This window comes from Lewinella sp., assembly GCF_050633125.1.
In the GTDB taxonomy this organism is placed as follows: Bacteria; Bacteroidota; Bacteroidia; order Chitinophagales; family Saprospiraceae; genus Lewinella.
Genome location: NZ_JBOEFX010000112.1, coordinates 361 through 53,181, shown reverse-complemented (window position 1 = coordinate 53,181; position 52,821 = coordinate 361). Strand labels below are relative to the sequence as shown.

Below are 52,821 nucleotides of genomic sequence, written 5' to 3'. Positions count from 1 at the left end.
GAATACCGGCGACTTCTTTCTTACCGATGTTGATAAACATCCGCTGGTATTTACCCGGCGACTTACGAACCTCACTTTCTTTTCTGTGGTTTTTGCCTTTATTGGCATTACGTGGGTCTAGTAAATATAAAGCTTCGCGCTGATAATGGACAGGTAGTTCACCAAAGTTAAGCGCAGCAACACGCTGGATCAGCTCCTCTTTACTCAGGTCAAAAAGGGTCACTTCCAGTTCTGCGGTAAGGGGCGCCAAGGCCGGAATAGTTTTGGCTTCGAGAAGGCTTTGGAAAGTACGCTGTAGGCGGCGTTCTACCAATCCTAATACACTTGGCGGCTCTGTTTCATTGAACTGGAGGTTCATCTGTCTGTCGAGGCCCCTTAGCTTGTGACGGTCATTGGGGTGCAACAACATGATGGATTTACCTTTCTCGCCAGCGCGTCCGGTACGACCAGAGCGGTGAGCGTAAAAGGCCCAATCATCGGGGATGTTGAGGTGGAAAACGTGAGTGATCCCCTGTACATCGAGTCCGCGAGCAGCTACATCCGTAGCAATTAAAATCCGTACACGCTTACTACGAAAACGCTCCATAGCCCGGTCGCGTTGGGCTTGGGAAAGATCACCGTTGAGAACGTCTACGGCGTAGCCATCGCGTTGCAGATCATCGGATAAGCTTAATGTTTCGGCACGGGTGCGACAGAAAACCAGCGCGTAAAGCTCGGGGTCTGAATCGAGGTAGCGGCGCAAAACTTCCAGTCGCTCACGAGGGCGAGCTACGATGAACTGGTGATCAATATCTTCATTGGTCTGGCTGGTGTCACCCACTTTAATTTCGTGGGGGTCATGCATATAATGCTTGGTCAGCCTTCTTACTTCTTTAGGCATGGTCGCCGAAAAAAGCCAGGTACGTCGTTCGGAAGGAACGCTTTCCAGGATTTCGTCGATTTCTTCCTTAAAGCCCATATTGAGCATCTCGTCGGCTTCATCAAGAACAACGGTTGTGATGGAGTCGAGTTGGATTGCTCTACGCTTAATAAGATCACGTAAACGACCGGGGGTAGCTACAACGAGCTGAGAACCGGCCTTGAGTTGTTTCATCTGTGCCCAAATGTCAGCACCTCCGTAGACCGCTGTAATATTGAGCATTGGCCGGAAAAGCGCAAATTGTTGCAGCTCCTTGGTGATCTGTACACACAATTCACGGGTAGGCGCAAGAACCAGCCCCAAGGGCTTACCGATGCTGAGGTCCATACGGTCAATGAGGGGGAGGCCAAAAGCAGCAGTTTTACCTGTGCCTGTTTGTGCCAAGCCCACGAGGTCGCGGTCACCAGCGAGGAGAAAGGGAATAGCCTCTTGTTGGATGGGGGTAGGTTCTACAAAACCCAATTCAGCAATAGCGTCTAAAAGCGGTTGGGACAAGCCCAGAGAAGAAAAATCTGACATTAAAATAGTACTACGAATGAAGAAACGACGGGAATAAAAGAATAGCGTTCCTGAATTAAGCCGCAAAGGTACGATTTTAAATAATGATAATGAGTTTTTTGTCTGATTATGCGTTAATTAGGAGTGATTAGTTTGTGTGGAAAATGAGTAGATTTTCTATGTTTAGTCGTTCTCTTTGATGGATGACAGGTACTGCCCACTCGCATTAGAGGACGAAAAACGTTTATGTATAGGTATTCCCCAATACGCTAAAAGCTTATATTAGCTGTTATTTTGACAAACAAACGCGCTCATGAAAAATATACTGCTCTTACTAGGGCTATTGGTTTCCATTGGTTCCATTGCCCAAACGCCATTCGTCAGTTGTTTTGGAGAAACCGCTAGCATAAATCATTGGAGTGACTTTACGCGCTCGGAAGATGGGAAGTACCTTTTGCATGCTTATGGTAATTATGACGATCCTACCGCTATAGATGTAAGAACCTACCAATTGTCTGTCCCTGGAGGCCTGACGGATAGTTTGACTACCTTTTTACCTGGCCGGCAATACCTGTCTAGTGCGGAAGAAAACGGAAATGGAGGCGCTATTTCCTGTGGCATTTCCTATAGCTCTCTAAAAGGGGGTAGTGATATTATGGTTAATTATCTCGATGCCAGCGGAAAGACAATACGCAGTTTTACTTTTGGAACGGAAATGGACGAGAGACCGATTCAGACAGGAATAGATGAGCAGCAAAATTATTTTATTGCGTATTACCAAAGCACCACAAAATATGGCCGCTATCACACTAACCGAGTTCGAAGCTTCAATTCGACAGGAGAAATGGTTTATGATGTTGATATGGGATTTACGGGAGGGCTTCTTCTCGACGTGGTTCCGCTTGGTAGCGGTGAACTTGTGGTGTTAGGCACTCACAAAACATCTGCTACTACGCATGATGTAGTAATTACCAGGCTGGCTGCTGACGGCACAGTACTGTGGGAAAAAGGGCTGAATGATTCTAATGACGGTGTTTCCATGATTACCAGAGGTTTTCTGGAAAGGGGAGTACTTTATTTGATTGACTACACGACGAAAAAGATCATTGGTTTGGGTGTAGGCAATGGAGAAATCCTTACGGATTTGAGCTACCCAAAAGAGGTGAGAGGGGATTTCCTTTTCCCGTTTGCTAAATTCCAGGATGACTTCTGGATCATGAGTCGACAAAACATATACCAGTTGGCTTCAAAAAAGTATGGGTATAAACTTATCGGTACTTACCCTCTTGAAAAGACAATTATCAGTAGCGCACGTTTTTACCCGGAAGGCATATGCGAGTATTTGGATGATGACGGAGCGTTGGTGCGATTTGATATGAATACCACAAGTTTTACCACACTTGCAAAAGGTAGCCTTACAAATCAAAGCACCATTCAGGATGAGGTTGTTGATGTTGAATTGGTAGGAGACAAAATTTTTACGGGAGTTAAGAGAATGACTAGAGGGCTTTTTACGAGTATCACAAAACAGTTTTCATTAGACGGTGAACTAGAAGGCAGTATTACTTCTGAAGCCCGAGAGGATATTATGAAAAATGCGTCTTTGGTGATGCTGGAGGACGGTGGTTTTGCATCGGTAATTGCAGATGTAGACGATAGCTACCGTTGTGAGTTGAGAGTGGATGTCTACGGTGTAACGGGGGAATTGAACCAACAAATCTATTTGCTGGAGGCTAGTTCTCAGATTATTAATAATCCTCAAGTAGTCGTAATTCCTGGTAACAAAATTGCCGTATACGGGCACTACAAAAATTTCAGCGCGCGCACGGAAGAGCATCTTTTATGGAATGTCGATCTGGAAAATCCAGCATTCAGACGCACACAAGGTTTAAATTTTACCGACCATGATCAGCAGTTCTTTGGCCTGCAAGAAAGAACAGTGGGCTTTGTTTCCTCTTTTTTGGACAACAATTTGACCGTTCGTAAAGTCAGCGTCGACAATGGTTTGGTTTGGGAAACCACGAAATCATTCGCCCAACTAGAAGATCCCAGGATATATAGTAACTTCCGAGGATTCAACAGGGCGAAGAACAAATTGGTAGCGGTTCCTGATTCAGAAGGCGTCCTGCTGGGTGTGAATATTCAGCGTGGTGGTGATCCGCCTGTTTATTACCTGGAGTTTTTTGATGCCAAAGGCATGAATACGAGGAGTTTTACGTCGAAAAATACACAATTAACTGCCGGGGTAGATTTTTTAAACGCAAGTCAAGTTGTTGTTGTGGGCTGTGGTAGGAACACACAGCAAACAGGAGAAACAGATATTTATCAACTTAATTACGAGGTTTATGACCTCACAGGTGGGCTGGTCAAAGAAGTGAAAATACCAGTGGCTTACGAGATTACCATTACCAATGTAGAGGTATTGGATAATGGCTTCATTGCCGCCTATGGATCGATTTATAGAGATGCTGACGTCGATGCAATACTTATTGTGATGAGCCAATCAGGTGAGATAGTAAACGGTTTGGAGTGTTTTGCGCCAACGCAAAAGAAGTAAGGGGACTGTTGTTTTGTCTACTTTTCCTTAAATTGTATCTCTCTAAAACACATAGCAATGACCACCAATTACCTCGATAGCGCCCGTAAGCAATTCCAGTATTATAAAACACTGGGAGATCGAACGATGGATCAATTGACCGACGACCAGCTATTTTGGCAATATAATCCTGAAAGCAACTCCATCGCTATCATCGCTAAGCATTTGTGGGGTAATATGTTGTCGCGTTGGACTGATTTTCTGACTACTGATGGTGAAAAAGAATGGCGCCAGCGGGAAGCTGAGTTCGATGCGGATATAAAAAATCGCAAGGAGTTGCAGCAAAAGTGGGAGGCCGGATGGCAGTGCTTATTTACGGCTTTGGATACGGTGGATGAAGAAAATTTTGATACCATTATCTATATTCGAAACATGGGCCACACTATAGTGGAGGCGATCAATCGGCAACTTGCTCATTATGCTTATCACGTAGGGCAAATGGTGTATCTTGGTCGTATGTTAAAGGGGGCAGAATGGGAAAGCTTGTCTATTCCTCGTGGAGAATCTGCTGCCTACAATGCTAAAAAATTTAGTCAACCCAAGCACCGTGAGCATTTTACGGAAGAATGGAGAAATAAGAAAAAATAATATGTTTTACGCTTTTAAAGGCTTCCAACCGGTTGTTCACCCTACTGCTTTTGTACATCCGCAAGCCACGGTGACGGGGAATGTCGTTATTGGTGCCGATGTTTATATTGGGCCTGGCGCGGCGCTACGAGGAGACTGGGGCGGTATTGTTATAGAAGACGGTTGTAATGTGCAGGAAAACTGTACTATACACATGTTTCCAGGTGTGACGGTGTTGCTGGAGGAAGGCGCTCATGTAGGGCACGGCGCGATCATTCATGGTGCCCGTTTGGGGCGTAATGTAATGATCGGTATGAACAGTGTTATCATGGACGAAGTTGTGGTAGGAGCGGGGAGTATCATTGGTGCACTCTCTTTTGTGAAAGCTAAGACGATTATTCCTGATCGCAGTTTGGTGGTAGGGAATCCGGCCAAAATCATCAAAGATGTAAACGACGAAATGCTGGCCTGGAAAACCAAAGGCACTCGCCTGTATCAACAATTGCCCTCCGAGCTGCACGCCCAATTGGAAGTTTGTGAACCCTTGCGAGAAATTCCTGCTGATCGACCTGCGCAGGAGAGTCTTTATACTACTTGGGAAACTATAAAAGGGAGTTGAGGCCCGGTAACCAAATGATAGATCAACTTATAAATTGGGGTAATGCCGATCCAAGAAAGCTATTTCTGCTAGATGGGCTAGGGGCTATATTGTCGGCTTTCTTGTTGGGCGTTGTTTTGGTTGAATTTGAGGAATACTTTGGAATTCCCAGGCCAACACTTTACATCCTTGCGCTATTGCCGTGCTTATTTGCAGGTTATGATTTTTTCTGTTACCAGAAGAAAAGTGGAAATATCGGCTCCCTTTTGAAGGGGATAGCCTTCCTAAATGTAGGTTATTGCTTGCTGTCTATTGGATTAGCTATCTATCATTACGAGAAGGTTACCTATCTCGGATGGGGGTATGTTTTGATTGAAATTTTAATTGTGATGACGATCGCAAGGATTGAACTCAAGGCAGCAGACTCGTATCCAGATAACAAAAAGCGTGTGCCTTGAGCAGGACATTAAGCAGTGAGCTTTACCCCATGATTCCATTAAGTTTATCGATATCGAGGATATGTATGCGGCCATCGATGATCTGGATGTAGCCGCTTTCGCGGAAATCGGTGAGGGTACGAATTACGCTTTCTTTAGCAGTACCAACCATTTTGGCGAGGTCTTCACGTAGGATATCAAACTCCATGGTGTTTTCCTTTTCTGCAATGACGACCAATGTGTCGGCTACTCGTTTGCGGATCGAGTCATAGGCGAGTTGCATCAGTTGTTCTTCCTTGTCTGCAACATTATTGGCCAACATTTTTATCATGCGGGAGGTGACATTAGGGTTGGCAGAGAGTAATTTTTCGAAATCCTCCCTTGGAATCAATCGAAGTTCGCTGTCCTCCATCGCTGCGGCGGTAAAAGAATAGCCTTCCTGTCCACTGATCAATGGGGTATAGCCTAAGAAATCGCCCTCCTGGCAGTAGTTGATAATGTACTCTTTACCAAAATCATTGGTTTTGTAGAGCTTGATTTTACCATTTTCTACCAAATATAAATAACGGGGATAATCGCCTTCCGTAAATACCTTTTCTTTTCTGGTGTAGCTGCGCAGGCGGTGGTCTGTAGAGAGTTTTTTTAGTTCGGCATGGCCTCTGGCTTCGTCGATGAAGGCGCTGAAGGTAACGGAGGTTTGGCTGAACTGCCGTTGGAGGCGCTCGTGTTTAGCGAGGCGTTGCTGTACGACTTCGAGGAGCTCGTCTTTATAAATTGGCTTCATCAGGTAGTCGTCTGCTCCGAGGTTCATGCCTCGGCGTAAGTCTTCTTTCTCTGTTTTTGCCGTTAGGAAAATAAAAGGAACCCCCAGGGTAGTCTCTTTCTGACTCAGTATTTTTAAAACGCCATAACCATCCAACTCAGGCATCATGACATCACATAGAATCAGATCAGGGGGGGCTGCCAGCGCCTTTTCAACTCCTTCTTTACCATTGATCGCCTCCTCAATGCTGTAGCCATAAAGGCTGAGGATTTCCGAGAGATTCTCCCTAACCTCGGCGTTGTCTTCAATGATGAGTATACGTTTCATTATTATTAGTTTAATATTGTAAAGCAACGGTTTTTTACCAGTTCTAGATCGGTAAAGTAATTCGAAAAACGGAGCCTTTGCTCATTTCGCTGGTAAATTCAATTTTTCCTTTTAGTAAATCGAGATACTGTTGTACAATGTGCAGGCCTAGCCCAGTGCCCTTAATGTTTTCGACATTATGTGCTCGGAAAAATCGAGTGAATAGATGTTTCTGGTCTTCTTTGGGGATGCCCATGCCTTCGTCTTTAATCACAAAAGTAATAGCTGTTTCGTCTTTTTCCACATCAAGATAGATGGTTTGCCCTTTTGCGGAATACTTGCTGGCATTGGAAAGAAGATTGAGTAAGATATTACGCAACATTTTGGGGTCGGTGGTGATGATCCACTTTTCCTTCCGAGAAGGGAACGCTAATTGTTGCCCATCTTTAAGTAGTAGGTTAATTTCATCTTCCATTTCACGAAGAAAGGCTGCCAGCTCAAGTTTTTCCAACTGCACATCGAGTTTCCCTTCTTCCAATCTGCTCAAGGATAAGAAATCATTGAGGATATCGTTGAGGTTGCCAACAGCAGCTTTTATTCGGTCGATATGGCGAAGCCGCTTGGAGTGCTGTTCCTCGGTATGATACATTTCCACCAACTCTGTAGAGCTTAGTATGGTACTCAATGGTGTACGGAATTCATGAGACGCCATACTGACAAAGCGACTTTTCAGCGCATTTAGTTCTTTCTCTTTTCTAAGGGCTTGTTGGAGTTCTTGTTCTTGCTCGCGAAGCTGGTTTTCGACGGCTTGCTTTTCCTCGATTTCTTGTTTAAGGAGCTGGTTAGTACCTAGAAGCTGGTCTACGGCATTGGCCAAGTCTTCGGTGCGTTGGACGACCTTTTCTTCGAGGGCACGATTAAGTTCCATAATGCGCTGTTCCGCAGCTTTAATATCACTGAGGTCATGGACAACCCCAGTGTACATGCGCTGACCATCAATGGTCATTTGGCTTACGGCTAAGCGAAAAGGGAAGACGGTACCATCACTACGAAGCCCTTCGACCTCTCGGCCTTTGCCAATTATCTTAGCCTTACCAGTACGATGGTAATTGTCCATGTAGTCGTCATGTTCTGCATGGTAAGGAGAAGGCATCAATATATTGATCTTTTTCCCCATTACTTGTTCCGGCTGGTAAGCAAATAGCTTTGCGGCAGATGGATTGATGGTTTCGATAAACCCTTTTTCATCTATAGTAATAATGCCATCGGTAGCAGTATTGATAATGGCTTCCAGTCTTCTTGCTTCGGCAGTTAATGCCTTCATTTTCTCCATTTTTGAAAGGTAAGCAATGACGGGAAAATATCCCTAATCCATTGCGGAAAATGTGATTGATCCTTGTCAATCTATCGGAAGCCGTATGTTACTAGCCTTCCTTTTAAATACAAATTAGGCGAGATTTGAAGATCATCAGGTAAGTGAAAATCATAAAGGAGGGTGACAAATGTCATCATTTATGCCTACCGAATTGGCCGATCTTGCAGATGTAATCAAAAGCAAGGTGGATTTCTTGAAAAGAAAACACTAAGCTAACTAACACAACTAATTTCCAAGATCAAATTTTTTCATTATGAATATCATTGCACCGGTTTCTACAATTATGAGTACGCGTTTGATAACTGTAAATCCAGATGATAGTTTGGAAACGATCAAAACTCATTTTGATAGCAACAGTATTCACCATATCCCCGTAGTACGTTATAAGAAACTTGTGGGGATTATTAGCTCTACCGATTTTAACCACTTCCTCAGAGGGTTTACCCGCAATGAGCAGGATTCTTTGTTGGAGAGTGTACGCTTGAGAGCGTGGAAAGCGGAAGATATTATGACGAAAAAGTTAGCGAAAGTAGAGAGTGGCGACCCTATCAGAACTGCTTTGGAAGTCTTTAAAACCAATCGCATTCACGCTTTGCCAGTAGAAGAAAATGGCGAGTTGGTCGGTATTGTTACTACTTATGATATTATCTGCACTCTTGCAGAGGAAGAAATAAAATTAGAGGATTATAAGCGCCTTTAAATTTAAGATATCAGAGGAAGAGGTGATAGCTAGTATATTGCCTGCTTCCTGTGGTACTTGTAACCTTTACAGCTTTGTGCAAAAGCGTTTTTGTTTTTGCACAAAGCTAAATATTTTTTTATGATAGCGATTCAACTGTTCGGTATCACAGAATCCAAAAACCTGGTAGCTTGGCGTGAGCTGGTTAATGAGGCATTAGAAGAATTGGAGATAGACTTCAATATTCAGGTAGTAAGTGATCTGGAGCAGTTTATCCGTTATGACCTTATTGGAATTCCTGCGCTGGTTATTGGAGAAGAGGTTCTGTTTCAACGTGAGCTGCCTGACTTACAAGAGTTGGTGGCCATCTTGAGGGAGAAGATAGAAAATACAGAACCAAATCAGTCGGTTGCTTGATTTGGCTCTGTATTCTTCTTCTAAGTAAGACTCCCTGGATGGGGAGTTTGTGATACGCTTTTTCTTTTCTTTTCTTTGGCGTATTCTAATTGAATCTAATCCACTGGTTCTACAGGGATGCGTGCGCCAGCTTTTTGTTTCCTGGAAGAAGACTCTAAATCCATTGTTTCAGGATTTAGGCCTATAAAGCTGAGGTCAATATTTTTGTAGGCAGCGTTGGCTTTGTATTCCATAATGATCTCTTTGATATCATAATCAATATGAAGGGTTTGAGTCGCATCAATGATTACCTTACTGTCCTTAGGAAGCTTTTTAAGACTTAACAACATACTGGCTTTGTTTAAAAAGGATACGTCCTCTGCCAGTTCAAGATGAATAACACCAGCATCTTTGCGTTTGTCTTCTACAAAATATGGCGTCTTGTAATTGTTAAGTAAGATGTAGAATATAGCTACTACCATTCCTATACCTATTCCTACTAATAAGTCTGTAAAAAGAATAGCTACAATAGTGACCACAAAAGGCACTAGTTGCTTGTTGCCTAGTCGGGCCATTTCCTTAAATAGGGATGGCTTTGCAAGCTTGAATCCTACAACAATAAGAATAGCTGCCAAGCTCGCCAGGGGAATCATGTTGAGTAGCTTTGGAATAACCAATACGCTTCCCAAAAGCATTAGTCCATGAATGAATGCTGCTGCTTTCGTTTTACCTCCTGATTGGATGTTGGCAGAACTTCTAACAATTACCTGGGTCACGGGCAGCCCTCCAATCAATCCACTAATAAGGTTACCGACACCCTGTGCCTTCAATTCTTGATTTGTGGGCGTAAGCCGCTTGTAGGGATCAAGTTTGTCCGTAGCTTCTACACATAGTAAAGTTTCAAGACTGGCTACAATTGCAATGGTAATAGCTGTAACCCAGATCGCTGGATTGCTCCATTGGCTAAAATCAGGAAGTGTGAAAAGTCCGATAAATTCTCCCCATCCATCCGCTATAGGTAAGGTGACAAGGTGCTCTGGTTCCAGGTTCCATGACGTTCCCATGAGGACTTGCTGAATAATTATTCCTAAAGTAACCACTACTAGCGGCCCCTGAATGATATTCGTGATTTTGAACTTTTTAATGAAAGGCTGTTGCCATAAGATCAAAATGCCCAAGGACAAGACACTAATTAACAAAGCCCCAGGAGTAATAGCACTTAGCATGTGTTCTAGTGCAGAAAAGGTGGTCTCTCCGTCTATTTGCTTGAACGCAAAATCTCCTTCCGGGTCACTATCATAACCAAAGGCATGGGGGATTTGCTTCAGTATGATGATTAAACCAATACCAGAAAGCATCCCTTTGATCACGGAAGAGGGAAAGAAATAACCGATAACACCGGCTTTCGCAAAACCAAGGACGATTTGGATAACTCCCGCAATAGCTACCGATAATAGAAAAGCTTCGTAACCCAAAGTTTGGATGGCCGTAAGTACAATAACTGCTAAACCAGCAGCAGGACCACTAACGCCGAGAGGAGAACCCGAAAGCAGAGCAACGACGGTGCCACCCACAATACCTGCAATGATACCAGAAAAAAGTGGAGCTCCAGATGCCAGTGCAATACCTAAACAAAGCGGAACAGCTACAAGGAAAACAACCAGTCCTGCTGGTAGATCTGATTTTAGTTCAGAGAAAAATGCGGACTCTTGTGACTTCATAAGTTTACTATTTAGCTTTCTGTTTTTTGCAAGTGTTTCACCCTAAGGTGAGTAAGAAAATCACAAATGTAATAGTTTTACTATTATTTGTGGGTTATTTGTGGATTTTTTTATTCAAGTAAGTGATAAGGCCGAAAAAAAACGCCCAATAACTTGATGTTGGGCGTTTTTCTACGAAGAAAAAAGGGGGGGAATGCTTTAGTTTAATAGCTCTAGAAGGCTTTTAGTTTGGTAATGACGCTTGACACTTGCTTTTAGTAATTTCCGTGCTTGGTGGATTCTACTTTTAATCGTTCCCAGTGGTAAGTCCATCTCACTTGCAATCTCTTCGTATTTATATCCCCGGAATGCCATTAAGAAGGGCTTGCTTAGGCCTTCTTCTAGCTGGTTCATGGATTTCATTAACTCCTGCATGGTTACTTTACTTTCCCCATCATTACGAGTAGCACTAGTTTGGGTTAGCGTCACGCCAGGGATTTGGAGCTCAGCAGCTTGCTGCTTACGCTTGCGCTTGCGCCATTCATTTATGAAAGTATTACGCATGATTGTCATCAACCAAGCCTGAAGATTAGTTTTAGGTTGATAAAGGTGACGATATCGCATTGCTTTATATACAGTATCCTGAAATAAATCTTCTGCATCGTTCTTGTCACGGGTCAATTGTAGCGCAAAGGCTTGTAAATTGGGGGTGTGGCTCTGAAAGAGTTGGCCGAAGTTTGCAGTCGTCATAATATTCTAATCTAGAATGTTAATTATTTATGCAAATATAATAGTAAAACTATCATTTTTGTTTATAAAACTATTTTATTTTTCAATAAATGATTTATTTCGCACCTTTTAGTTACGATTGTTGTTGTTTATGTCGTATCGTAAAAAAATAATCTCACAAAGAGGTTACAACCATTGATATCTTATGTCTCAATTGAGTTCATTAAAGCGTCTTTTTAAGCTGTTAGAGCCAGACAGAAAAGATGTTGCTTACATATATCTTTACGCCATTTTCGGTGGGCTCCTTACACTTACTTTGCCTTTGGGTGTGCAAGCCGTCATTGGTTTGGTACAGGGAGGAGATGTTTCTTCTTCTCTGGTCATTCTGATCGCGGTTGTTACATTGGGTACTCTTTTCTCAGGGGTATTGAAAATAATGCAGATCACTGTTGCCGAGACTTTGCAAAGGAGAGTATTTGCTCGTTCTGCATTTGAGTTTGCTTTGAGGATTCCCAATTTACGAATGGATGCCTTACAGCAAGATTATCCTCCGGAGTTGGTGAATCGTTTTTTTGATACACTCACGGTGCAAAAGGGCTTGCCCAAGGTGTTAATGGACTTTTCTACCGGTATTATACAGATCATTTTTGGATTGATTCTCATTTCTTTTTACCACCCTTTCTTTGTGTTTTTTGGTATTAGCGTGCTGGTTTTGCTATTTGCGCTACTCCGCTGGACGGGCCCAAAAGGATTAGAAACCAGCCTGATCGAGAGTAAGTATAAATATAAGGTAGCGCATTGGCTACAGGAGGTGGCGCGAACGATGGTCACTTTTAAGCTGGCGAGCGGTGCGCGCTTATCACTCAGTAAAACCAATAGTTTGGTAGATAGCTATCTGACCGCACGGGGAAATCACTTCCGGGTACTTGTCAATCAATATGGCTACATCGTGATTTTCAAAACCTTGGTAACTGCGGTTCTATTAGCACTTGGCGGTATACTCGTTATTGATAATCAAATTACTATTGGGCAATTTGTAGCAGCAGAAATTGTGGTGTTATTAATTCTGGGCTCTGTCGAGAAGGTAATTCTAACCTTGGCAGATGTTTATGATTTACTCACCGGGTTGGAAAAGATGGGCTATTTCACGGATATTCCACTGGAACCCGATGAAGGGATGGATTTTGAACGCGTGGATACCGGAAAAGGGATGGAGCTTGAGGTTCAAGACCTTAGTTTTCAATTCAGCGATAGTGATCAGCCTACATTACGAGATATTAATTTTAAGGTTAAATCTGGTGAAAAGATATGTATTGCCGGCTATAACGGTTCTGGAAAGTCAACGCTAGTTCAGGTGATTTCCGGTTTGATGCTTAACTATAAGGGTACTATTAGTTATAATAATGCACCGATGTTTAACTTCAATTTGCGCAGCCTGCGTAGCTACATAGGAGACCACGGTAGCCAAGAGGATGTTTTTCAGGGGACGCTTTGGGAAAATATATGTTTGGGTCATGAAGATATTGATTTTCAACAGATTGTATGGGCGACCCGTCAGGTAGGGCTCGAGAATTTTGTCAAGAGTTTGCCCAAAGGTTACGATACACTACTGCTACCTGGTGGCCGCAACCTGCCGCAAAGTGTACAGACGAAAATATTACTGGCTCGTAGCATTGTCTCACAGCCGCGCTTGCTGGCCTTAGAAGAATTCCTCAATCGCCTCCAGCCAGAGGAACGTGAGCGTATGTCGGATATGCTGACCGATCGCAGCCAGCCCTGGACCCTGGTGGCTGTTTCTAATGACCCATTACTGGCAGCTCGCTGTGAACGGATAATCCTCATGGAAAATGGGAAAATTATCGCAGAAGGTAATTACGAAGAATTACGAGATAGCCCTCATTTTGAGCGTATCTTCCAAATGAGTACTCCAAATGGCCAGGCTATTCAACCTAAATGGCAGGAAAAAAAATAAGCAATGTTAAATATATCTCCCCAAAACTCTGTTACCAAACGTCTACCGGAAGGTCAGTGGACTTGTCTGGAGCGTAACCCATTGCCAGCGGGCAATAGGATGATGAGGAATTGGTTATTAGCGCTTTTGGTCATTTTTGTTATCCTCTTGTTTCTGCCCTGGCAGCAGAACATTCAGTCGAAAGGAGTAATGACCACCCTTGACCCTGCTGATCGCCCACAAACGATCCAGGCGACTATCCCCGGACGGATTGACCAGTGGTTTGTTCGAGAGGGGCAATTGGTGAAGAAAGGAGACACGATCGTTCACCTTACTGAAGTTAAAGTTGATTATTTTGACCCTGAGTTGGTGGGCCGTACCGAAAACCAGGTTCGTGCCAAGGAAGGAGCGATTATTACTTATGAACAAAAAGCAGGTGCTCTGGCGGAACAGATCGCTGCTATGCGTGCGGAATTGATTCTTAAGAAAGAACAACTGGAAGCAAAGGTTAAGCAAGTAGAACTGAAACTGTTGAGCCAAGAAGCCGATATGGAGCAGGCGCGTTTAGCTTTGTCTATTGCCCAACGGCAATTGGCTCGAACAGATACCCTGTTTCAGCAAGGGATCAAATCAAGGACAGACCTGGAAGACAAGCAGCAAAAGATGCAAGAAAGCCAGGCCAAAGCTATCGCAGCAGAGAATAAAGTCGCTGAAAACCGGCAGGAATTAGAGGTCACTCGTTTGGCTTTGCGCAATATTATCAATGAGTATAACAACAAAGTTGCTAAAGCACAATCGGATCGATTCAGCACTTTGTCTGATCGTTTCGGTGCCGAAGGGGAGCTGAATAAGATGCAGATCCAGGCTAAGAATTACGAGGAGCGTTCTCAATTTTACTACATTATTGCACCACAGGATTGTTATATCTCCCAGGTCATGAAGCCGGGTATCGGAGAAACCGTAAAGGAAGGAGACCCTATTGTTACGATCATGCCCGCGAATTTTGAATTGGCTGTAGAGATGCACGTACGACCTATGGACCTTCCGCTGGTGCGACAAAATGCAGAAGTTCGCTTCATCTTTGATGGTTGGCCGGCTATTGTCTTTTCAGGCTGGCCCGATCTGTCAGCAGGAACCTATTCAGGTCGCATTGTTGCTATAGATAATAATATTGATAAAAATGGCCAATACCGTTTGCTGGTTGCTCCTAATCCTGATGATCGCCCCTGGCCAGAAGCGCTGCGCCCTGGTTCTGGTGTACAGGGGATTGCCTTGTTAGGGCATGTTCAAGTTTGGTACGAGATGTGGCGAAAGTTGAATGGGTTTCCGCCTGATTATTATGGTTTGGAGAAAAAAGAAAAAGAAGAGAAAGGTACTAAGGCACCGATCAAATCTTTAAAGTAATTAGGGTTAATTAATTGATAATGATGAATTTGCGTTGGTGGGTTTTAGTTTGTTCGTTGGTTGTAGGGGGAGTGTCTCTGACGGCACAGCAAGAAATCCTGGCGGCTGATTTGTTTTGGCAACAAGTAAAAACCAATCATCCCGTTGCCAGACAGGCGGCACTTTTACAGGAGCAAGCTGCACAGGAACTATTGTATGCCCGCGGTAGTTTTGACCCCAAGCTTTATGCTTCTCAGGAAGAAAAGGTATTCGGAGGGAAAGATTATTACCGGTATGGGCAGGGAGGAGTTAAAATTCCCACCGCATGGGGGATTGCCCTCAAGGCAGAATACGACTGGACAGACCCTAATGGAGCATACCTGAACCCAGATAGAACAATTCCCCAAGGAGGACAGGCCATCGTTGGTGTTGAAGTTCCACTCTTACAAGGTTTGTTTTTCGATGCATCTCGTTCTTCTTTGCGGCAAGCCCAAATAGGTACAGACCGCTATAAGGCCATTGCAGATGAACTCCGAAATGAGCTCTTTCTGGCCGCTAATAAATCCTACTGGGATTGGTCTTATGCCTATTACTCGCGGGAGTTGGCGATCTCGGCAAGAGATTACAGTTTTGAACGACTAGGGGGTATTCGAGAAAGCTTTAGGGCTGGCGATTACCCGGCTATTGATACGCTCGAAGCTTATTTGCAGTGGCAAAGTTGGGAATTGGAGGTGCAAGAAACAGAAATGCAGCTTAACCATGCTGTTGCTAAAATGCGTGCCTTGCTGTGGAGTGATGCTGGCCAGCCGGAAATGTGGAAGAAAGATTGGGTGCCCCAATCTCCTGTAATTGCCCCTACTGCGCCCGTGATTGCAGATTTACAGCAAGCAATAACCGAGCATCCCAGTTTGGTAGCCTACCGGTATCAAAAAGAGCAATTGGCCATCGAACGACGCTGGAAAAAGGAACAGTTTAAACCAGAATTAACCTTCAATTATAACTTTCTCGCCAATCAATTTGATTTCAACCCTGAGAACACAGATGGTATCAGCAACCTTGTCTCAGATAATTATAAGTGGGGTTTTACTTTTAGTCAGCCATTACTTTTGCGAAAAGAAAGAGCTGGTGTTGCGTTGACGGATGTTAAACTAGCACAAACGGATTGGAAATTACAGCAAAAACAGCAAGACCTTAGTGCTAAACTTACAGCATATTGGCAGGAGTGGGAAATCCGCCAACAACAATTACAACTTTCTCAAGCGGTAGTGCAAAACTATCAAAGCTTGCTGGATGCCGAAAGTGTAAAGTTTGAACTTGGAGAAAGCTCAGTGTTCTTGCTCAATTCCCGTCAGCAAAAGCTTCTGGGAGCCCAGCTCAAACTCCTCAAAACGCAAGCAGAGTTACAGAAGACGGTAGTGGCGTTGTGGTATACAGCAGGACGGAGCTAGGAAATGAATCTACCTCACTACTATTTGCCGAACTGCTCTGTCTTCACCATTGACGTATTCCAACCAGTAGACCCCTGAACTCAGCGTGGACAAATCCAGATTGTCAGTGCGGCCTACTACCGGCCAGGATTGCAGCAGTTTACCCGAAGCATCCAACAGTTGGATGTTCCCTTCGGTACGATTGCTGGAGTTAAGTTGAATGCGGACTCTTCCGTTGTTCGGATTTGGGAATACCTCAAAACTGAGATTGGGGTTGACGATAGTTGTATTTACCGGGTTACATACCGGTGCATTTCCTTCAATTGCTGCAAATGACCCTGCGTCTGCTGACCAGTCTTGCCATTCACCCCCATCTCCATCTATCCAGGTATTGAGGTCGAAAGTGTACAAGCCAGTGGGGGTGCCTTTGACAGCGTAGACCTTGAGGGCTTGCCCGTCTTGGCTCCAGCTTAGGGGCTGGTTACTAGCACAATTTTCCGGCAAGTTATTCATTACCTCGCAGTTAGGGGTGATGAAGTAAGCGTTGTCGTCAAAGTCGGGATAGGTGCCATAGACGCTGGCGATTCCACTCTCATCTATACATACGGCTGTGTATTCATCACAAGCTATTCCGTAATAAGGAGTATTGTAATCAACGATGGCGCGTGCCAAAAAGACCGTATGCCGCCCCCTCCGGTCGGGGTTATCGTAATGAGTATCTGTAATGACCTGTGTGAGGTATGGGACGCGAATAAAAGAAGCATTGCTGATAGCCACTTTATTATCGTAAGGATTGGCGAGCGCTGTTGTGCTGGTGACGGTGCCGTTTTGAGCCGTAAAATAGACGCCTCCAAGGATAGCCATTCCTGCACTTGTGCCTCCGATGACGATGTTTCGTTCTGTGATTGCGGTGTTGATGAGATTGGCAACGGCGGTATTCCTCCAAAAAGAAACGTAGTTGTATTGGTTGCCGCCAGCAATCCAGATGGCTTCGGCTTTGGCAATACGATCCAGTACATAAGGATCAGTGGCCGCTTGCGCATTGTTGAAGACAATGCTCTCCACAGAATTGACGGTCACTCCTAAATCACTAAACATATAATCGTTATAACCGTCAGAGCCCGAAGCACGAATGACCAGAATGTCACCACCGTCGGCTCGTTCAAGAAACCAACGCATAGCGTTATCGTTTTCGGTAGCGCCTCCCATCAGGCAAACCCCTCCTATGGGGGTCGTTGTAGCATCCATGAGGCTACCTGTGAAAAAGGAGGTGTAATCTTCTTGGGCACTAAGCGTACAAAACGCTAAGGCCATCAAGCCAAAGGCCAGAAGCTTTTTCATGAGTAAGTAGAAGTTGAATTGTTGTGTCGCGAAATCAAATTTCCCGGTTAAGGAAAATTTTAAAGAACAGCACGAAAACAAAAACACGCTTTGTTTTCTGCGCAATTCATAGGACAAGGTCGGGCTTTTGTTTGGTATAAAAAAGTTAAACTTTATGCCAAATGCACGAGTAATCACTGATAGCCTACCATTTCTATTAAATAGGCCCCGTTGTAACCCAGATTTCGGAGTTTGTTTTGAAGCTTTAGTGCGTCTGATCGACTGGTAAAACTTTCTCTTGATTCTATGACCCACACCTCTTCACAAGGGCGATGACGAGCAACAAGGTCTTCATGAAAAGGGTATTCCCTGGGATCTGTATTGCGTAGAATAGCGACTTGTACCTTGTATTCAATAGTAGGTGTAGTGCTGAATTTAGGTAAAGACGGGCGGCTGTTTCTAGAAGCGCCTTTGCTGTAAGTGACGGGCAACTCGTCACAGTAGGAAGGTTTTTCGTTTTGGGCGGAAAGCTCAAACGACCAGCCACAAAAAGCGACTAATAATAAGCTGTAAATCAGATGTTTCATAGAAAATAAAGCTTGAAGTTGGTGTTGGAAAAATACGGGAAACAAACTGTAGGCTTTATTGGACGGTGCTTGACTGGGTGGTCACGTTTTCATTTCAACCATTAAAGTTAAATAATAATTGATTCTTGTAGAGACTTAGGGCTGTTCTCTTCGAAAGAATGTTCCCAATTATACTGGTTTGGGCTTTTGCTTAAACACTTAGTTGTCGGGATAGATAGGAATACTTACCTTGTATGCCTCTCATCATTTAAATATTTATGTTTAAGCGCTTCCCATTTTACCAACAGCTTGATAGTATGGACTGTGGCCCAGCTTGCTTACGGATGGTAGCAGCTCATCACGGTAGGGAATATCCTCTGTCTTTTTTGCGCGATCAATCCTACATTGAAAAGGATGGTGTGAGTTTGCTAGGAATTGTAAAGGCAGCAGAAACCATTGGGTTCGATGCTCATGCCTTTCGGATTCCCTGGGCAGCAGGGGAGGAGCAAGCAGGGTTGGAGGACCTGGAATTACCGCTGATTGTACACTGGGAGCAAAATCACTTTGTCGTTGTTTTTAGAATGACCAATAGCTTTGTATGGGTAGCTGACCCTAGAGAAGCGGGAGTGAAAAAACTAACACGTAAGGAATTTATTCGCGGCTGGTGCTCTGTAGGTGAGGAGGAAGGTATTGTGCTGATGTTGAGCCCTACACCAGCTTTTTATGAGCAAGAAGGGGAGGAGGAAACGACCGGTCAGCTAGGTTTCAGGTACTTGTTTCAATTCGTGAAACCCTATCGCCGCTTGGTGGGCCAGTTACTGATAGGTTTATTAGGCTTGAGTGTGCTGCAACTGCTTTTTCCTTTCCTCACCCAGGCAGTTGTTGATATTGGTATTAACAACCAGGATATTGATTTTATCTATTTGATGTTGGTGGGGATGATACTGCTGTTTGTGGGAGAAGTGACGATTACGCTTTTACAAGGATGGATTTTGTTGCACGTAGGCACACGTATCAATGTAAGTTTAGTTGCTCAATTTCTGAGAAGGGTGATGCGGCTGCCGCTAAGGTATTTTGATCAAAAATCGACAGGAGATTTTCTACAACGCATTTACGATCAACGGCGCATAGAGTCATTTCTTACCAATACCTCGCTGTCGGCCTTGTTCTCGTTTACAAGCCTGTTTATCCTTGGGGGCGTTTTGTGGTGGTACCATACGGGGATCTTTGTGGTGTTTTTTGTTGCTGCGGTCCTCTACCTCGTTTGGATTTTGGTATTCCTGAAAAAAAGAGCTCTGATTGATCATCAGCGCTTTCGCGAAATGACCGCCAATCAGAACACTTTGATAGAACTCATTCAGGGAATGCCGGAAATAAAACTACAGCAGAGTGAATACAAACGCAGGATGGGGTGGGTGAAAATTCAGAACCAACTCTTTCGTACCAATACCCGTTTTTTGAGCCTTACCCAATATCAAGATACTGGTGCCCAGTTTATCAGTCAGTTGAAAGATATCATTATCGTTGTTATTTCGGCCAAGGCTGTTATTGCGGGGCATTTAACTTTGGGGGCAATGTTGGCTATCCAATACATTGTTGGGCAACTAAATGTGCCTTTACAGCGATTGGTAGGTTTTCTGCGGACAGCTCAGGATGCGCAATTGAGCCTGGAGCGACTAGGAGAGTTACAGCAGATGGAAGTGGAAGAAAAGGAAGGTGAGCAGCGAATGGAAGTACTGCCGGAGTCGGCTGACCTAGTGTTGGAAAATGTGAATTTTGCTTACAGCCCGCTTTCTGGTGATGTCCTGAAGAATATTGATTTAAAGATTCCACATGGGAAAGTGACGGCCATTGTAGGGGCCAGCGGAAGTGGGAAGACGACTTTGATAAAACTGCTGCTCGGCTTTTATTTGCCCAACCAAGGGCGCATTCAACTTGGAGGATACGATTTGCAAGGATACGCCATAAGTACTTGGCGCCGCGCTTGTGGAGCCGTCTTGCAGGATGGATTTCTCTTCTCAGATACCATCGCCAATAATATTGCAGAAAGCAGTAGCGTGGTCGAAATAGAGCGGCTCAGAAAAGCCATTATGTTGGCGAATTTAGAAGCATTCATCCAGGGATTACCCCAACAATTGCAGACAAAAATAGGGCCGCAGGGCAATGGTGTTAGTCAGGGGCAACGCCAGCGGCTACTCATTGCCAGAGCCATCTACAAAGATCCTTCCTTTCTGTTTTTTGATGAGGCGACCAACGCACTGGATGCTGAAAACGAAAAAGTCATCGTCGACAACTTGGCTCATTTTTTTGAAGGCCGCACCGTGGTAGTAGTCGCTCATCGCTTGAGTACGGTACGCAATGCCGATAAAATAGTCGTCCTCGAAGCTGGGCAAATCGTAGAAGAAGGGACTCACGAGGAGCTGGTCGCAAAGAAAGGCCGCTACCTGGAATTGATTAGTAACCAGTTAGAGTTGGGGGGGTAGGGGCGTTTTTGTTAAATGGAGTTGGGCGCAACATAACAATAACCCAACTAAACTTGTAGCACAGCCACTTATAAAAAGTGTTGTGCATCATATCAAAAAAAATAAAATGAATATTGAAATACGACCATTAACCAAAGATTTGAAGGATGATTATTTGTTTCTGTTTGATAATATGATTCATAAAGAAAATCCCGAATGGTCTAAATGTTACTGTAACGATTATCATTTCCTAGGTGATGTGGAAACATGTACGCGTGATATGAGCCGAGTTATGATTATTGATCGCATCGATGAGAACGAACTGCAAGGTTATTTGGTCTTTTATAATGGCAAGGCAATCGGCTGGTGTAACGTGAACAACAGATCCAAATATCAACGATTATTAAGAGATTACGATTTGATTGATAATCCAGATGATAAAGTATGTTCAGTTGTATGTTTTTTGATACACCCAGATTATCGCAGAAAGGGGATATCTCAAAAAGTCATTGAAAAAATAGTAGAAGATTATTTAAATAGAGACTACGACTATATTGAATCTTATCCAAAGAAAGGAGAAGCGAATTCAAGTAGTTTCAAAGGCCCAATGGAATTGTACAAAAGGAACGGTTTCAATATTTATAAGGAGTATGAAACATATTATGTGCTGAGAAAAAAACTAAAATAAATAGGGTGACAACAACTGTCCACTCTATTCTGACGAACTCAACCATCAAACCATCCCCTAAACCTCCGTCTTCAACCAACCTCCCCGCCGAAATAGGATAAAAGCCAATGCCGTGAGCACCATCTCTGCAATGATGATCGCCCAAGTGACGCCGGCCACGCCATGCCCCAGGTAAAGCCCGAGGTAATACCCCAGCGGAATCTCAACGATCCAAAAAGAAATGATATTGATAATCATTGGTGTGCGCGTATCTCCGGCACCGTTAAATGCCTGGCTGAAGATCATACCGAAACCATAGAGGGTGTAGCCCAATGCGAATATCTTCAAGGCAGTAGTACCTGCCTCAAGAACAGCGGGCGTATCATCGAAGAAAAGGATCAGATGAGGGGCGAATAACAGGTAGACGATAGAAATAAGACCTAAAAAAACACCGGCCATCATGGCGGCAAGTTTCACGGAGCGTATCGCTCGATCGGGTTCTTTGGCACCCAGGTTTTGACCTACGAGTGTAGCTGTGGCATTGGATAATCCCCAGGCGGGCAGTAGGGTGAAAATGATCAATCGGATAGCAATGGTATAGCCCGCCACGGCTTCACTGCCAAATTTGGAGACAATTCTCATCAGAAATACCCAACTGGCAGAGGCAATGATATACTGCATGGCGCCCGAAGAAGCAATCCGCCCCAGTCGTTTGAGTATCCCCCAATCGAGTTGCCAACCGCCCGTACGAAGTTGAATGGTACCACGGCCACCAAAAAGAATGTAAAGCTGGAAAGCTACCCCAATACCCCGACCAATAGTGGTGGCTACCGCTGCACCCGTAACGCCCATTGCTGGAATAGGCCCGAAGCCGTGAATGAAAATAGGGTCAAGAATAATATTAATACCGTTGGCCAACCACAAGGCTCGCATGGCGTAAGCGGCATCTCCTGCTCCGCGAAAAATACCATTGAGCAAGAAGAGTAGCATGATGACCGCATTGCTACCAAAAAGCAATTTCGTGTAGTTCTTGCCTGAAGCGATCAAGGCTTCACTCCCTCCCATCATCCTTAGTATATCCTCTGCATAAATAACACCGGGAATTCCTAGAATAAAACTCACCCCAATGGCCATATAGATGGCTTGTTTAGCTACACGCGACGCATTGGCCTGGTCTTTTTGCCCGATATAGCGGGCGATCATAGCTACCGGTGCCGTACTGATGCCGATGGCAATAGCGTAGACCAAGGTGATGACCGCCTCGGTGAGTCCAACAGTAGCCACGGCATCGGGACTGACTTTAGCAACAAAATAAGCATCGACCAAGGCAAACAAAGATTCCATGGCCATCTCCAGCACCATAGGGATACTGAGCATCACAATCGCCTTCTTGATAGAACCGGAGGTATAGTCGTACTCATCGCCGCGAATAGCCGCTCGGAAGAGTTGAAGGAGTTTTTGCATGAGGGAATTTTGGTTAGGCCGAATTAGGCTTTCTCTTTGACCGCCGTGGTGCAAAGGCACAGATTATTGCTCAAAGGTCTATTTTTGTGGGAATAGTTCCAGACATTAAATAATATTTATCTCCTTTCCAGAGTTTTTATTTAATCGACTACCTTTTGCATTCTACTGCAATGAGTAAACCCACTGAAGCATTCTCCCCCCGCTTCTGTAAGTGTAACCCAGATAAAGCCTTTTTGATTTTTTGATTTAAAATTATTATTCATCCGTAACGAATTTAGTGCGGAGGGTAATAATAGACCAGTAGCTGTAAAAAAAATACCAAGCTTAAAGTGAGTTGGGCTCTGCTCAAAGCACTTGGGTATTGGTATACTTATCATACCCTAAAACTATTATGCTATGTCTACGCCTATTTACCTTCTGGGGAAAACACCCTTGGTCATCCTTGGCCTTGAAAGCGTTTTGAGCGATACTTCTTACAATTTTAAAAAAAGCTTTTTGTTGGGGAAGGACGAATTCTGTCCAAACTGCTCATCAGCCTTCTTACTTTTCGTTCAATTGAATGAAGAAAAAAGCAAACGCTTCACTTGCCTGAAAAGGATAATTAAAAATTACCCACTGGCGCGACTTATTGTGCTACACGACACCACGGATGTGAAACACATAAAAGCCTGTTTTCGGCTTGGCGTAAGCGCCTATTTATTGTCGAGCATTTGTGCTGCCGATGTTCGCAAGGCCATTCAGGCCGTTTCTGATGGGCAGACTTACCTAGATCCCATCTTGAGCCAATATTGGGCGAGCCAAACCATGGGCTTAGGCAATGATAATTTATCCCTTACCCGTCGGGAAAAAGAAGTTCTCAACTTAATTGTAGAAGAATACACGACCAAAGAGATTGCCAAGCAGCTTTATATCAGCCCTTGTACAGCAGAAACGCATCGGATGAATATTATTCATAAAATGGGCGTCAGGAATACGGCCGGAGTTGTTCGTGAAGCGGTCCGAATGGGGTGGTGATGTTTCTCATGGAAAACCACTAGATTTTATATTCCGGGTTTTCCTTGATGCTTATTGGATTAGGTATCAGCAACTTGTAGGGGTCTAAGTAATACTACCAAGTAGCTGTTTTAACCTAATTACCTATTACCTCATGCCAACAGTACGCGATACCATCGCCGATACTTTATCCATTCTCAGGCTGACCCTTGAAAATGGGCTGGATGATATCGAAACGAATACAGACGATGCTGTTGAACTGAATAATATCGCCTTCTGGGATATGGCTAGTACTGACCCACGAGCCGTAAGCAATAGCATCATTGTAACGCTGGTCAAAACAGAAGAGGAGTTTGCTATGAAAAACCGGCCGGCACACCGCCGTAATCCGGTTACAGGTAGTTTGGAGTATGTTAATCCACCTGTCTTCTTAAATCTCCATGTACTCTTCACGGTAAACACGCCTAACTATGATACCGCGCTTACCTATCTCTCAAGAATCATCGGTTTTTTTCAACATCAGCGTGTTTTCACGGAAAGTAATTCCTCTATTCCTAATGATGTCAATATTGACACCTTCCACTTCAATGTGAGTATGTTGTCTCCCTCGTTGGAGCAGCTCAATCATTTATGGGGGATACTAGGAGGGAGGATGCTACCCAGCGTGTTGTACCGGTTCCAGATTCAGCGCATCGAATACATTGATCAGCCTGAACCTGCACCACAGATTGAAACCATTATTGTTAACGAACAACTCTATTAACAATGGGCTTCATCATCAAATATCAGCGGGTCATTAAGCTACACTTTTGGCAGTACCATTGGTTACTCAAAGGAGCAGATGTACTGGTTTTACCCCCCACTGGGAGCACACAAGCTGTTCAAGAGAGAATTATCGCTTACGATTTGAGAAATGTACTGAAGGTAAGTTTGACAGCAGCATCACAAAAGGAATTAGAAAAAAGAGGTCTGGTTTTCAAAGCAAATACGACCGGAGCAATTATAGTAAGCAAAGATGGTTACACGGAAGTCGATGATTCCTTCAGGCTCAGTTTTGCAGTAAGCTTGATTGATCCCGAGTGGCCTTCTTATACCTTGACTGGCGTGACTGATATTCAACACCAGGTCTTTCACTTGACCAATTTTGGTCGCGTACCTGCTGACCGTACGTTGTTAACGGATGGCGAAAATGAGACGCTACGCACCAGCCACTTTGTTCCCAAGCAGGGGAGGGTGGTTCGTTTGCCGCAATTAGTAGCAGGCACAGCTACGACCATCGATGTTTTTGATGCCTTAAGCACGGTCGTCACTCCTGCGCTGAGTTTTACGTTTCCAGCGATCGCCGGACAAGAAGAATACGAATTGGATTGCCGTTCCCTGCGAGAAGGGCTTTACCGTTTTTCCGGAGGAAATATCAATCCTGTTACACAATACATTGGACTAGAAAATCAGCCTGCACTGATAGGGGTGATAGATCTATTTACCAAAGATTGGGACGGAGCTGGTAACCCTGCTCAAGAAGGCTCGGAGTACGATATTCGGCTTGCTGCGCCTTAGTATTGCGCAGAAAATATTTAGGTTTACCAAATAGTTAACACGCTGAAAATGAATCGTTTTGTCGACTATTTTGGAAACAAAATCGCATTTTGTTTTCGTGCTGTTCCTTTGTATTGCATAGAAAAAAAATTAAAGAAAATGATTTTGCCAAAACTCATAAACATCTGATATATGCCCACTAATTATGCTATTCCAGGCGTGTACGTAGAGGAGATCACCAAATTCCCTCCTGCCGTCGCACAGGTAGAAACAGCAATTCCGGCTTTCGTTGGCTATACGGAACGCAGGCTAGATGCCAACGGTGGCACCCTGCCCCAGGATACGCCGGTGAGAATTTCCTCCATGACCGAGTTTGAAACACTTTTCGGCAATGCTCCTCGCCTAACGGTGACGGAGGTGCGCCTGGATGCGGATAACAACATTCTGGGGGCTACGATCAGTACCTCATTTTACCTGCACCATGCCGTGCAGATGTTTTATGCCAATGGCGGCGGCGACTGCTATATTGTATCCGTTGCGGCGGCTCCCGGCTTTAGCGGCGGCTATGTTTCCGGAGAAATATTGAGTGGGGTCAATGCCCTCGAACTGGTAGACGAACCCACGCTCATCTGTTTTCCCGATGCTGCTGGCAATGATGATGGGGGGATCTCCACGTCCCTGCAAGTCAGGGCACTCCAGCTTTGTGCGGAATTGGGAGATCGCTTTACTATTTGTGATACGCTATTGGGAGACCCGCTAGGAGCTACCTTCCGCAATGAAATTGGTATTAATAACCTAAAATACGGCGCCGCATATACGCCCTGGCTACAAGCCACTTTTGCCAAGAACCTAACTTTTGAGGAATTGAGCACGGGCATCTTTACTCGTAACGGTGTTGGCGGCTTAGCCTTAGAAGCACTCACCACGGATACTGCTACGCAAACGCTGATCACGACTTACCGTGCCAATTTGGGCGTAGAAACGGAAGCCGAACTGGCAGACCGAGAATTAGCTTTACGCAACAACTTTGGCCTGTACAAAGCGATTATTGCCGCTCTCAATGGTTTACCCCTCTCGATGCCGCCTAGCGGCGCGATTGCTGGCGTCTACGCGACAGTGGATCGTACCCGAGGTGTATGGAAAGCCCCTGCCAATGTGAGTCTTAATTTGGTAGCAGAACCAACTTCTGGCTTTACGCAAGGGCAGTTGGCCAATTTGAATATAGACCCCGTTGCCGGGAAATCCATCAATGCCATCCGGACATTCACAGGTAAGGGCGTACTCGTTTGGGGTGCTCGTACCCTGGCTGGTAACGATAATGAATGGCGCTACATTAATGTTCGTCGCTTCTATAACATGGTTGAGGAATCAGTGAAGAAAGCTGCCGGGCAGTTTGTCTTTGAACCCAATGATGCCAATACCTGGGTGCGAGTGCAGGGAATGATCGAAAACTTTCTGACCCTTCAGTGGCGAGCGGGCGCACTGCAGGGAGCTAAACAAGAGCATGCCTTTCAAGTAGCTGTAGGATTGGGTAAAACCATGACTGCTGATGATATTTTGAATGGCCGGATGATCGTACAGATTGCTATGGCACCTGTGCGCCCCGCCGAATTTATCATCCTGCGCTTCGAGCAAAAAATGCCGGAATCTTAATCTGATTTGCGCCATTTGACGAAAGGCTAACTTAATTATTGACCACTTTCATCAATCCTTCATTGGATAGATCCTAATAAATCCTATTATGCCTAATAACTATGCGATACCCGGTGTGTACGTGGAAGAAATACCCAAGTTTCCACCTTCTGTTGCCCAGGTAGAAACTGCGATACCGGCCTTTATGGGTTATACCCAAAAAGCCTTGGATACATCCGGCAACCCCATGGCGGTAAACACGCCTGTGCGTATTACTTCTTTTACGGAGTTTGAGACGCGCTTTGGCGTAGCACCACCATTAGGCGTGTCGCAAATTCGGCTGGATGCTGCCGACAATTTTACGGGAGCTGACATTACCACGGCGTATTATATGCACCATGCTGTTCAGATGTTTTATGCCAATGGCGGTGGTGATTGCTATATCGTGTCCGTTGGTCCTTACGCGACAACTGCACCCTTTGCCGATGAGGCTCACTTTACAGGTGCCGGAACAGCACTGGAAGCCATCAGTCGTGTCGATGAGCCTACCATTTTACTTTTTCCGGATGCGGTTTTGCTTTCCGATGTTGAATTGGGAAATGTTCAAAAAGCTGCTTTGCTGCAATGTGCCAACTTACAGGATCGCGTGACGGTTTGTGATTTGAAAAATGACAGTCCTGCCGATCTTCAGGATATTGTAGATTTTCGCCAGCAAATTGGTATCAATAACCTAAAGTATGGCGCTGCCTATACTCCTTGGATAGAAGGACTGTTGCCTAAGAATATCGGTTATGCCCAGCTCAATGGCGATATTTTTGTAAGAGCTGGCGCACTACCAGCAGTCAATTTGGCGACGATCAATACAGACGCAGATATCGCCAATGTCCTCGATAATTATGACTTGGTTTTAGCTATCAATGGCATTGGGACAATTAATACACTGCGCTCGGATATTAATGATCAATATGCCAGTCTGCTCTTAATAACTGACTACGACACTGCCGGTATGACGACAGCGCTGGATACAGCGATCACGGCAATGGATACCGATATTAATGGCGATTTGGTGCCGGCACCATTTCCGGTTTTACCAGCCAATTATACTACTTCGCTTACCAATCTGCAAGCTGCTGTAACAGCCTATGAAGCACTGACTAATGCTAGCACAGCGGTGGATATAGCGACTGCCCGAGAGGATTTAGCAACAGCTATGAGTAATTACCTCGGTTTTGTGGGAGCAACAGCTACGGCTGATGCCGAAGAGAACCTGCGTGCTGTTTACCCTATCTACCGGGCGATTATTGCTGGTATTAACGCGGTTCCACTAGCGGTTCCTCCAAGTGGGGCTATCGTAGGAGTATATGCTGCTGTTGACCGTACACGTGGTGTATGGAAAGCCCCTGCCAATGTGAGTCTTAATCAGGTGGTCGGCCCTACTAAGGCTTATGTACAATCTGCCTTAGCCAACCTTAATGTTGATCCTTCGACCGGAAAATCTATCAATGCCATCCGCAGTTTTACGGGCAAGGGAACCCTGGTTTGGGGTGCACGCACCTTGGCTGGCAACGACAATGAATGGCGCTACGTAAGTGTCCGCCGTTTTGTGAACATGGTTGAAGAATCCACAAAAAAAGCCGCTGAGCAGTTTGTTTTCGAACCCAACGATGCCAATACCTGGGTACGGGTACAGGCCATGATCGAAAATTTCCTCACCCTACAGTGGCGAGCAGGAGCCTTGCAAGGTGCCAAACAAGAACATGCTTTTCGGGTGGCGGTAGGCCTTGGTAAAACCATGACTGCTGATGATGTTCTGAATGGCCGGATGATTGTTCAGATCGCTCTGGCGATCGTACGCCCGGCTGAGTTCATTGTGCTTCGTTTTGAGCAAATGATGCCTCAGTCTTAATCAATAAAAATTTAAGCTCGTACCCTTTTGGTACACAATATCTAAACCAATATGGCTAATTACCCACTTCCCAAATTTAGTTTCCTCATCGAATGGGGTGAGGCTCGTCTGGGATTTACTGAAGTTACGGGTCTGGAGCGTTCCGTAGAAGTAATTGAATACCGTGAAGGTTCCAGCAAAAGTTATTCAAAGCTGAAGATGCCTGGCATGGAAGCGCTGGCAAATGTAACCCTCAAACGGGGCACCTTCGAGGGGGACATCAGCTTCTATACCTGGTTCAATACGGTACAGATGAATACCGTAGAGCGCCGCGATGTCATCGTAAAGTTGCTCAATGAAGAAAACGAGCCAACCATGGTCTGGCGTTTGGCCAACTGTTTTGCCGTCAAATACCAGGCTTCAGAGTTGAAAGCCGATGGCAATGAAGTCGCCATTGAGACCCTGGAAATTGCCCACGAGGGCTTAAGTATGGTCAGCTAATCCCCCCTTAAACTATGGCATTTTACCCACCGGTAGGTTTTCACTTTGCGGTTCGCTTTGGAATCAGCGACCAGGACAATGATACTCGCTTTCAGAGTGTCACTGGCCTGAGTGTTGAATACGAAACGGAAACGATTAACGAAGGTGGTGAAAACCGCTTTGTTCACGAAATTCCTGTGCGTACCAGTTATAGTAATCTGGTGCTCAAACGGGGAATGATGGTAGATTCTACGGTCGTAAAGTGGTGCATTGATGCTTTTGAAAATCGAAGCTTTGAACCCACAGACATACAGGTAATTCTCCTGAATGAAAACCATGAGCCGCTACGCACTTGGAGCGTCGTAAGGGCCTGGCCCAAACGGTGGTCGGTCAGCGACTTTAATGCCGAGGATAACAGCATCGTCATTGAAACGCTTGAACTCAGTTACCGCTACTATAAACTCCTGTAATTATGCCCGTTGAAATCAGAGAACTCCACATTAAAATTAATGTGAACGAACAATCGCAAAATAATAATAACACTACCCCTGGTACGGAAAACACCAGGCAGGAAACCCGTAAAAAGGAAGATGCACTGGTGGCGGAATGTGTAGCACAAACGCTGAACATTATCGCCGACGAGAAGGAAAGGTAAGTACCGTGTAAAAAAGCAAAATACTAAGCGATGGACATCCTCGGGAAGTTGGAAAAAATGAGAATCCTGGCATTTAAGGACAATGCCTTTAGCAAGCCGGCATCACCAGCTTCTTGGCCGGTGTTGGTCAATCCGGAGTCCTATGCGATGGACTACAAGATTGAATACAATACGGATGCTGCGCCTGGTAATGATGGAACATCTGCCAAGTATACGCGCCATGATCCGGAAGAATTTTCCTGCGATTTGTGGTTTGATAATACAGGTATTTTAGACGATACCCCACGCCCGGATATCTATTCTGAAATGGATAAGTTTCGGAAGTTCCTGCTGGATATTGAAGATGAAACCCACGAGCCCCGCCATTTTATGATCATCTGGGGAAAGATGATTTTTAAAGGGCGGATTACCGGATTGCAGATTCAGTACAAGCTATTCAAGTCGGATGGTACGCCCATTCGTGCTATGGCAACGGTGAGCTTCAAGGGCAGTTTTGATGACCTGCTGAGGTTGGCAAAAGCCAATTTACTTTCTCCGGATCTTACCCATAAGCGGGTGGTCAGAGCAGGGGATACTTTGCCCAATATGTGTGAAGAAATTTACGGAAGTACCGCCTACGTAACTCAAATAGCAAGAGTCAACAACCTGGCAAAATTCCGCCAAATACCTGCTGGAACCGAATTGTATTTTCCGCCATTTGCTAAAGTTTGATCAAGATTAAAACAAAAGAATGTTAAGCGATAGAATTATACCAACTCCGGTGGCGCCTTCGGTGGCAACGTTTACCGTCCTTTCGGCAGGAAACGAAGTGCCGAGGGAGTTTCAGGTCTTGTCGATAGTGGTCAACAAGGCCGTTAATCGTATCGCAACGGCAACGCTGATTTTAAGAGATGGTGATCCGGCAGCTCAAACTTTTACCGCTAGTGAAGAGGATTACTTTGTGCCCGGAAAAGAGCTGGAACTAAAGGCCGGTTACCAGGGCACGGAAGACAAAATATTCAGTGGGGTCGTGGTGAGCCATGCCATTCGGGTTCGCGACCAGCGATCAGTGCTGGAGGTGGTGTGCAAAGACCCTGCTTTTAAAATGACCTTAAATCCGGAAAATCGCTATTTCCGTGACACAACAGAAAGCGATGCACTAGAAGATATCATTAGAGCGAGTGGATTAACCGCAGAGGTAGAAGCAACCACGGAATCAAAAGCAGAAGTCATTCAATACCATTGTACCAACTGGGATTTTGTCCTCACGCGGGCAGATGCTTTGGGGAAGATTTGTATCACAGAAGGCGGTACACTGAGCGTAAAAGCGCCCAACCTCACCCAAGCCAGTGCATTGAGTTTGAGTTACGGTGGAAACCTGCTTAGTCTGGATTTGCAGATGGATGCTCGAAACCAGTTTAAGTCCATCAATTCCAAGGCGTGGAGCATGCCGAATAGCGAATTGGCGGAAGCTGAAGAAAGCACTTTTACGGCACCAAATGCAGGAAATCTTACCGCTAATGATTTAGCGGACGCACATGGCATTGATCCGTTACAGCAGCAGCATGGCGGCAATGTTTCGGAAGCAGAATTGCAAGATTGGTCGAAAGCACGACTGCAAAAAAGCCGTTTGGCCCGAATTCGGGGGCGAGCACGATTTCAAGGAATAGCCAGCCTGGAAGTAGGGCAATTGGTCACGCTGCAAGGCGTAGGTGACCGCTTCAATGGGCAGGTTTTTGTATCCGCTATTCGCCATGAAATCAATAATGGCAACTGGCTCACTGATGCCGAGTTTGGCTTGGATGACAGCTGGTTTACAGAACGATTTAAAGTCACCCAACCGCGAGCTGCGGGGATTATCCCTCCGGTAAGCGGCCTACAAATAGGGATCGTAACCCAAATCCATGATGACCCGCTGGGCGAGCATCGTGTGCAGATACGTTTGCCGCTGATAAGCACAGAAGATGATGGCACCTGGGCACGCGTAGCCGTTTTGGACGCTGGCGATACCCGGGGAAGTTTCTTTCGCCCCGAAATTGGCGATGAAGTGGTGGTCGGTTTCCTCAATGATGACCCCCGTTTTCCGGTGATTACGGGGATGCTCAACAGCAGTACACGCCCGGCACCGCTGGATGCTACTGAAGATAATCACGAGCGAGGTTTTGTTTCCCGTTCGGGAATGAAATGGCTCTTCAATGATGAGCATAACAACATTTTACTCGAAACGCCGGATGGTAACCTCATTGATATTTCTGGTGAAAACCAATCTGTCACCCTGGGAGACCAACATGGAAATAAAATTGTGCTAGACAGTAATGGAATCACTATGGAGAGTATTAAAGATATCGTACTCAAGGCCGCTACCAACCTGGAAGCAGAAGGGATGGCCGTGAAAATTGATGCCCAAAGCACTGGCGAATTTGCTGCCAGCGGAACGCTCACCCTCAAAGGAGGACTGGTTCAGATTAATTAAAAAAACAAACTATGCCACCTGCTGCTCGAATCAATGATATGCACGTTTGCCCAGCTTCCAATGGCCCTGTGCCACATGTGGGAGGGCCGATCATTCCTCCTGGAGAGGTGACGGTGCTCATCGGTGGCTTTCCGGCCGCAAGGGTAGGGGATCAGGCACTCTGTACCGGGCCACCAGATGCTATCGTGGCAGGGAGTGGAACCGTATTGATTGGCGGAATGCCTGCTGCCCGATTAGGCGATAGTACCGCCCATGGTGGAACCATCGTCATTGGCTGCACCACCGTACTGATTGGAGGATAAGCGTAAATAAAAGACTATGGACGATAATAAGCCGGCTACTAATTTTTTAGGAACGGGATGGAGTTTTCCTCCAACGTTTAGAAAGGCTTCCAGAGGAGTACGAATGACCACCGGGCAGGAAGATATTGACCGGAGCCTGGAAATTTTACTCTCTACCTCCTTGGGAGAGCGCGTCATGTTGCCCAACTATGGTAGCAACATGGAAGAGCTCTTGTTTGAACCCATTGACACCGGCTTGCAGACTTTGATTTTTGACCGAATCAATACAGCTATTCTGTATTACGAACCTCGGATTGAAGTAGAGAATATCCTCTTGGACACCGAACGTGTGAACGAAGGGGTGCTCATTATCACGATCGCTTATCGGGTGCGAGCGACCAATTCGCGCTTCAACTTTGTCTACCCCTTCTATTTGACGGAAGGATCACAAGTTGATAATCCGATATAGCCTTGGCCTGCGCCTAACCATTTAATCACCTGCTCACCCTATTTAAGAACTATGCCTAGTAATTGCAACGATATCCGGAACGACTACCGCCTCAACCACGGCGGAACGGCCCAGAGTGAGCGGCAGCCGCTGGCGCAGCAGCCGGATTATGTAAAGGTGGATGAAAAAACGTTCGCAGATTGGATAGTTTTTGTCCGAGATTATGCGCGTTTCGTTCAGTTTTATAATAACACAGACACGCCTGAAGGTGATTGGACTGATTTCTGGACCGCTAATCCAGCAATCATTCTGGCAAATTTAGCCGCTGCACCGATTGATGATTTTCGAACAGCCAGTCGGCAATTGTTTATTGAATTGCAAAAACTGGAATATCAGGACGGTAGCGCTGCCAGTAACCTCCATTTACAACAACATCTAAATCAACTTTTTGACCTCTTTACAAACCTAAGTTGGCAACTGGATCGCCATATTCGTTTGCTTCCGGAAGGTTTGCCCATAAAGGAAGTATTGCGAAATCGGGTGAATAAATACTTATCGCCTGCATTACAAAAGTGGATCGCTTGGCACAAGCACGCTCAGGCGACCTTGTTGGATGATGGGCAAACGACGCTAAGCCCTGCACTCGCGGGAATCCGTGTGCTGGGAGCAAACTTGTTACCAACAGAAGATTTCTATACCACACCAGCTCCTGAGACTTTGTTTACGGATGATTGGCTGCCGTCAGGTGCTACCGATTGGGCAACTTACTTGGCGGGAATAGCTGCGGACGATACTGTTTTTGGAACAGACCCTACTGTGGCGACTTCGGTCAGTTTTGTGGTTCGGCATTACTTTTTTACGAGTGTTTATGAGCAATTTCTACAGGCTTTTGTCTTGGCTATCAAAGAAGCGGAAAAGGCTTTGGAATCCTTGTTGTACAATTGGAATAAGCATGAACCGCATTTCGCTCTTTTTTTGGCATTTCTGCGATTGCTATCCAAAGAACAGGCTTACCTCAACACCCTGACGGATAGACACCTCCGTTTTTACTACGAGCGTGTACTACGTTTGAAATTTGCCCCAGGAAAGCCACCGAAAGCATTTCTTACAGTAGAGTTGGCCAAACAAGTAGATAAGCATTTACTGGCGGCAGGTGTGACCTTTAAGGCAGGAAAAGATGCCACTGGGCAAGAAATTATTTTTGCTGCAACAGAAGACTTTGTTGCCAATAAAGCCAAGGTGACAGACCTTCGAAGCATTTTCAAAGCACCCAATGATATAGCAGCATACAGCTTTGGTGACCCAGAGCGCCCCATTTATAAAAGCCGTGATCGGAACCGCTATTTTGCATCTCCCGTAAGCAATTCTGCCGATGGTTTAGGCGAAGAAGAACTGACCAGTGCCGATGGCCGATGGCATCCTTTTGGGAATAAAGAAGTAGGAGATGATGCGACGACCTGGGATATTAAAATGCCCACTGCCCGGATTGGTTTTGCAATAGCTTCCAATTATCTATACCTGAAACAAGGAAGCCGTACCATCAGCCTTAAGTTTAATGGGAGCGGCATGAATGCGCTGGCTGATGTTAAATTTAAGCTAAGCCTCACGACCGAAAAAGGCTGGTTGGAAAAAACAATTACGGTTGATCAAGACCCGGAGGATGGTCGGTACCGATTGGAGTGGACCATTGAGGGCGATGACCCCGCTATTTTGCCGTACCAGGCAAAGATTCACGGCGGAGCTTTTCAAACGGATTTCCCGATGCTGAAAGCAGAATTGGTACACGAAAATAACGTGCCATTTCCTTACCAGGCTATTAAAAATCTAAAAGCTGCCAGCCTTTCGTTGAAGGTAGATGTAACCGGAAAAAGGGATATGGCCCTTAGCGGCAGTACGGGCCCTTTGGATGCCAGCAAACCTTTTCATCCTTTCGGGCCAGCACCTGGCGCTGGCGCTGTATTCATTTTGGGCGATAAAGAAGTCTTTCAAAAAGCATCGGTGATAGGTCTTCGGCTAACATGGAAAGAGAAGAAAAGTACGAGCAACTATTATCAGGATACAACTAGTGGGGTAGCAGCAAGTACCCAATTGAGTACTTTGGTGAGTGGAGCCTGGTCGGGCACGGTTGATAAAAATATCCTCCCCGGTACTTCGACCACCGCTGTTGAACTTTCGGAGGGAAATACAAACGCTATCGAGCTGGGGGCTAACAGCATCATTGTTCCTGATTTTTCGAATAATCAGCCTTACTCTAATCAAGCTACCAGTGGTTTCCTTCGGTTTTCCCTAAGTGGCGATTGGGGGCATGCGAAATACCCGCTTGCGCTGGCTGCTTATGCCAAGGGCACCGGAGCTGATCCTGCCCTGCCCAAATCATTGTATGATCCACAGTTGTTGGATGTAGAATTGGATTACACGGCTACTCAGGAAATTACGCTCAATAATCCTGCTGCTTATAAGGATTTGACGGCGGAATTTTTTCACCTGCATCCTTTTGGGGAGGCCGAGAAGCAACCCACCGCTGGGCCAACGGCTTTACTACCCATGCTGGTGAGTCAGTACAATACCTCTACGCCTGATGGCCCTGTCAATAATGTCGGCAAAGACGGCGGAGAGTGGTTGATCGGCGTGGAAGGGCTACAGGCTCCGCAGGTGCTTTCGCTCCTCATTCAGGTGGCAGCTGGCACAGCCGATCCATTGTTGGCAAAGCCTAAGCCTCACCTGAGGTGGTGGTATCTCCGTCAAAACGAATGGGTGCCTTTTACCGAAAGGGAAATAAGTGATGGTACACAGGGCTTGTTGCAAAGTGGGCTGGTACGCCTGAGCATTCCTGCTGATATTAATGAGGATAATACGCTCTTGCCCACAGGTAAAGCATGGTTGTGCGCCACCGTTGAGACGGCAGTAGATGCGGTCAATCAGATTGTTGGGGTATATGCCCAAGGTATGGCCGTAGCCATGATCGACAACCAGAACGATCCGCAGTTGGGGGCATTGCCTTTACCTGCAGGAACCATCGCCAAATTGCGCCAAGCAGTGGGAGCTGTCAAGAAAGTAGCGCAACCGTATGCCACTTACGGTGGAAGCGCAGAAGAACTACCATCGGCTTATTATACCCGCACCAGTGAACGCCTTCGGCACAAGGATCGCGCCATCAATATGTGGGATTATGAACGCTTATTACTGCAAAAATTTCCCCAGCTTCATAAAGTAAAATGCCTCAACCACCTGCGGTATGAATCGGGTAGTCCCCAACCGACGTACCGGGAATTGGCACCTGGGCATGTAACCATTGTAGGCATTGCAGACCTCCAGAACCAAGGAGCTGTTGATCCTTTGCGGCCTTACGTGAGCTTGGCTGATTTAGAAGCGATGGCGGCTTTCCTGAAAAAGCGGATGTCTTGCCAAGCTACGTTACACGTACGGAACCCCATCTTCGAGCCCGTTGTCGCCAGTTTTAAGGTGCGGTTATTTGATGGTTTGGACGAAACTTTTTATGAAGAACTCCTCAACCAGGAAATCCTCAATTTTCTCTCCCCTTGGGCTACAGGAAGTGGTGCTGAGATCGAATTTGGAGGTAAAATGCACAAGTCTGTATTGGTCAATTTTATTGAAGAACGGCCCTATGTAGATTACGTTGAAGACCTGATTTTGAACCATACCCTTGATCCGCTGCAACGCGATGTAGAAATGGTACGCCCTACCAAGCAAGTGGCGATTCTGGTATCGGCACGCAAGCACGACATTGAGATCATCGAAGGAACTACCGATAACGAATGGACAGAAGATTGTGGTTGCCAACCACAGCTAACCGGAACACCCAATAACATCATCCTAGATAACCGAGACGCATGAGTGATTCGACCCTGACCATATTAAAGGATCCGCAACTGCCACCAGCGGAAGATTATCGGGCCCTGCGCGCCGAAGGGTTTTCTGCCGTCCAGGAGTTGGGTAATGAGCAGTGGACCGACTACAACGCTCATGATCCGGGGATTACCCTGATGGAAGCTTTGGCTTACACCATCAGTGAATTGGGGTATCGTACCGGGTTTGACATTGCTGATATTCTTACCGAACAAAGTGGTTATATCAGCTTCCGGCAGGCGCTGTTTACCGCTCGGCGGATACTGACTAACAATCCTGTTACAGTCAATGATTTTAGGAAATCACTCATTGATTTACCGCGTTTGCGGAATGCCTGGCTGCTCTGTAAAGAATGTGCTTGTGAAACGACCGTCTATGCAGAATGCAAGGACAGCCAACTCTACCATGCTCCCCAGTGGCGATTGTTGCCCAAAAACCTGACAGGAGGAGGGCATGAGCACCCCGTTTTTGTCAAAGGACTATATGACGTTTTACTACAATTGGAAGTAGATGCGGAGCTAGGTGATCTGAATAACCGCAAGCTCGTCCAGACCCTGAATATTGACATTGGTGAGCCGGATTTGGCGGCATTAACCATCGAAATCCGATTTCCTGATTGGTCTAAAGAACAACCAGAGTTGTACGCAGCGTTTATCTCTACCGACCCCAGCTTTATGCTTGAAGTGGATAGTGATAATACCCTGAACGAAGGGCAACCAACGGATGAAGGTATTCGAGTGACGCGATTTTCTCGTGACCGAACTACTACAGAGGAAGTAACCACGGCTAATCAGGGCCTCCTACAGGGCTGGCGCAATGTCTTTTACCTTGATCTTGTCATTCCTTTTCAGGTAAATGGTGACAATCACAGTTTGGAATTGAACAGTGTACCTGTGCGCTTTTTCTCTCCCCGCGAGGGCGTAAAACGGGTCTTGAATGTGGAGGATTTGAAGTCTTTTGTTTTTGAAAATGCTGCCGCTGGCGGATTAATAGATCGTTACCGCAGAAAACTACAGGCGGTTGAAGTAGCAGTAGGGGAGGCCCGACACCAATTACATCAACTCCGCAACTTGGGGGAAGATTACTGCCGTATTCAGGGTATCCAAACAGAGGATGTCGCTTTTTGTGCGGATGTAGAACTTACACCAGATGCCGATATCGAATTTGTGCTGGCAAACATCTTCTACCTGATTGAAACGCATTTCAATCCTAAAGTGCCATTTCATACCCTTTCGGAATTGACGGCGGAAGGTTTAGCGACCGAAGATATATTTATAGGCCCCGCCTTGGAGAATGGATTCATCAAGGAAGAAGACCTAGAGGCGGCACAGCTACGTTCCGTCATTCATATTTCTGATTTGTACAATAAATTGATGGACATTCCCGGCGTCATTGCTATCCAGCAGGTACAATTTACGCGTTACGATGACGAAGGGAATCCGATTATGCCTTCCCATAGTTGGAGCATTCCTGTTCGGGCGTTGCATATCGCTCAGCTTTATCAGGAAGCATCAAGGGTTTTGTTTTATAAAAACGGTTTGCCCTTCCTCGCCAGAATGGACGAGGTACGGGCGATTTTGGCCCAGCTGCGAAGCACTGATATTGGCGGTAAACTACCGTTGGCGGAGCGTGATTTTCCAATCCCCGTAGGCGTACACCGTGATTTGGCCAACTATGAACCTGTGCAGCACACACTACCACAAACTTACGGTATCGGTACGGTTGGCTTGCCACCACGTGCTACCGACGCCCGACGTTCGCAAGCTCACCAACTAAAGGGGTACTTGTTGCCGTTTGAACAGCTTTTGGCGGATATGACGGAGCAATTGGCGCACACGCCAGACCTCTTTTCGACCGATGAAACAGTAGACCGAACTTACTTTTCTCATTTCTTTGATGCAGCAGCCGTTCCAACGGAAATTGCTGATTATACGGATTTGGTAACGGCACAAGCCACTGAAGACAACCTTCGGGAAATTACCGAATCGGCAGCGGTTTTTCAAGACCGTCGTAATCGGTTTTTAGATCACCTTTTGGCTCGCTTCGGAGAGCAATTTCGGGATTACGCCTTGATGCTTCACGCCAATGAAGACCGGATACCCTTTGCTGCGGATAAATTGATCCGGGACAAGATTCGTTTCCTGCGCTTTTATCCGCGAATCAGTGCTGATAGAGGCCGGGCTTTTAATTACCGCTATGACGGTCGTTGGTGTGATCCCCGCAACCAGGCAGGAATAAGTGACCGAATAAGTCGCCTACTGGGAATGGAGACGCTACGGGCCTATTTTGCGGTAGAGATTACCAATAACCAGGGTGTTTTTGAAGCGAGCTTTACGCTCAACGATACGCGTGTCAGCGGAGCGGGCTTGCTGCTAGAAGAAGTGGACGTAATTACCGCTACCACGGGTGAAGCTGCGGAAGACCTCACCTGGGCACTGATTGGAGATATCATTGCCAATAGTACCACCTTGAGTCGGTACGGCACCGACGGCAACGGTGACCCTATACTTGAAGATGAAAACGGCTTGCCGATTGCTATGCTGGCCACTGGTGTGGTAGCTGCAGATGTAATTGCATTTGCTACTGATATTTTGGCAAAAGAACGGCTGTTTCCAGTCGAGCATTTGTTGCTACGTCCGGTATTTCCGGGGAGCCCGTTAATGCCCGTTTGCCTGCCCGATGATTGTACCCACTGCGGCGAGGAAGACCCTTATTCTTTCCGATTAACGTACGTTCTGCAAGGAAGTTTGGCACCCTTTAGCTACGATATTGATTTACGGCAATTTGCCGATCAAACCATTCGCAGGGAGACGCCTTCTTATTTGCTGCCCAAAATTTGTTGGGTAGGCAACCGAACGGTCGAGAAAGACGAGTGTGCGCCTATATTTTCTCAATTAAGCAATGTTTTGCTGCCCTTCTTTGGTGCAGAACAGGAAGCAGCAGCTTGTAGTTGCGCAGTAGAGCTGTACGATGGCTTCGATGCCTTGTTTCAGCCCTGGATGGAAAGCAGGTTGCTTACCTACCGTCCTTATGCCGCTTGGGCACAGGACCTGCGGATACTTTTTGCAGATTTAGCATCGTCAGATTTCCCTTGCTTGGGCACCGATGAGGCTTGGGATACCCTTCATGATCTTTTGCTGGATCATTTCGTGACTTTGGCGGTCCAAGCCCACCAGTTTGACCGCTTTGAGATCGCCTGGTGCAACTGGCTGGAAGCTAATAGCCCTTTCTTATGGCAGCCCCTCAACGCCCAACTACAAAGACAAACCGAGTTGTGGCTGCAAAGCACAACTGGGCAAGAAAACAATTGCCACTGTGCCGAGTTATTGCTGGCTTATTTCGGAGACCGTTTCCGGAATTGGATCAGCAGCCTGGTGGAAGAAGAAGCTGATCTGGCGGATATCCCCAGCCTGGCAAGCCGTATTGATGCAGAAGTATGGCAACCCTTCCGCAGTGATTTAACGACCGCACTTACTAACGATCCCTCATTTTGCCCACTTCAGGGGCTTGATGCAAACGATGAACGCTGGGACGACCTTCTCCAACGTTGGCTGGCCTACTATTCCGAGTGGATAGCAGTAGCCTACCGGCATGAAGTACTTCTGCGAATTTTTTCCGACCTGACCAGTATTTACCCGACAGCCACCTTACACGATTGTGATGATGGTAGCGATGATAATCCTGTTCGATTAGATAACACCATTCTTGGTACCCTCTAAAGCCCTCAAGTGATATGTTACCAGTAAACATTTCCTATCCGTTTTTTGAAGCCAATCAGGTGCTTTCCAATGAGCATCTCAATCAGCTATTTAATTACCTCGATGAACAGGAACGCCTCACGCGCACCAACCTGATCGGGATTGGCATTGTCTGTGGTTTGGAGCCATCCATCGCCGATAGTGGCGATAGTATCCAGATCAGCAAAGGATGTGGGGTGACCTCCGAAGGTTACCTTATCACCTGGGGCACTCAAGCTGCTTTGGAATGGTATCGCCCTTACGAAGTGCCAGATGCGCTCCCTTATCGGGAATTTGGAAGTGGCAACAACCCATTTACACCGTTTCCTATTTGGGAACTGACAGCAGATCGAAATAATGATGCTACGGCGGTTAGGGTAAGCCGTGACTTCTTGCAAGGCGTTAACCAAATACCGGGGGAAGGTGATGAGAAAATTCTGGTGCTATTCCTGGAATGTGAGGCGGAAAGCAACCGAAATTGTGCCCCCAATTCTTGTAATGATAAAGGATCTACCGTAACGGCAACCATCCGGCCACTACTGATACGTAAGCAGGATATTGACTTGCTACAGTCTCGGATTCGTGCCTTGGGGCCAGAAGCAGAAGCTTACTTTAGTCTGGCAGACTCGATGAGTAATCGTTTGGGCTTACCAACGCTTAAGTTGCCTCGTTTTGATGTTGCTGCGACCAACCTAGGAAGCACCAGTTCTATTTTTACAGCCTTCCAGTTGGCAATGAACCAACCCGTGGTAGAGGGCGTCGCCAATGCGCTAAGTGCTGCTCACCAGGCTTTTGCTCCCTTGCTCGTAGATTTTGAGACCAATCCGTTTGCCAACCTGGCTACCAATTGGGCTTTTCTCTATGATCATAGCATAGAAACCAGTGGGCAATATCTTTGGTACCAATATTATTATGACCATCTGGACACTATTATTCAGGCTTACGAAGAATTTCGCCTTCGGGGATTGGAAGTGTTGGGACTGTGTTGTCCGGATAGTCGTTTGTTTAAAAGGCATCTATTTGCAGGTAATCTGGGTGTCGAGCCTATCGATAATAGTTACCGCCATAGTTTTGTGCCTTCGCCGTTATTTACGCGCCAGCAGGGGGCTATGGCTGAATTGCGGCTGTTGTTTGCTCGTTTAGTGAGCTTGGTGCAGGGGCTGGAGTTACCTCCAAATGTAAGCTCGCTGGTAGGATTTAATGTTGGAAATATCCGCCCGGTTACGGCAGTCTTGCAGCCGGGGGTATTTACACCTTTTGAGAATTTCACTTTTGTTCGTCCCCAATTGCTTACCGCCTTTAGGCCAAGACTATCAACCAGTATCAAGATTACTCCTAGTTTGTTGGGAGGCCCCTTGTCACGGAAAGCAATTCCTTATCATTATCGCCCGGTGCCTTTGTACGAGCAGTGGAGTTATCACCTGACTCGCCAGGGAAAGGCCCGGCATAACTTGGGCTATCGTTCCAATGCATGGAATACGACGGATCTGTTTGTTCGTTTCCCACTGCAATATGATTTGGAACCAAACAATTTCCTTCGGATAGAAGGGCACGTTGGCCAAAACTATGTGCAGGTACTCCATGAGTTGCTATCGCAAAAAGACCGCAATCGGCTACCGATAGACATTGTTGCCTTGGAATCCGGCTTCAATGCGGATACAATCCCTTTGCCTACAGAAGTGGAAGATTGCCATTTTCAGGATTTGGACGCGCTTTATCATGCCTTTCGGGAAGAATTGATTTGTCAGCTTTGCGAAGCGGTGAAACGGTTTTACCTGACGCCGATTTTGCCTAGCCAAACTCCAGCTCAGGCTTTCGGTAATCGGGTACCACAGCTTCCGTTTCTTCAGCAATGTGCGCCAAATTTCCGCTATTTCGACAACTCTATTGGTGCTTATTATGAAGAACATCTGAGTCAGCATACGGCTAGCGCCCCCTATTTGGGGAACTTGGACTCGGTGTACATTTACCATGTCCTGTTTATTTTTAATCTCGTAAAACTTGCTTCGTCCCTACCGGCAAACGTATCCCAACTGGATATGACGGCCTTCCGGCAGCAGCACAATGCCCTGCTAGGCTTGATGCAGGTGCTCAATAATTTTATTCTGCAACTCACCAATGATGCGACTTCCGGTGATAATAACAGCGACCAACTCGACCTGGAGGAGTTTTCTGATCAAATGGATCATGTACTTTTTTCCTGTAAACTGGAATCCTTCCAGCGTATTTTTGATGAATACCAGGATCGTGTCAATAAAATACGAGAGCAGCTGTTGTTTGCTAAATTTACGGACCAACATCCGGGGATTCAGCACAAAGCTGGCGTACCAATGGGTGGAACCTTTGTCATGGTCTATCACGGTGATGACCAACCAGATGATGTGCCCATTAGGCAAGGTAATTTCACCATTCGAGGCCGGGTTGTAGCAAATGGAGAGGTGCTTGTTGGTGTGACAATTATTCAAGTTGGTACGACCTCGGGCACTGTAACTGATTTTGATGGCAACTTTTCGTTGGTCGTAAACAGCTTACCTGCCCGTCTGGAGGTATTGATGCCTGGTATTGGGAGCCGTGAAGTGATTGCGGTTAATGAAAATACAATTCTAGAGATCGACCTGGGCGTTCCCGAGGATGATACTACAGAACTTGGGCGTTTTGCCGATCTGGCAGTGGGAACAGTAATTGCAGATTTTTATTTGCCTTATTTGTGCTGTTCCGACTGTACGCCGGTACAGTTTGTATTGCCCAAAGAGCCACCTACTTTTAGCTGGGAACAGGTCGGTTGTACAACACCGAATAATACCGGCCTTGTGTTGATTTCACCTACAGGAGGTACTCCTCCTTATGATTATTCTCTGGACGGAGGTGTAAATTGGCTGGCATTAGCAGAAGATCCCATCGCTGTAAATAATGGCACTCAAGTACAAATCAGGGATGCAGAAGGAACCATCTCTGTACGACGTACCATAGAATTGGTACCACAATTGGTTATTGACCCTGGTGCAACTGTCTGCGACGAGGATGGCCAGAATTTCCGGGTAGAAATCTTTATTGATGGTGGTCGCCCGCCTTATCGGGTCATTGCCAATGGCCAAACTTATGAAGTGCCGCTAGGAGAAAACGTAGGCTTTGCAACCTTCCCAAGTGGTCAAGGCGGCGAGGTGGTCGTAGAAGACAGTAGCAACCCAGCTTGTGAACAACGATTTAATGTGAAACCGGTTGTTTGTGAGCAAGGCTGTGGCCTGCCTTGTAATGGTATTACCAGAGAATGTGGACATCCATTCTGGATGCAGCGCAATCCAAATACCAGTATGCGATATCAAAGAGTACAACTTCGGGTCAATACCTTTACCGTTATTGGTGATCAACCTGGTCAGGCTATTAATTTTAATGCAGCACAGCTAGGACAACTTACCGAGATACTAAACCCAGGCGGCGATTTCACAACGGCGAGCGTGTTTAGCAGTTTCTGGAACAGCCGAATGCCTGCCGCGAATGAGTTCATTCAATCAGTATTAGGGAATACATTCGGTAGCCCTGAGGAAGCAGTTATTCTTCTTACTTATGATCCTTCAGGGGTAGATAATTTCACGACGCTGCGAATTGAGCATTATAGTTGCCATTCTTATGTTATTGAAATTGAAGTAAGTTTCTCAGGCGCTTCAGTAGGAAAACATGACTACCGTCGTTTCTGGCAATACCGGGAATCAGGGAGTGAAGTACGCGAAATCGTAATCATTGACGGTGGCCAGGAATTTGAAGGAGGAGGCAGACTACCTGCCTATAATTGCATTATCCGCGATCGTTGTAACCCTAATAACCCTCCGCAGGAGTTATGTACGGAGCCTGATTCGCTGGAAATTAGCTTTGATATTTCTGATAATCAACTTCTCTTATTTGCTAATAATGTGGGAGAACGACCAATGTTATGGGTGGTAGAATACGCTTTCCCAGCTATTCTATCCGATTCCCAAGTAGAGACGAATTTCCGAACCGATTTTAGTAATAGTTATGTTATCAGAGCAATTGCGGTAGATCCAGATACAACTTGTGCATCGGTGACAAATGCTTCATTTGAAATTTGATGCCGGCGAAGCAAATCCATATCATCAAGCAGCTTGAATTGGAACTTACTGTTCAAGCTTCCCGTGATCGGGATTATCACGCGATCTCAGAACGGCTATCTGTTCTTGGGCAAAAGCGGATACCTGAAATCATTGATAGGGTGTTGTCGGAGTTGGTGCCTCCTGATATGTATGTTCGGTACGACAAAATCGTACTGGATTGCGATCTGGATTCTTTAGCGGATTTAGAATCGGAGATTCGTAGGCAACTGGCGGGAGAGCTGGAACTGTTTTTGAAAGAACAGCAGCAAGAAAAAACACTACAGTCTCGTAAGCTTGCTGAAGGTAGAGAGAATTCGCCCGCAGCAACTTCCGGCCCGGCAGCTTGGATTATTCATTTTCTGGAACGCGGATTTTTGCCCTGGTCAGCACCAAGGGGAACTACGGTTGCTTCATTGGCTTATGAATTGACGGAATTACTTGCTGGAGACGCTGGTTTCGCAAAGAAAATGCATCATTTATTATTGCAAAATGAGAACTGCCTCAAGCGGATGCTCGCCCAATTTGGTAGCGTCATGTTACATCGGCTAGTGGGGACTGTGGAAGACCGACAAGCGCCTTCAGTTTTACTTTCCTTTGCGGAACAACTTGAATTTTGGACCAAGCAATTAAAGCTATTTGCTAAAGATGTAGATACTCAAACGACAAAATCAGGCAAAAATATGACTATTCAGGAGTCCTTGCCAATGGCATTGGGACGGCCTGAATATTTGGCAAAAAACAATGTTAGTCAGCAGCGAGCATTGTCTGTCCAACAGGCTGGATTGGTGCTGCTTCATCCATTTGTTGATCGATTTCTTACCCTGCACGGAGCAGTGTTTAACCATGAAATTATTGATCCTAATTTAGGCGCAAGCCTTCTGCAAAGCCTTGTTGTTGGAAAATCACCGACGGCAGAATGGGAGCTGGTGTTGCCCAAGGTTTTACTGGGAATACCTTTGGAAGAAGTATTGGTTTTACCTGAATTAACCGAAGCGCAATTAACTAGCGGCGAGGAATTAATTGAAGCTGCGATCCGCCATTGGTCGGCATTAGGAAAGACTTCCGTGGCTGGCTTTCGGGCAAACTTTTTGCAACGCGATGGCTTGCTTTATTCACAAGGAACCGACTGGCACCTACAAGTAGCGCAGGCACCTTACGATCTGCTGTTAGATCGCTTACCTTGGAATATTTCCATGATAAAACTCCCCTGGATGGAAGGAATGCTAAAGGTAGATTTCTGCTGACCAGTTGTGTTTTGATTGCTTTTGTAGTCTGCTATACCTCATTTTAAACTAAAGGGAATGAAAACGAAAACGACTCAGGCCCCGAAAGCTAAACCTGGCAAGCCAGGACGGCAATCTTCCTTTTTTCAGACTAAAAAGAGCGATGGCGCTTTTTTTAAGGCACAGCCTAATGTGAAAGTTGGGAAACGGGATAGTCGTTTTGAAACCGAAGCCGATCAGATGGCCGAAAAAGCCGTCAATAACGAAGGCACGGCACGGCCGCTATTTGGCCAGATTTCTCCCCTCGTACAACGCAAAGAGCAAGAAGAAAATCTACAGGCCAAAGCCGCAGAGGAAGAAGAGGTGATGCAGGCGATGATGGAAGAAGAGGAGCCCGTTCAGCGCCAGCCAGAAGCAGAAGCAGAAGAGGAGGAGATGGTACAGGCGCAAATGGAGGAAGAAGAGCAAGTGCAAAGCAAGGAAGAGGAAGAAGTACAGCGGAAAGAAGACGAGGAAGAAGAATTGCAAATGCAAGAAGAGGAAGAAGCTGTACAAACAAAAAAAGAAGAAGGCGAAGAAGAAATTCAGCAAAAGGAAGAAGAGGAGGAACAGCTACAAACTAAACTTGCGCCTCGCCCCTTATTGCACAGAGGCTTGGATATCGCAAATGCTATTCGCTTGCGTCGAGGAAAAGGACAAGCGCTGGATACGGCTACACGGCAAAAAATGGAGAATGCCTTTCAGGCTGATTTTGGGGGCGTACGTATTCATACCGATCAAGACGCTGTTCGGATGAATCGTGCTTTGGGCGCACAAGCGTTTACTACGGGTAGCGATGTATTCTTCAATGAGGGAAAATACGATCCGTCAAGGCGTAAAGGGCAATTGTTGTTAGCGCATGAACTTACCCATACAGTACAGCAGGGAGTCGTGCCAGAACGTGCTACCGATACTCCTGAGCCCGTGGCGGAACCCGGCACTGATACAGCAACACCTACTGCGGATTCCGATGTTTTATTGCCAATAACCATTCCTGCTGCGGATACCACAGCCGTTGCAGATGCTGGTGAATCAGCAGCTGGTACTGCTCCTGTTGTCAGCGAAGAAGAGGCTGGAGCGAGCTCGGCACCTGTCGAAGAAATACCCGTTCCCAGAACTCCAGGAGAAGACCCCAACTTTAAGGCACTCAAACGAAAAACAAAGAAGGCTGCTGCTGACCAGAAGACAACCCCTACAGCTACGAGTTTATCCAAGAACGCAGAGGCGGCTGCACCGCTTGCTGATAACGAACAAAAAGGGCAGGCACAAGAGGGCCAGGTAGGAGAAATGGAAGAGGAGGAGCCGCAGTTGTTTGATGCGGAAACCTTTAAGGCATTACTGCTAGAACAGATTGAAAAAATTCTACCTAAAAACGAAGAAGAAGCGGACAAATTCCCCGGTAGCGGGAAGATGGATAAGGTAAAGGACAACGCGGAACAAAAGGTAGCCAGTGAGAAGGAAAAAACGGGGGGTGCCATTAAAGCTGCTACCGCTAAAGAACCTGACCCTTCGGGAGTAAAGCCCCGGCCAGTAGCTGACTTGGTTCCGCCTCAGGCAGGCGATAAACCCAAATCGCTACGAGCAGGAAATACCACTCCGCCGGCCCGAAATACCTCAGAAGTCAACAAGCCCCTCGTCGACGATGCCAAGCGCATGGACGATGAAATGGTCACCAATGAGGTGACAGACGAGCAATTGGCAAAATCTGAAGAACCTTCCTTCCTTACCGCCCTAGACTCTAAAAAGACCGCGAAAACGAATACCGCAGAAGCACCCATACAATTCCGCCAGCAGGAGCAGTCTGTTCGCGAAAAGCACCAAAGTCAGGCCGAAAGTAAAGGCGAAAAAACGGTGTCTGGTATGTTTGGCGAACGCAAGGATCTATTGGCCAAAGCTTCTGGTGAGCAGGAAAAAAATGCTAAGGACAATACTTCTGCAAGGGAGGCTATCAGTGGAGAAATTGACCGCATTTTTCTCAAGACCCAAGTTGATGTAGAAAAGGTACTTGGGCCAGCAGATGGCAGTAAAGAAGGCACCATTGATGAGGGCGTGAACACCAGGTTTGAACTGGCGGCAAAGTATGCCACACTACGCTTTGAAGCGTATATCCGAGCTAAAATGAATGCTTACAAACGAGAGCGCTATGGCGCTTGGTTTGATCCTCGTGGTTGGGGTAAGCGCATAAAGGATACTGTTGTAGGGATGCCCGATGAGGTCAATAAGTTTTACGTGGACGGCCGCGCGCAGTACATCGCCGATATGGATGTAGCGCTTACGGGCATCGCTCGATACATTGCCACGGAATTGGGCAAAGTCAAGCAGCGGATTTCTCAAGGGCGCAAGGAGGTGAAAACCTTTGTTGATGGTTTACCGAAAAGTCAGCAAAAACTGGCGACCGCCGCCGTGGAGAACATTGAGGACAAATTTAGCCAGCTAGACAGCGCCGTTACAAGCAAGCAGGATGCCCTCATTGACAGTATTGCCCAGAAATACAAAGAAAGCCTGGAAGCCGTTGATGCGCGTATTGAGGAAATGAAAGCAGCCAATCGAGGGCTGGTAGACAAAGCGCTGGATGCCATCAAGGGGGTCATTGAGACCATCAAGAAATTGAAGCAGCTTATCATGGATTTGCTGGCAGCTATTCAATCTTTGATAGGCGTGATAATGGCCGACCCTATTGGTTTTATGAAAGCCTTATTTGCGGGGATCAAAGCAGGTTTTGACAGCTTCGTAGCCAATATCCAAAAACACCTCGTTGTAGGCTTGTTCAAGTGGTTGACGGGGGCGTTGGGGCCTATGGGGATTACCGTGCCCGAAAACCTGTTTAGCTTATCGGGAATTTTTGACCTCATCATGCAGGTACTGGGTTTGACATGGGATTTTGTTCGAAAAAAGATGGTCAAACTCATCACAGAGCCAGTGGTGAAGGCTGTAGAGACAGGCTTTACGGTCATCAAAAAAATAAAGGAAAAAGGAATTATGGGGCTCTGGGAAGAGGTCCAGGAGCAGTTTAGTGACCTGAAAGAAACGGTGATCGATGCGGTTCGAAATATGATCATCACACAGGTCATTCAGGCGGGGATCAAGTGGCTATTGAGTTTATTGATTCCCGGTGCTGGATTTATCAAGGCGATTATTGCCATTAAGGATTTTATTGTCTTCTTTGTAGAGTCTGCCATTGCGCTAATCCCGACTTTGATTGAGGCGATCAAGGCTGCTGCTGCCAAGAATTTTACCCGAATCAGTTTGGCCGTGGAAAACGGATTGTCTACGCTGATACCTCTGGTTATTGGTTTACTAGCGAAGCTTTTAGGTATTTCTAATTTGGTGCAAAAGGTGCAAAAAATCATCAAGAATATCCGCAAACGCATAAACCGGGCCATCGATAAAATTATCCTTAGAGCTAAAAAATGGGCAAAGAAATTTGTGAAGGGCGCCAAGAAGAAAGCCAAGAAAGTCAAGGACAAATTGGTGCAGTGGTGGAAGGCGAAAAAGAAGTTTAAGGGCGGTGACGGGAAACAGCATAAGCTTTATTTCAAGCAGAAAGGGAAAACGGCGAATATGATGGTAGCCAGTGATATTCAGACTTTTGCTGACTTTATGAAGCACATCAAATCTGTTGCGAAAACAAAAGACCAGAAAACACTTTTAAAACAAGCAGAAACAAAAGCTGCTGAGGCTGATAAAATTATTCAGCGTAGAACAGGTGCCGCTACGGATGATGCTACCAAGAAAAACCAGGAGGAAAAACAAAAAGACTTACAAGAAAAACTCAATGAGCTGAGCCCTATTACGGCACAGATATTTGGCTTCGCAGATGGGGAGCAGCCTGCTACAGAGGTCGATTTTGATAGTACAACAAAGGAAAAGGCAACGGTAGCAACCACTATGACTGCTACCGTACTTTCCAAGGTGGCTCGTAAAAGTGGTGACTCTGGCTCTTCACCTACTCAGGAAAAGCATACCCTTTTTGATAAATTAATATTAAGAAAAGAAGGGGCTCGATCTTACTATGTCCGCGGGCATATGCTAAATGATAACCTTCATGGGCCTGGTAAATGGTATAACATGACGCCATTGTCTCAAAAAGGAAACAAGGCCCACCTGAAGTCAGCAGAAAAAGCAGTTAAACGAGCTGTGCAATCAGGAAGTGTTGTCAATTACAAAGTGGAAGCTGATTATGGCCGAGGTGACCTGAGTGTTACTAAAGCCAAACTCAAAGAGAAAGGTATTGATGAGGCCAAACATGATGATATTATGGCCATTCGTTCTGCGGAACAGCATGTACCCACTAAATTAACGGTTTCAGCAACGCTATTGGTAAAAGATAATAAAGGGAAATTTACCAAAGAATCGAAGGTCTTGCTGAGTAGTAAGCCCATTACTAATGAAGTGGATACCAACCTGAAAAATTATGAAGTGGGGAAAGGAGAGGGCAAGAAAAATGTACATTTATTGAAAAGTAGTGCAGAAGAGATAGCTAGAAATACAGGAGTTTCTCTTGGTTTTGTGATTGAAATACAGAGGGTAGCTCTTGGAATGCCTACCATTAGTCAATACGATGATATCAAAAAAGCTATTGATGCGGATGCTAAAATCGCTAAAGCTTTGAAATCGAAAATGAAAAAAGCAGTGACAGCGATGCAGGAAGCCCGAAATGTTAAATTTAAAGATTAGTCTATGAATCCTTTAATGCTATGGGATGCGGAAATGAATGATGCTTTGGAAGGCGCAAAGGATGAGGGGTTGATCAATCTTGAAAAGGAATGGTACAATTTGCCCGTTAGTGACCAGGAGCAGTTGTCTGAATTGCCCGATATTATGCAATCACTTTATACTTACGCAAACGGCGTGGAGATAAGGTGGCGATCAATCCAAGATTCTTCTCAGGGAGGAAGACTCCAGTTTTTAGAACTTGAGCATGTCTTCAAAGATGGTTTGGGGCAGCTCTATGATACGGAAGATTTATTGGAGGAAGAACTGATTGAGTTTTTCAAACCCTTTGATTTAGTAACGGACGAAGCTGAATGTGGCTTTCTTCATCGGCCAGGTTTCGCATCAGAGTCAATTTATTATCATCGCACTGGAACGCCTCAACTCTATAACCTGGATATTGATTTCTCGGGCTACCTCGAAATGGCACTTGCTGCCAGGGTTTATTATTATTGGCCTAAAGTATTACTAGACATCCAATCGGGAACGAAAGGCGCAGAAACGGTTAACTTTAAGCAGAACATGCCTTTGATCTTTCCTGAATTCAACTGGGAAGCGTTTAAGGAAAAATACCAGTCACTACGTTTGTCCGTCAAATAGCCTTATTTTAGACCAATGAAAAGGATTTCGATTACCAATTTAGAACACGCTATTCGCTATCTGGAAGAGCGTATTTCTCAGCGACTTACAGTGCCTGAGAAAATTGCTTTTCCTGATTTTGATATTTCAGATGCCAGTGACCCATTTTTCCGAACCATAGCAGAAATGAAGCTTTCGCTAGAAGAATTCCTGATTCTTCTCATCGCGCTGGTCCCTCATGTTTATCCTGATTTCTTTGATCGAGTTGTTGCTAAAAACTTGAAAAAAGATAATGATTTACCTGCCTTTGGGGGTATAAAAACAGCGGAACAGCGCACCATGATGCCTACGGTATCTACTGCGTTATTTGTATTGGCAGGCGATGACATCCAAAAACGGATGGATCTCTTAACGCTCTTTAATCATCAACATCCGTTTTATCAGAAGCATATACTCCGCTTAGAACAACCGCGAATAGGAGAGTCTATGCTAAATCGCCGAATCATATTAGATGACGAGTATACAGAGCTGTTTACGCAAGGGTATGTATCACCACCTAAATTTAGTTCGTCTTTTCCGGCTCAACTGCTCCATACAGAACAAGAGTGGTCCGATTTGGTATTGCCGCCTCTTGTGCTGGAACGTATAGAGGAGATTAAAACCTGGATAGAGCAAAGTTCAACCTTGATGGAGGATTGGGGCATGAAGCGAGTACTTAAGCCAGGGTACCGTGCATTGTTTCATGGCCCGCCAGGGACAGGTAAAACGCTAACAGCCAGCTTGCTGGGGCGGTATACTGGTAGGGATGTGTTTCGGGTAGATCTCTCGGCCGTTGTTTCTAAATATATTGGCGAGACAGAGAAAAACCTCTCCCAATTATTTGATAAGGCTGAAAACAAAAACTGGATTTTGTTTTTTGATGAAGCGGATGCTTTATTTGGAAAACGTACAGGTGTCAAAGATGCTCATGATCGGTATGCCAATCAGGAAGTCTCTTATCTTTTGCAAAGGGTGGAAGAGTTTTCAGGGCTGATTATCCTGGCATCTAACCTTAAAAGTAACCTTGATGAGGCTTTTTTACGCCGCTTTAATACGATCATCCACTTCCCCGTACCTGATGTAAAGGAACGTCTGCAGTTGTGGCGTAAAGCGTTCCCGGATGCGGTAACTTTAGAAGTTGATTTGGTAGAAGTAGCAGCTCGCTACGAACTAGCTGGTGGCAGTATTATAAATGTGGTACAATATGCGTGTCTGAAAAGCCTGCAACGCAAAAGTAATGAGATCAGAATGAAAGATGTTTTGCAGGGGATTCGAAGGGAGATAGAAAAAGATGGCCGACTTTTTAAGTCCTTGATGTAAAAGAGAAACAAGCTGCCAGTTTCATCACCTCAC

Annotated in this window: 38 protein-coding genes; 30 read left to right on the top strand and 8 right to left on the bottom strand. The window is 45.8% G+C overall.

Annotation, left to right across the window (positions count from 1 at the left end):
• Positions 1-1,438 (bottom strand): DEAD/DEAH box helicase (locus tag ACRBG0_RS22460; RefSeq protein ID WP_431489087.1); only part of this gene is annotated, 1,438 nt, incomplete at its 3' end.
• 292 nt (positions 1,439-1,730) lie between these two features.
• Here ACRBG0_RS22460 and ACRBG0_RS22455 point away from each other — a divergent pair.
• From ACRBG0_RS22455 to ACRBG0_RS22440, 4 genes are read left to right on the top strand one after another with little or no spacing between them, the layout of a single operon-like run.
• Entirely contained in the window at positions 1,731-3,974 is a 2,244-nt protein-coding gene (locus tag ACRBG0_RS22455) for a hypothetical protein (RefSeq protein ID WP_431489086.1), read from the top strand.
• A gap of 57 nt (positions 3,975-4,031) precedes the next feature.
• Positions 4,032-4,601, top strand: a complete 570-nt coding sequence (locus ACRBG0_RS22450) for a DUF1572 domain-containing protein (protein ID WP_431489085.1) — start codon at positions 4,032-4,034, stop codon at positions 4,599-4,601.
• Position 4,602: 1 nt separating this feature from the next.
• A complete protein-coding gene (locus ACRBG0_RS22445) occupies positions 4,603-5,199 on the top strand; it encodes a transferase hexapeptide repeat family protein (RefSeq protein WP_431489084.1) in 597 nt (198 codons plus the stop codon).
• A gap of 14 nt (positions 5,200-5,213) precedes the next feature.
• Positions 5,214-5,636, top strand: a complete 423-nt coding sequence (locus ACRBG0_RS22440; protein ID WP_431489083.1) for a hypothetical protein — start codon at positions 5,214-5,216, stop codon at positions 5,634-5,636.
• Between the two features lie 22 nt (positions 5,637-5,658).
• Here ACRBG0_RS22440 and ACRBG0_RS22435 read toward each other — a convergent pair whose 3' ends face one another.
• Together ACRBG0_RS22435 and ACRBG0_RS22430 are read right to left on the bottom strand one after the other, a co-directional pair.
• Positions 5,659-6,705, bottom strand: coding sequence for a response regulator (locus ACRBG0_RS22435; protein WP_431489082.1), 1,047 nt, complete (start codon positions 6,703-6,705; stop codon positions 5,659-5,661).
• A gap of 43 nt (positions 6,706-6,748) precedes the next feature.
• Positions 6,749-8,008, bottom strand: coding sequence for a PAS domain S-box protein (locus ACRBG0_RS22430; protein ID WP_431489081.1), 1,260 nt, complete (start codon positions 8,006-8,008; stop codon positions 6,749-6,751).
• Between the two features lie 304 nt (positions 8,009-8,312).
• Between ACRBG0_RS22430 and ACRBG0_RS22425 the strand changes: the two genes are divergently transcribed.
• Positions 8,313-8,759 carry a CBS domain-containing protein gene (locus ACRBG0_RS22425; protein ID WP_431489080.1) on the top strand — a complete coding sequence of 149 codons (447 nt, stop codon included), beginning with the start codon at positions 8,313-8,315 and terminating at the stop codon, positions 8,757-8,759.
• 120 nt (positions 8,760-8,879) lie between these two features.
• Positions 8,880-9,155, top strand: coding sequence for a thioredoxin family protein (locus tag ACRBG0_RS22420; protein ID WP_431489079.1), 276 nt, complete (start codon positions 8,880-8,882; stop codon positions 9,153-9,155).
• Positions 9,156-9,250: 95 nt separating this feature from the next.
• On the opposite strand, the gene ACRBG0_RS22415 is transcribed toward ACRBG0_RS22420, so the two are convergent.
• A complete protein-coding gene (locus tag ACRBG0_RS22415; RefSeq protein ID WP_431489078.1) occupies positions 9,251-10,855 on the bottom strand; it encodes a SulP family inorganic anion transporter in 1,605 nt (534 codons plus the stop codon).
• A gap of 198 nt (positions 10,856-11,053) precedes the next feature.
• A complete protein-coding gene (locus tag ACRBG0_RS22410; RefSeq protein ID WP_431489077.1) occupies positions 11,054-11,584 on the bottom strand; it encodes an RNA polymerase sigma factor in 531 nt (176 codons plus the stop codon).
• 184 nt (positions 11,585-11,768) lie between these two features.
• Between ACRBG0_RS22410 and ACRBG0_RS22405 the strand changes: the two genes are divergently transcribed.
• From ACRBG0_RS22405 to ACRBG0_RS22395, 3 genes are read left to right on the top strand one after another with little or no spacing between them, the layout of a single operon-like run.
• Entirely contained in the window at positions 11,769-13,535 is a 1,767-nt protein-coding gene (locus ACRBG0_RS22405; protein WP_431489076.1) for a peptidase domain-containing ABC transporter, read from the top strand.
• 3 nt (positions 13,536-13,538) lie between these two features.
• Positions 13,539-14,918 carry an HlyD family secretion protein gene (locus tag ACRBG0_RS22400; RefSeq protein WP_431489075.1) on the top strand — a complete coding sequence of 460 codons (1,380 nt, stop codon included), beginning with the start codon at positions 13,539-13,541 and terminating at the stop codon, positions 14,916-14,918.
• Between the two features lie 20 nt (positions 14,919-14,938).
• Positions 14,939-16,345: a TolC family protein gene (locus ACRBG0_RS22395; protein WP_431489074.1), complete on the top strand. Its 1,407-nt coding sequence runs from the start codon at positions 14,939-14,941 to the stop codon at positions 16,343-16,345.
• Positions 16,346-16,354: 9 nt separating this feature from the next.
• On the opposite strand, the gene ACRBG0_RS22390 is transcribed toward ACRBG0_RS22395, so the two are convergent.
• Positions 16,355-17,665, bottom strand: coding sequence for a T9SS type A sorting domain-containing protein (locus ACRBG0_RS22390; RefSeq protein WP_431489073.1), 1,311 nt, complete (start codon positions 17,663-17,665; stop codon positions 16,355-16,357).
• Between the two features lie 173 nt (positions 17,666-17,838).
• Positions 17,839-18,231 (bottom strand): hypothetical protein, encoded by a 393-nt coding sequence (locus ACRBG0_RS22385; RefSeq protein ID WP_431489072.1) that lies wholly within the window; start codon positions 18,229-18,231, stop codon positions 17,839-17,841.
• A 257-nt stretch (positions 18,232-18,488) separates the two neighbouring features.
• Between ACRBG0_RS22385 and ACRBG0_RS22380 the strand changes: the two genes are divergently transcribed.
• Together ACRBG0_RS22380 and ACRBG0_RS22375 are read left to right on the top strand one after the other, a co-directional pair.
• Positions 18,489-20,693, top strand: a complete 2,205-nt coding sequence (locus ACRBG0_RS22380) for a peptidase domain-containing ABC transporter (protein WP_431489071.1) — start codon at positions 18,489-18,491, stop codon at positions 20,691-20,693.
• Positions 20,694-20,799: 106 nt separating this feature from the next.
• Complete coding sequence (locus tag ACRBG0_RS22375; RefSeq protein ID WP_431489070.1) at positions 20,800-21,360, top strand: GNAT family N-acetyltransferase; 561 nt, start codon at positions 20,800-20,802, stop codon at positions 21,358-21,360.
• A gap of 57 nt (positions 21,361-21,417) precedes the next feature.
• On the opposite strand, the gene ACRBG0_RS22370 is transcribed toward ACRBG0_RS22375, so the two are convergent.
• Positions 21,418-22,803, bottom strand: coding sequence for an MATE family efflux transporter (locus ACRBG0_RS22370; protein WP_431489069.1), 1,386 nt, complete (start codon positions 22,801-22,803; stop codon positions 21,418-21,420).
• Positions 22,804-23,199: 396 nt separating this feature from the next.
• Here ACRBG0_RS22370 and ACRBG0_RS22365 point away from each other — a divergent pair, with 396 nt between their 5' ends.
• The 19 genes from ACRBG0_RS22365 (at position 23,200) to ACRBG0_RS22275 (ending at position 52,788) form a co-directional block, all read left to right on the top strand.
• Positions 23,200-23,817: a LuxR C-terminal-related transcriptional regulator gene (locus ACRBG0_RS22365; RefSeq protein WP_431489068.1), complete on the top strand. Its 618-nt coding sequence runs from the start codon at positions 23,200-23,202 to the stop codon at positions 23,815-23,817.
• Positions 23,818-23,950: 133 nt separating this feature from the next.
• Entirely contained in the window at positions 23,951-24,559 is a 609-nt protein-coding gene (locus ACRBG0_RS22360; RefSeq protein ID WP_431489067.1) for a DUF4255 domain-containing protein, read from the top strand.
• A gap of 2 nt (positions 24,560-24,561) precedes the next feature.
• Complete coding sequence (locus ACRBG0_RS22355; protein WP_431489066.1) at positions 24,562-25,353, top strand: hypothetical protein; 792 nt, start codon at positions 24,562-24,564, stop codon at positions 25,351-25,353.
• A gap of 171 nt (positions 25,354-25,524) precedes the next feature.
• Positions 25,525-26,985 carry a phage tail sheath C-terminal domain-containing protein gene (locus tag ACRBG0_RS22350; protein WP_431489065.1) on the top strand — a complete coding sequence of 487 codons (1,461 nt, stop codon included), beginning with the start codon at positions 25,525-25,527 and terminating at the stop codon, positions 26,983-26,985.
• 88 nt (positions 26,986-27,073) lie between these two features.
• A complete protein-coding gene (locus tag ACRBG0_RS22345) occupies positions 27,074-28,870 on the top strand; it encodes a phage tail sheath family protein (RefSeq protein ID WP_431489064.1) in 1,797 nt (598 codons plus the stop codon).
• A gap of 51 nt (positions 28,871-28,921) precedes the next feature.
• A complete protein-coding gene (locus ACRBG0_RS22340) occupies positions 28,922-29,350 on the top strand; it encodes a phage tail protein (protein ID WP_431489063.1) in 429 nt (142 codons plus the stop codon).
• A gap of 14 nt (positions 29,351-29,364) precedes the next feature.
• A complete protein-coding gene (locus ACRBG0_RS22335) occupies positions 29,365-29,799 on the top strand; it encodes a phage tail protein (protein WP_020535955.1) in 435 nt (144 codons plus the stop codon).
• A 2-nt stretch (positions 29,800-29,801) separates the two neighbouring features.
• Positions 29,802-29,984 carry a DUF5908 family protein gene (locus ACRBG0_RS22330; protein ID WP_431489062.1) on the top strand — a complete coding sequence of 61 codons (183 nt, stop codon included), beginning with the start codon at positions 29,802-29,804 and terminating at the stop codon, positions 29,982-29,984.
• A 30-nt stretch (positions 29,985-30,014) separates the two neighbouring features.
• Positions 30,015-30,695, top strand: coding sequence for a CIS tube protein (locus ACRBG0_RS22325; protein ID WP_431489061.1), 681 nt, complete (start codon positions 30,015-30,017; stop codon positions 30,693-30,695).
• A 19-nt stretch (positions 30,696-30,714) separates the two neighbouring features.
• Positions 30,715-32,436, top strand: coding sequence for a type VI secretion system tip protein VgrG (vgrG, locus tag ACRBG0_RS22320; RefSeq protein ID WP_431489060.1), 1,722 nt, complete (start codon positions 30,715-30,717; stop codon positions 32,434-32,436).
• An 11-nt stretch (positions 32,437-32,447) separates the two neighbouring features.
• Positions 32,448-32,738: a PAAR domain-containing protein gene (locus tag ACRBG0_RS22315; RefSeq protein WP_020535959.1), complete on the top strand. Its 291-nt coding sequence runs from the start codon at positions 32,448-32,450 to the stop codon at positions 32,736-32,738.
• A 16-nt stretch (positions 32,739-32,754) separates the two neighbouring features.
• The gene (locus ACRBG0_RS22310; RefSeq protein WP_431489059.1) at positions 32,755-33,186 is read left to right on the top strand and encodes a GPW/gp25 family protein; all 432 of its coding nucleotides are present in this window, start codon (positions 32,755-32,757) and stop codon (positions 33,184-33,186) included.
• A gap of 51 nt (positions 33,187-33,237) precedes the next feature.
• Positions 33,238-37,020, top strand: coding sequence for a baseplate J/gp47 family protein (locus ACRBG0_RS22305; protein WP_431489058.1), 3,783 nt, complete (start codon positions 33,238-33,240; stop codon positions 37,018-37,020).
• A complete protein-coding gene (locus ACRBG0_RS22300) occupies positions 37,017-40,751 on the top strand; it encodes a hypothetical protein (RefSeq protein ID WP_431489057.1) in 3,735 nt (1,244 codons plus the stop codon). Before ACRBG0_RS22305 ends, ACRBG0_RS22300 begins: the two co-directional genes overlap by 4 nt.
• Positions 40,752-40,765: 14 nt before the next feature.
• On the top strand, positions 40,766-44,854 hold the full coding sequence (locus ACRBG0_RS22295; RefSeq protein WP_431489056.1) for a hypothetical protein: 4,089 nt from the start codon (positions 40,766-40,768) through the stop codon (positions 44,852-44,854).
• Positions 44,854-46,119: a contractile injection system tape measure protein gene (locus tag ACRBG0_RS22290; protein ID WP_431489055.1), complete on the top strand. Its 1,266-nt coding sequence runs from the start codon at positions 44,854-44,856 to the stop codon at positions 46,117-46,119. Before ACRBG0_RS22295 ends, ACRBG0_RS22290 begins: the two co-directional genes overlap by 1 nt.
• A 57-nt stretch (positions 46,120-46,176) precedes the next feature.
• A complete protein-coding gene (locus ACRBG0_RS22285) occupies positions 46,177-50,814 on the top strand; it encodes an eCIS core domain-containing protein (protein ID WP_431489054.1) in 4,638 nt (1,545 codons plus the stop codon).
• 3 nt (positions 50,815-50,817) lie between these two features.
• The gene (locus ACRBG0_RS22280; protein ID WP_431489053.1) at positions 50,818-51,450 is read left to right on the top strand and encodes a hypothetical protein; all 633 of its coding nucleotides are present in this window, start codon (positions 50,818-50,820) and stop codon (positions 51,448-51,450) included.
• A gap of 15 nt (positions 51,451-51,465) precedes the next feature.
• A complete protein-coding gene (locus ACRBG0_RS22275; protein WP_431489052.1) occupies positions 51,466-52,788 on the top strand; it encodes an ATP-binding protein in 1,323 nt (440 codons plus the stop codon).
• Positions 52,789-52,821 lie beyond the last annotated feature (33 nt).

What these genes read in the sequence shown, in the direction of transcription:
- ACRBG0_RS22455 (WP_431489086.1), top strand. Translation starts at nt 1,731, where the DNA reads ATGAAAAATATACTGCTCTTACTAGGGCTATTGGTTTCCATTGGTTCC.
- ACRBG0_RS22450 (WP_431489085.1), top strand. Translation starts at nt 4,032, where the DNA reads ATGACCACCAATTACCTCGATAGCGCCCGTAAGCAATTCCAGTATTAT.
- ACRBG0_RS22445 (WP_431489084.1), top strand. Translation starts at nt 4,603, where the DNA reads ATGTTTTACGCTTTTAAAGGCTTCCAACCGGTTGTTCACCCTACTGCT.
- ACRBG0_RS22440 (WP_431489083.1), top strand. Translation starts at nt 5,214, where the DNA reads ATGATAGATCAACTTATAAATTGGGGTAATGCCGATCCAAGAAAGCTA.
- ACRBG0_RS22435 (WP_431489082.1), bottom strand. Translation starts at nt 6,705, where the DNA reads ATGAAACGTATACTCATCATTGAAGACAACGCCGAGGTTAGGGAGAAT.
- ACRBG0_RS22430 (WP_431489081.1), bottom strand. Translation starts at nt 8,008, where the DNA reads ATGAAGGCATTAACTGCCGAAGCAAGAAGACTGGAAGCCATTATCAAT.
- ACRBG0_RS22425 (WP_431489080.1), top strand. Translation starts at nt 8,313, where the DNA reads ATGAATATCATTGCACCGGTTTCTACAATTATGAGTACGCGTTTGATA.
- ACRBG0_RS22420 (WP_431489079.1), top strand. Translation starts at nt 8,880, where the DNA reads ATGATAGCGATTCAACTGTTCGGTATCACAGAATCCAAAAACCTGGTA.
- ACRBG0_RS22415 (WP_431489078.1), bottom strand. Translation starts at nt 10,855, where the DNA reads ATGAAGTCACAAGAGTCCGCATTTTTCTCTGAACTAAAATCAGATCTA.
- ACRBG0_RS22410 (WP_431489077.1), bottom strand. Translation starts at nt 11,584, where the DNA reads ATGACGACTGCAAACTTCGGCCAACTCTTTCAGAGCCACACCCCCAAT.
- ACRBG0_RS22405 (WP_431489076.1), top strand. Translation starts at nt 11,769, where the DNA reads ATGTCTCAATTGAGTTCATTAAAGCGTCTTTTTAAGCTGTTAGAGCCA.
- ACRBG0_RS22400 (WP_431489075.1), top strand. Translation starts at nt 13,539, where the DNA reads ATGTTAAATATATCTCCCCAAAACTCTGTTACCAAACGTCTACCGGAA.
- ACRBG0_RS22395 (WP_431489074.1), top strand. Translation starts at nt 14,939, where the DNA reads ATGATGAATTTGCGTTGGTGGGTTTTAGTTTGTTCGTTGGTTGTAGGG.
- ACRBG0_RS22390 (WP_431489073.1), bottom strand. Translation starts at nt 17,665, where the DNA reads ATGAAAAAGCTTCTGGCCTTTGGCTTGATGGCCTTAGCGTTTTGTACG.
- ACRBG0_RS22385 (WP_431489072.1), bottom strand. Translation starts at nt 18,231, where the DNA reads ATGAAACATCTGATTTACAGCTTATTATTAGTCGCTTTTTGTGGCTGG.
- ACRBG0_RS22380 (WP_431489071.1), top strand. Translation starts at nt 18,489, where the DNA reads ATGTTTAAGCGCTTCCCATTTTACCAACAGCTTGATAGTATGGACTGT.
- ACRBG0_RS22375 (WP_431489070.1), top strand. Translation starts at nt 20,800, where the DNA reads ATGAATATTGAAATACGACCATTAACCAAAGATTTGAAGGATGATTAT.
- ACRBG0_RS22370 (WP_431489069.1), bottom strand. Translation starts at nt 22,803, where the DNA reads ATGCAAAAACTCCTTCAACTCTTCCGAGCGGCTATTCGCGGCGATGAG.
- ACRBG0_RS22365 (WP_431489068.1), top strand. Translation starts at nt 23,200, where the DNA reads ATGTCTACGCCTATTTACCTTCTGGGGAAAACACCCTTGGTCATCCTT.
- ACRBG0_RS22360 (WP_431489067.1), top strand. Translation starts at nt 23,951, where the DNA reads ATGCCAACAGTACGCGATACCATCGCCGATACTTTATCCATTCTCAGG.
- ACRBG0_RS22355 (WP_431489066.1), top strand. Translation starts at nt 24,562, where the DNA reads ATGGGCTTCATCATCAAATATCAGCGGGTCATTAAGCTACACTTTTGG.
- ACRBG0_RS22350 (WP_431489065.1), top strand. Translation starts at nt 25,525, where the DNA reads ATGCCCACTAATTATGCTATTCCAGGCGTGTACGTAGAGGAGATCACC.
- ACRBG0_RS22345 (WP_431489064.1), top strand. Translation starts at nt 27,074, where the DNA reads ATGCCTAATAACTATGCGATACCCGGTGTGTACGTGGAAGAAATACCC.
- ACRBG0_RS22340 (WP_431489063.1), top strand. Translation starts at nt 28,922, where the DNA reads ATGGCTAATTACCCACTTCCCAAATTTAGTTTCCTCATCGAATGGGGT.
- ACRBG0_RS22335 (WP_020535955.1), top strand. Translation starts at nt 29,365, where the DNA reads ATGGCATTTTACCCACCGGTAGGTTTTCACTTTGCGGTTCGCTTTGGA.
- ACRBG0_RS22330 (WP_431489062.1), top strand. Translation starts at nt 29,802, where the DNA reads ATGCCCGTTGAAATCAGAGAACTCCACATTAAAATTAATGTGAACGAA.
- ACRBG0_RS22325 (WP_431489061.1), top strand. Translation starts at nt 30,015, where the DNA reads ATGGACATCCTCGGGAAGTTGGAAAAAATGAGAATCCTGGCATTTAAG.
- vgrG (WP_431489060.1), top strand. Translation starts at nt 30,715, where the DNA reads ATGTTAAGCGATAGAATTATACCAACTCCGGTGGCGCCTTCGGTGGCA.
- ACRBG0_RS22315 (WP_020535959.1), top strand. Translation starts at nt 32,448, where the DNA reads ATGCCACCTGCTGCTCGAATCAATGATATGCACGTTTGCCCAGCTTCC.
- ACRBG0_RS22310 (WP_431489059.1), top strand. Translation starts at nt 32,755, where the DNA reads ATGGACGATAATAAGCCGGCTACTAATTTTTTAGGAACGGGATGGAGT.
- ACRBG0_RS22305 (WP_431489058.1), top strand. Translation starts at nt 33,238, where the DNA reads ATGCCTAGTAATTGCAACGATATCCGGAACGACTACCGCCTCAACCAC.
- ACRBG0_RS22300 (WP_431489057.1), top strand. Translation starts at nt 37,017, where the DNA reads ATGAGTGATTCGACCCTGACCATATTAAAGGATCCGCAACTGCCACCA.
- ACRBG0_RS22295 (WP_431489056.1), top strand. Translation starts at nt 40,766, where the DNA reads ATGTTACCAGTAAACATTTCCTATCCGTTTTTTGAAGCCAATCAGGTG.
- ACRBG0_RS22290 (WP_431489055.1), top strand. Translation starts at nt 44,854, where the DNA reads ATGCCGGCGAAGCAAATCCATATCATCAAGCAGCTTGAATTGGAACTT.
- ACRBG0_RS22285 (WP_431489054.1), top strand. Translation starts at nt 46,177, where the DNA reads ATGAAAACGAAAACGACTCAGGCCCCGAAAGCTAAACCTGGCAAGCCA.
- ACRBG0_RS22280 (WP_431489053.1), top strand. Translation starts at nt 50,818, where the DNA reads ATGAATCCTTTAATGCTATGGGATGCGGAAATGAATGATGCTTTGGAA.
- ACRBG0_RS22275 (WP_431489052.1), top strand. Translation starts at nt 51,466, where the DNA reads ATGAAAAGGATTTCGATTACCAATTTAGAACACGCTATTCGCTATCTG.